General features: G+C 60.6%; 52 protein-coding genes. 18 read left to right on the plus strand and 34 right to left on the minus strand.

Annotated elements, in window-relative coordinates:
• Positions 1-605: 605 nt before the first annotated feature.
• The 5 genes from VWY75_RS13300 to VWY75_RS13320 form a co-directional block, all read right to left on the minus strand.
• Positions 606-1,631: a transporter substrate-binding domain-containing protein gene (locus tag VWY75_RS13300; protein WP_416538129.1), complete on the minus strand. Its 1,026-nt coding sequence runs from the start codon at positions 1,629-1,631 to the stop codon at positions 606-608.
• An 11-nt stretch (positions 1,632-1,642) separates the two neighbouring features.
• Positions 1,643-2,722 carry a transporter substrate-binding domain-containing protein gene (locus VWY75_RS13305; protein WP_340547241.1) on the minus strand — a complete coding sequence of 360 codons (1,080 nt, stop codon included), beginning with the start codon at positions 2,720-2,722 and terminating at the stop codon, positions 1,643-1,645.
• A gap of 148 nt (positions 2,723-2,870) precedes the next feature.
• Positions 2,871-3,599, minus strand: a complete 729-nt coding sequence (locus VWY75_RS13310; protein WP_416541643.1) for a hypothetical protein — start codon at positions 3,597-3,599, stop codon at positions 2,871-2,873.
• Between the two features lie 624 nt (positions 3,600-4,223).
• Complete coding sequence (gyrB, locus tag VWY75_RS13315) at positions 4,224-6,641, minus strand: DNA topoisomerase (ATP-hydrolyzing) subunit B (protein ID WP_340547239.1); 2,418 nt, start codon at positions 6,639-6,641, stop codon at positions 4,224-4,226.
• A gap of 85 nt (positions 6,642-6,726) precedes the next feature.
• Positions 6,727-7,320: an NAD(P)H-dependent oxidoreductase gene (locus VWY75_RS13320; RefSeq protein WP_416538127.1), complete on the minus strand. Its 594-nt coding sequence runs from the start codon at positions 7,318-7,320 to the stop codon at positions 6,727-6,729.
• A 101-nt stretch (positions 7,321-7,421) separates the two neighbouring features.
• Here VWY75_RS13320 and VWY75_RS13325 point away from each other — a divergent pair, with 101 nt between their 5' ends.
• Positions 7,422-8,015, plus strand: coding sequence for a TetR/AcrR family transcriptional regulator (locus tag VWY75_RS13325; RefSeq protein WP_340547237.1), 594 nt, complete (start codon positions 7,422-7,424; stop codon positions 8,013-8,015).
• A 20-nt stretch (positions 8,016-8,035) separates the two neighbouring features.
• On the opposite strand, the gene VWY75_RS13330 is transcribed toward VWY75_RS13325, so the two are convergent.
• From VWY75_RS13330 to mutM, 7 genes are all read right to left on the minus strand, one after another.
• Positions 8,036-8,656: a LysE family translocator gene (locus VWY75_RS13330; RefSeq protein WP_340547236.1), complete on the minus strand. Its 621-nt coding sequence runs from the start codon at positions 8,654-8,656 to the stop codon at positions 8,036-8,038.
• Positions 8,653-9,750 carry a DNA replication/repair protein RecF gene (gene recF / locus VWY75_RS13335; RefSeq protein WP_416538126.1) on the minus strand — a complete coding sequence of 366 codons (1,098 nt, stop codon included), beginning with the start codon at positions 9,748-9,750 and terminating at the stop codon, positions 8,653-8,655. The genes VWY75_RS13330 and recF overlap by 4 nt, the downstream gene beginning before the upstream one ends.
• A gap of 97 nt (positions 9,751-9,847) precedes the next feature.
• The gene (gene dnaN, locus VWY75_RS13340; protein WP_340547234.1) at positions 9,848-10,969 is read right to left on the minus strand and encodes a DNA polymerase III subunit beta; all 1,122 of its coding nucleotides are present in this window, start codon (positions 10,967-10,969) and stop codon (positions 9,848-9,850) included.
• Positions 10,970-11,278: 309 nt separating this feature from the next.
• On the minus strand, positions 11,279-12,700 hold the full coding sequence (gene dnaA, locus VWY75_RS13345) for a chromosomal replication initiator protein DnaA (RefSeq protein ID WP_340547233.1): 1,422 nt from the start codon (positions 12,698-12,700) through the stop codon (positions 11,279-11,281).
• A gap of 592 nt (positions 12,701-13,292) precedes the next feature.
• A complete protein-coding gene (rpsT, locus tag VWY75_RS13350; RefSeq protein WP_340547232.1) occupies positions 13,293-13,556 on the minus strand; it encodes a 30S ribosomal protein S20 in 264 nt (87 codons plus the stop codon).
• Between the two features lie 281 nt (positions 13,557-13,837).
• The gene (locus VWY75_RS13355; RefSeq protein ID WP_340547231.1) at positions 13,838-14,614 is read right to left on the minus strand and encodes an enoyl-CoA hydratase; all 777 of its coding nucleotides are present in this window, start codon (positions 14,612-14,614) and stop codon (positions 13,838-13,840) included.
• A gap of 64 nt (positions 14,615-14,678) precedes the next feature.
• Positions 14,679-15,530, minus strand: coding sequence for a bifunctional DNA-formamidopyrimidine glycosylase/DNA-(apurinic or apyrimidinic site) lyase (gene mutM / locus VWY75_RS13360; RefSeq protein ID WP_340547230.1), 852 nt, complete (start codon positions 15,528-15,530; stop codon positions 14,679-14,681).
• 105 nt (positions 15,531-15,635) lie between these two features.
• Here mutM and ubiE point away from each other — a divergent pair, with 105 nt between their 5' ends.
• Both ubiE and ubiB read left to right on the plus strand, forming a co-directional pair.
• Positions 15,636-16,388 (plus strand): bifunctional demethylmenaquinone methyltransferase/2-methoxy-6-polyprenyl-1,4-benzoquinol methylase UbiE, encoded by a 753-nt coding sequence (ubiE, locus tag VWY75_RS13365; RefSeq protein ID WP_340547229.1) that lies wholly within the window; start codon positions 15,636-15,638, stop codon positions 16,386-16,388.
• A 3-nt stretch (positions 16,389-16,391) separates the two neighbouring features.
• Complete coding sequence (ubiB, locus tag VWY75_RS13370; RefSeq protein WP_340547228.1) at positions 16,392-17,930, plus strand: 2-polyprenylphenol 6-hydroxylase; 1,539 nt, start codon at positions 16,392-16,394, stop codon at positions 17,928-17,930.
• Positions 17,931-17,935: 5 nt separating this feature from the next.
• Here ubiB and VWY75_RS13375 read toward each other — a convergent pair whose 3' ends face one another.
• Positions 17,936-19,330, minus strand: coding sequence for a lytic murein transglycosylase (locus VWY75_RS13375; RefSeq protein WP_416538125.1), 1,395 nt, complete (start codon positions 19,328-19,330; stop codon positions 17,936-17,938).
• Between the two features lie 102 nt (positions 19,331-19,432).
• On the minus strand, positions 19,433-20,167 hold the full coding sequence (locus VWY75_RS13380) for a helix-turn-helix transcriptional regulator (protein WP_416538124.1): 735 nt from the start codon (positions 20,165-20,167) through the stop codon (positions 19,433-19,435).
• A gap of 86 nt (positions 20,168-20,253) precedes the next feature.
• On the opposite strand from VWY75_RS13380, the gene VWY75_RS13385 reads away from it, so the two are divergent.
• Positions 20,254-20,700 (plus strand): DUF1801 domain-containing protein, encoded by a 447-nt coding sequence (locus VWY75_RS13385; protein WP_340547225.1) that lies wholly within the window; start codon positions 20,254-20,256, stop codon positions 20,698-20,700.
• 24 nt (positions 20,701-20,724) lie between these two features.
• Here VWY75_RS13385 and rnr read toward each other — a convergent pair whose 3' ends face one another.
• The gene (gene rnr, locus VWY75_RS13390) at positions 20,725-22,995 is read right to left on the minus strand and encodes a ribonuclease R (protein WP_416538123.1); all 2,271 of its coding nucleotides are present in this window, start codon (positions 22,993-22,995) and stop codon (positions 20,725-20,727) included.
• A 103-nt stretch (positions 22,996-23,098) separates the two neighbouring features.
• Complete coding sequence (dapE, locus tag VWY75_RS13395; RefSeq protein WP_416538122.1) at positions 23,099-24,268, minus strand: succinyl-diaminopimelate desuccinylase; 1,170 nt, start codon at positions 24,266-24,268, stop codon at positions 23,099-23,101.
• 417 nt (positions 24,269-24,685) lie between these two features.
• Between dapE and VWY75_RS13400 the strand changes: the two genes are divergently transcribed.
• From VWY75_RS13400 to VWY75_RS13410, 3 genes are all read left to right on the plus strand, one after another.
• A complete protein-coding gene (locus tag VWY75_RS13400) occupies positions 24,686-26,260 on the plus strand; it encodes a Hint domain-containing protein (protein ID WP_340547222.1) in 1,575 nt (524 codons plus the stop codon).
• Positions 26,261-26,264: 4 nt separating this feature from the next.
• Complete coding sequence (locus VWY75_RS13405; RefSeq protein ID WP_416538121.1) at positions 26,265-27,392, plus strand: Hint domain-containing protein; 1,128 nt, start codon at positions 26,265-26,267, stop codon at positions 27,390-27,392.
• A 75-nt stretch (positions 27,393-27,467) separates the two neighbouring features.
• Positions 27,468-28,523, plus strand: a complete 1,056-nt coding sequence (locus VWY75_RS13410; protein ID WP_340547220.1) for a transporter substrate-binding domain-containing protein — start codon at positions 27,468-27,470, stop codon at positions 28,521-28,523.
• A 66-nt stretch (positions 28,524-28,589) separates the two neighbouring features.
• Here VWY75_RS13410 and VWY75_RS13415 read toward each other — a convergent pair whose 3' ends face one another.
• The 3 genes from VWY75_RS13415 to VWY75_RS13425 all read right to left on the minus strand — a co-directional run bounded on the left by VWY75_RS13415 (position 28,590) and on the right by VWY75_RS13425 (position 31,129).
• Positions 28,590-28,937, minus strand: a complete 348-nt coding sequence (locus tag VWY75_RS13415) for a hypothetical protein (protein WP_416538120.1) — start codon at positions 28,935-28,937, stop codon at positions 28,590-28,592.
• A 62-nt stretch (positions 28,938-28,999) separates the two neighbouring features.
• Positions 29,000-29,701: a GntR family transcriptional regulator gene (locus VWY75_RS13420; protein ID WP_416541645.1), complete on the minus strand. Its 702-nt coding sequence runs from the start codon at positions 29,699-29,701 to the stop codon at positions 29,000-29,002.
• A 60-nt stretch (positions 29,702-29,761) separates the two neighbouring features.
• A complete protein-coding gene (locus tag VWY75_RS13425) occupies positions 29,762-31,129 on the minus strand; it encodes a formimidoylglutamate deiminase (RefSeq protein WP_416538118.1) in 1,368 nt (455 codons plus the stop codon).
• A gap of 74 nt (positions 31,130-31,203) precedes the next feature.
• Here VWY75_RS13425 and hutI point away from each other — a divergent pair, with 74 nt between their 5' ends.
• The 4 genes from hutI to hutU are packed head-to-tail and all read left to right on the plus strand — an operon-like array spanning position 31,204 to position 36,402.
• Positions 31,204-32,418, plus strand: coding sequence for an imidazolonepropionase (hutI, locus tag VWY75_RS13430; protein ID WP_416538117.1), 1,215 nt, complete (start codon positions 31,204-31,206; stop codon positions 32,416-32,418).
• Positions 32,419-32,423: 5 nt separating this feature from the next.
• Entirely contained in the window at positions 32,424-33,947 is a 1,524-nt protein-coding gene (hutH, locus tag VWY75_RS13435; protein ID WP_416538130.1) for a histidine ammonia-lyase, read from the plus strand.
• Positions 33,944-34,726 (plus strand): N-formylglutamate deformylase, encoded by a 783-nt coding sequence (gene hutG / locus VWY75_RS13440; RefSeq protein WP_416538116.1) that lies wholly within the window; start codon positions 33,944-33,946, stop codon positions 34,724-34,726. Before hutH ends, hutG begins: the two co-directional genes overlap by 4 nt.
• Positions 34,723-36,402: a urocanate hydratase gene (gene hutU, locus VWY75_RS13445; protein WP_416538115.1), complete on the plus strand. Its 1,680-nt coding sequence runs from the start codon at positions 34,723-34,725 to the stop codon at positions 36,400-36,402. The genes hutG and hutU overlap by 4 nt, the downstream gene beginning before the upstream one ends.
• 187 nt (positions 36,403-36,589) lie before the next feature.
• Here hutU and dapD read toward each other — a convergent pair whose 3' ends face one another.
• The 3 genes from dapD to VWY75_RS13460 all read right to left on the minus strand — a co-directional run bounded on the left by dapD (position 36,590) and on the right by VWY75_RS13460 (position 39,135).
• Positions 36,590-37,417, minus strand: a complete 828-nt coding sequence (gene dapD, locus VWY75_RS13450) for a 2,3,4,5-tetrahydropyridine-2,6-dicarboxylate N-succinyltransferase (protein ID WP_416538114.1) — start codon at positions 37,415-37,417, stop codon at positions 36,590-36,592.
• 124 nt (positions 37,418-37,541) lie between these two features.
• Entirely contained in the window at positions 37,542-38,141 is a 600-nt protein-coding gene (locus VWY75_RS13455; protein WP_416534297.1) for a GntR family transcriptional regulator, read from the minus strand.
• A 58-nt stretch (positions 38,142-38,199) separates the two neighbouring features.
• Positions 38,200-39,135: a threonine/serine dehydratase gene (locus tag VWY75_RS13460; RefSeq protein WP_416538113.1), complete on the minus strand. Its 936-nt coding sequence runs from the start codon at positions 39,133-39,135 to the stop codon at positions 38,200-38,202.
• A 193-nt stretch (positions 39,136-39,328) separates the two neighbouring features.
• Here VWY75_RS13460 and VWY75_RS13465 point away from each other — a divergent pair, with 193 nt between their 5' ends.
• Complete coding sequence (locus VWY75_RS13465) at positions 39,329-40,177, plus strand: LOG family protein (protein WP_340547209.1); 849 nt, start codon at positions 39,329-39,331, stop codon at positions 40,175-40,177.
• A gap of 79 nt (positions 40,178-40,256) precedes the next feature.
• On the opposite strand, the gene VWY75_RS13470 is transcribed toward VWY75_RS13465, so the two are convergent.
• On the minus strand, positions 40,257-40,466 hold the full coding sequence (locus VWY75_RS13470) for a hypothetical protein (RefSeq protein WP_340547208.1): 210 nt from the start codon (positions 40,464-40,466) through the stop codon (positions 40,257-40,259).
• A gap of 506 nt (positions 40,467-40,972) precedes the next feature.
• Here VWY75_RS13470 and VWY75_RS13475 point away from each other — a divergent pair.
• Positions 40,973-42,214 (plus strand): metallopeptidase, encoded by a 1,242-nt coding sequence (locus tag VWY75_RS13475; protein WP_416538112.1) that lies wholly within the window; start codon positions 40,973-40,975, stop codon positions 42,212-42,214.
• A gap of 30 nt (positions 42,215-42,244) precedes the next feature.
• Here the strand turns inward: VWY75_RS13475 and rlmN are convergent, their stop codons facing one another.
• The 3 genes from rlmN to VWY75_RS13490 all read right to left on the minus strand — a co-directional run bounded on the left by rlmN (position 42,245) and on the right by VWY75_RS13490 (position 44,581).
• Positions 42,245-43,429 carry a 23S rRNA (adenine(2503)-C(2))-methyltransferase RlmN gene (gene rlmN / locus VWY75_RS13480; RefSeq protein WP_416538111.1) on the minus strand — a complete coding sequence of 395 codons (1,185 nt, stop codon included), beginning with the start codon at positions 43,427-43,429 and terminating at the stop codon, positions 42,245-42,247.
• Between the two features lie 96 nt (positions 43,430-43,525).
• The gene (locus VWY75_RS13485; RefSeq protein WP_416538110.1) at positions 43,526-43,909 is read right to left on the minus strand and encodes a lysozyme inhibitor LprI family protein; all 384 of its coding nucleotides are present in this window, start codon (positions 43,907-43,909) and stop codon (positions 43,526-43,528) included.
• A 141-nt stretch (positions 43,910-44,050) separates the two neighbouring features.
• A complete protein-coding gene (locus VWY75_RS13490; protein WP_340547204.1) occupies positions 44,051-44,581 on the minus strand; it encodes an invasion associated locus B family protein in 531 nt (176 codons plus the stop codon).
• Between the two features lie 174 nt (positions 44,582-44,755).
• On the opposite strand from VWY75_RS13490, the gene VWY75_RS13495 reads away from it, so the two are divergent.
• Positions 44,756-45,754, plus strand: a complete 999-nt coding sequence (locus VWY75_RS13495) for an asparaginase (protein WP_416534301.1) — start codon at positions 44,756-44,758, stop codon at positions 45,752-45,754.
• A 72-nt stretch (positions 45,755-45,826) separates the two neighbouring features.
• On the opposite strand, the gene VWY75_RS13500 is transcribed toward VWY75_RS13495, so the two are convergent.
• The 5 genes from VWY75_RS13500 to serB all read right to left on the minus strand — a co-directional run bounded on the left by VWY75_RS13500 (position 45,827) and on the right by serB (position 48,687).
• On the minus strand, positions 45,827-46,141 hold the full coding sequence (locus VWY75_RS13500; protein ID WP_340547202.1) for a hypothetical protein: 315 nt from the start codon (positions 46,139-46,141) through the stop codon (positions 45,827-45,829).
• Positions 46,142-46,203: 62 nt separating this feature from the next.
• A complete protein-coding gene (locus VWY75_RS13505; protein ID WP_416538109.1) occupies positions 46,204-46,632 on the minus strand; it encodes an SRPBCC family protein in 429 nt (142 codons plus the stop codon).
• Positions 46,629-46,949, minus strand: coding sequence for an ArsR/SmtB family transcription factor (locus tag VWY75_RS13510; RefSeq protein WP_340547200.1), 321 nt, complete (start codon positions 46,947-46,949; stop codon positions 46,629-46,631). The genes VWY75_RS13505 and VWY75_RS13510 overlap by 4 nt, the downstream gene beginning before the upstream one ends.
• Positions 46,950-47,048: 99 nt before the next feature.
• Positions 47,049-47,807, minus strand: coding sequence for a TSUP family transporter (locus tag VWY75_RS13515; RefSeq protein WP_416538108.1), 759 nt, complete (start codon positions 47,805-47,807; stop codon positions 47,049-47,051).
• A gap of 4 nt (positions 47,808-47,811) precedes the next feature.
• Positions 47,812-48,687, minus strand: coding sequence for a phosphoserine phosphatase SerB (serB, locus tag VWY75_RS13520; RefSeq protein WP_416538107.1), 876 nt, complete (start codon positions 48,685-48,687; stop codon positions 47,812-47,814).
• Between the two features lie 288 nt (positions 48,688-48,975).
• Between serB and VWY75_RS13525 the strand changes: the two genes are divergently transcribed.
• The 3 genes from VWY75_RS13525 (at position 48,976) to VWY75_RS13535 (ending at position 52,691) form a co-directional block, all read left to right on the plus strand.
• Positions 48,976-50,157, plus strand: a complete 1,182-nt coding sequence (locus VWY75_RS13525) for a phosphoserine transaminase (RefSeq protein WP_416534304.1) — start codon at positions 48,976-48,978, stop codon at positions 50,155-50,157.
• Between the two features lie 113 nt (positions 50,158-50,270).
• Positions 50,271-51,866: a phosphoglycerate dehydrogenase gene (serA, locus tag VWY75_RS13530; RefSeq protein WP_416538106.1), complete on the plus strand. Its 1,596-nt coding sequence runs from the start codon at positions 50,271-50,273 to the stop codon at positions 51,864-51,866.
• A 96-nt stretch (positions 51,867-51,962) separates the two neighbouring features.
• Entirely contained in the window at positions 51,963-52,691 is a 729-nt protein-coding gene (locus tag VWY75_RS13535) for a metallophosphoesterase family protein (RefSeq protein ID WP_416534306.1), read from the plus strand.
• A 75-nt stretch (positions 52,692-52,766) separates the two neighbouring features.
• Here the strand turns inward: VWY75_RS13535 and tdh are convergent, their stop codons facing one another.
• From tdh to VWY75_RS13550, 3 genes are all read right to left on the minus strand, one after another.
• Positions 52,767-53,795 carry an L-threonine 3-dehydrogenase gene (tdh, locus tag VWY75_RS13540; RefSeq protein ID WP_416541646.1) on the minus strand — a complete coding sequence of 343 codons (1,029 nt, stop codon included), beginning with the start codon at positions 53,793-53,795 and terminating at the stop codon, positions 52,767-52,769.
• A gap of 14 nt (positions 53,796-53,809) precedes the next feature.
• Positions 53,810-54,997, minus strand: coding sequence for a glycine C-acetyltransferase (locus tag VWY75_RS13545; protein WP_416537713.1), 1,188 nt, complete (start codon positions 54,995-54,997; stop codon positions 53,810-53,812).
• A gap of 120 nt (positions 54,998-55,117) precedes the next feature.
• Entirely contained in the window at positions 55,118-55,684 is a 567-nt protein-coding gene (locus VWY75_RS13550; protein WP_416537714.1) for a helix-turn-helix domain-containing protein, read from the minus strand.
• A gap of 137 nt (positions 55,685-55,821) precedes the next feature.
• Here VWY75_RS13550 and VWY75_RS13555 point away from each other — a divergent pair, with 137 nt between their 5' ends.
• Positions 55,822-56,997 carry an acetyl-CoA C-acyltransferase family protein gene (locus tag VWY75_RS13555; protein ID WP_416537715.1) on the plus strand — a complete coding sequence of 392 codons (1,176 nt, stop codon included), beginning with the start codon at positions 55,822-55,824 and terminating at the stop codon, positions 56,995-56,997.
• Positions 56,998-57,041 lie beyond the last annotated feature (44 nt).

Below are 57,041 nucleotides of genomic sequence, written 5' to 3' on the forward strand. Positions count from 1 at the left end.
CGCTAAGAAAAACACGAAACTCAACATTTACAATGATTTACATGGAAACAAAGTCAGCAGACCTGACCCGAAATCCCGCAGAAAACCGCCAGACCACACCCACAGAAACCCCCATAAGCCACTTACCCACAGACTCACCAAACATATCCACACCCCAGAACACCCAAAACCCGTGAATCACACCTAACACCGTCAAACTCAGACGGTTTCAGGAGGACCCGAGGCAAAATCCAGAAGTAAGGGGTGATGCGCCGCTCGATGAGGGTACATGGCCGCGCGGGGTAAGTCCGCCGCGCAGATGAGGGTCGGACATATCGAGCCACCTGGATAGACATCCCCCTGCCTATCGGTGCCTGCCGCAGCCCGTTCGTCATATGTGTCTACTATATGTGTCAGATGTGTGAGCCACGCAGCCGGGTCGAAAGGCACAGTCCTTGCAGTCGAGCGGAACACGGACAGCGCAATATGCTGTCCCCTCAATATGCGCACGCCGCGCCCCCGGCAGGGGACGCGGCGCTTGGCCCAACGGAATTGGGAGCTCTTTCCAATTCGGGCGGGAGGCCTCTGCGAGGCGGCAGGCATAACCCGCCGACAGCATCCGCCGATTATTGCAGTTGAGCCCAGAACAGCTCGAGATGACGTGAAACGATTTCTTGGAAGCGGCCATCCGCCTTGAGCGCCTTCAGCCCCGCATTGATGCGGTACAGATGGGAGGTGCCACGCCAATGGCGTTTCGAGATCACCACATGCAGCCCTTCTTCTGACAGTGGACGCTCCAGCGGGATCACCTGATCGCGCAGCCCTTCGGCAATCAGCGTATTGGCCCCGAGGAACAGGTTCAGCGAGACGGCATCCACCTCGCGCGCCATCAGTTTGCGGAAACAGGCGCCAGGATCAGCCGCCTGCACAAGAGTGACCTGACCGCCGCTCAACCACTTGCGGTCGCTGCGTTCCAGATCATGAGTGTAGTAGCCCTCGGGGCGGCAGAGCCTCTTGCCAAGCATGTCGGCGTCGCTGTCGAAGGCAAAGGGTGCATCCGCCCGCACAAAGACCATGATCGGAATGGTCATCAGCGGTTCCGAAAAATGAAAGTTCACACACCGCTTGTCGTCAGGCGTCGCCGAACAATCCGGTTTCAGCCAGGGAAAACCCATGTCGAACTGCTTTTCATCCAGCATCGGGAACAGATGCTTTGACCAGTCCTGCTCCCAGGTGATGGAATAGGAGACCGGTGCCGGGGTCAGCTCCAGCGCCGCGTTCACCAGTTCGGTGACCATGCCCTGTCCGGGCAGCGCCTGATCGGTGAAAGGCGCAAAACCGCCACCGGTCAGAAGCTTCATTTCGGCATCATCCTTACGCAGAGGTGTGGCATCGGGTTCCGAGGCCTGCTGCGCGCAAGGGATATGCAGGGTCTTGCCCGGGATGACGCTGGGTCCTGCGAGCACATGCTGGTTGCTGTAATAAATCAGCGTCCAGCGGCTGCGGTCATTATAGTGGGTTTCGGCAATCGAGAAGAGCGTATCGCCGGGCTGAACCCGGTAATCGACGTTGCAGATGGCATGGGCCGCGCCGGGCGCAAGCCCTGTGGCCATCACCAATGCGACCGCCAGTGTTGAAAGATGTCTCAGCATGGCGCCCTCCCTCAGAAGCCGGCCCAGATCCTGGCCATGTGGTCTTCGATGATGGCCTGATACTGACCATTGCCGCGAATATTGCGCAGGCCTGTGTTGATCATCGACAGCATATCGTCAGCTTGCGGGTGGGTTTTGTGAACCACCACATGGATCCCCAGCACGGACAGGGGCAGCGGCAGCACATCGAACTGGTCCAGCAGGTCGTTTTCCTTCATCACGCTGCGCCCGGTGAATTCGTTGATCGCGACGGCGTCGGCCTCTCCCCGGGCGACCATCTCGAAGCAGTCGGCCACCTTATGCGGCTGCTTCAGAGTGATTTTCTTGTCTTCCATCCAGCGGCGACCATAGCCATCCAGATCGAAGGTCAGATAACCAGCCGGGCGGCACAGGGTCTTGCCCTCGATATCGGCGTCACTCTCAAAGGTGAAGGGGCGTGACTTATCCACGAACAGCAGCATCAGTGTTTCGAACATCGGGTCCGAGAACAGGAAGTTCACGCAGCGATAGCTCTCCGGCATGGTATCGCAATCCGGGCGGTACCAGGGAAAGCCGAGGTCCAGCAGCGCGTTCGACAGCAGTGGGTCGAAATGGGACGCCCAGTCATCCACCCAGTGGATCGCAAACCCCTGCGCAGGTGCCGCATCGGTCATCGCTGCATTCACCACCTCGGTGATCAACCCGCCGTTATGTGCCGTCTTGGAGGTAAAAGGCGCATAGTCGTCGCCGGTCAGCAGGTTGATCTTGCTGCGCACGGCGGCGGTACCGGGCTTCACCCTGACCGGCGCCGCGACGACGGGCTGTGCATCCGCCACCGCTTTGCCGCCGGGCAATCCGGTGGGCAGCCCGTTCAGGCAGGCCATGGTCAATTCCATCCCGACGCGGATCGCGTCTGGGCGCGGGCCGATGGCGTCGATATTGCGGCTATGGATTGCGCTCCACATGCCCACATCCTTGTAAAGCCGGTCGGCAATCAGCGACAGGCTATCGCCGGGGCGCACCTTATATGTGCCGCCGCAGGTTTCCGCCGCCACGGGTTTGGCCAGCAGGCCTGCGACGCAACACAGCGCCGCGATCAGGTGTTTTCTCATCTTGTCCCTCTTGGGTTTAACTGGGCGTCCCGCGCCACTGATGGGCGCCGCCTCTTTGTCTCGTGATTTGTGGAAAGCAGGCATCTCTGCAAAGCATCCGTTGCGGCCAATGCAGAAAACCGGGAATCGCGGGCGCCTTGCGCCGGTATTACTGGCCGACGAACAGCGCCAGGATGGTTGCCGTGTCAACGCGCCCATCGGCCCCTATCAAAGCTGCGGGGACCGTGATCGACTGGCTGCGATAGGCATCATTCACCATCTGGTCGATATAGGCGGGCGATTGGCCCTGCCCAACGGCACGCAGTACCATACTATAAAGGGCCGTGTGCGCCTGTGATGCGGCGGGAGCCGGGGCCGCCGGTTGTGCGGCAGCGGCGGTCTGGCTGCCACGGCGCAGCGCCGCCAATGTCCCGGCAGTCATCTGCGCAACCAACGCATCCTCGGCGCTGAGGGGGGCCGCCGTTTCAACAGCTGCTGTCAGCAGCTCTTCGGCGGCGGCACGTTCGGCAGATGTCGCGGTGGGATCAAGCCCGGCCAATGCCTGCGGTGTCAGCAGCTGGGCGACACGCGGCTTGGCAGCCGCAGGCTCTGCCACGTCATCAGATCCAAACTGCAACACGGCCAGGCCAACGGCAAAAAGCGCCAGAACAGCCGCAGCGGCGCCAAGTTTCGCAATCGGGGACATCCCGGTGCCAAGCCCTCTTACCTTTGGCTTTGCCGCATGGTTTCCGTGCGTGCCCGGTTTGGCGGTCGAGCTGGCAGCACCGCCTGATCGGGCCTGACCCGTGGCGACCGAAGACACTGCGGCAATATTTGCCGTGTTGCGGGTTTTTCCCGTCTGGGGCGAGCGAAGCGCACTGTTGCTAGAGGTAATCACACCATCAATCCTGACCGTGCGGGCAGACCGATCACCGGCCTCTGCGGCCTCGGAACTTGTTACACTGTCTTTCTTTAAGCTCAACATCGGCTCAAACTACCCCCGGCTGCTCCGAAAATCGCGGTCCAGCCGCGTTTTGTTAACCGATTCTTAACCTTCGAGCGATTCTGCGTCAACATTCTGCGGTAGAATGGTAAACTTCCACAGAACTTGCGATGAACCCGCCCATATAGAGAGTAAAGCGCATCGCTTCCGCTACATGCTGCCCCGAGCGATAGGCAGACCTCTGACCGCAGGAAAGGCGTCGGCGCGGAGGTGTTGCGATGATCGCAGCCTCTCAGATATGCAATCATAAGATGAACGTCCCTGCGGCTTGCGCCTGTCGAAAGCAAACCTGAATGGCTAGGTGCGAACTGCCTGCACTCAATATCCGCAACAATGACTCCTCGGTCAGGGTGGACCTGAGGGCGCAAAGGGCACTCCTGTCGGCGCTGAACCGCGCGGCCGGAGCATCCAGCCTGTCAACAGGAAGATGCCCCGCAGTGACCTGCGGGGCATCAAAGTCCGAAGAATGGAACGCGCGTCGAGGGTAAACCCGCCGCGCTATCGGATCTCTACATGCGATCAGAAATCCAGGTTTTCCACGCTGAGCGCGTTTTTCTGGATAAATTCGCGGCGAGGTTCCACGACGTCGCCCATCAGCTTGGTAAAGAGATCATCCGCTTCGACCATATCCTCAACCCGCACCTGCAACAGGGTGCGCGCGTCGGGGTCCAGCGTGGTTTCCCACAGCTGATCCGGGTTCATTTCTCCCAAGCCTTTGTAACGCTGTAGCGCCAGACCTTTTTCACCCTCATCGAGGATCGCCTTCAGCAGACCGAGCGGGCCGTGGATGGCCTGGCTGCGGTCACGCCGCACAAGCGTGGCAGTTGAGCCGTAGATCTCTTGCAGGCTGTTGGTAAAGCTCCCTGTTTTCCGTGCCTCACCAGAGCGCAGCATCGGACCGTCCAGTGTCCTGAGCTCTTCGACGCCGCGCAGGATACGCGACAGGCGAATACCGTTATCCTGAGTGATACGACCACGCCAGCCGCGTTCATATTCCAGCGCAATCAGGTCAAGACGCTGCGCAACCTTGTCGGCGACTCCCTGAAGATCGGCATCAACGGCGCCGGGTACAAAGGCACCGGCGACTGCCGCCTGCTCAAGGATATGGCGCGGATAATGCGTCGGGAAGGCATCCAGAACGCGCTTCAGCTGGCGCGCCTCATCAACCACACGGGCCAGATCCTGACCCACCAGCTCCTCGCCGCTGCCCAGTTTCAGAACCGCGCCGTCGACACCCTGATTGATCAGATATTCATCCAGCGCAGCCTGATCCTTGAGATAGACCTCGGATTTGCCGCGCGACACCTTATAGAGCGGCGGTTGGGCGATATAGAGATACCCGCCCTCGATCAGCTCGGGCATCTGACGATAGAAGAAGGTGAGCAGCAGCGTGCGAATGTGGGCGCCGTCAACGTCAGCATCCGTCATGATGACGATCTTGTGGTAACGCAGTTTCTCGATGTTGAATTCATCGCGCCCAATGCCGGTACCAAGCGCCATAACGAGGTTGCCGATTTCCTGACTGCCCAGCATCCGGTCAAACCGTGCGCGTTCGACGTTCAGAATCTTGCCGCGGAGGGGCAGAATTGCCTGTGTCATCCGGTCCCGGCCGGTCTGGGCGGAACCGCCGGCCGAGTCACCCTCGACCAGGAAGACTTCGCTTTTGGCGGGATCTTTCTCTGAGCAGTCCTTGAGCTTGCCTGCCAGATAATTGACATCCATCGCAGTCTTGCGGCGGGTCAGTTCACGGGCCTTTCGGGCAGCCTCCCGCGCGAGGGCGGCTTCGATGATCTTGCCGACGATCTGCTTGGCCTGATTTGGGTTTTCTTCGAACCATTCGGCAAGCTTCTCATTGACGAGGCTTTCAACCACGGGCCGCACTTCTGAGGAGACCAGCTTGTCCTTGGTCTGGCTGGAGAATTTCGGATCCGGCACCTTGACCGACAAGACGCAGGTCAGCCCTTCGCGGGCATCATCGCCGGTAAAGGAGACCTTTTCCTTCTTGGCGATGCCGGACGACTGCGCATAGTTGTTGATGGTCCGGGTCAAGGCGCCACGGAAACCCGCAACATGGGTTCCGCCATCGCGCTGTGGAATGTTGTTGGTAAACGGCAGCACGGTTTCGTGGTAGCTGTCGTTCCACCACATGGCGACCTCGACCCCGATATCATCCCGGTCACCGGTGATATAGATCGGCGCCTCCATAACAGGGGATTTTGACCGATCGAGATATTTGACGAATTCCTTGACGCCCCCCTCATAGAACAGCTCCACTTCCAGCCGTTCGGCCGGACGCTCGTCAATCAGGACGATCCGCACACCAGAGTTCAGGAAGGCCAGTTCGCGCAGGCGCTTTTCCAGCGTTTCAAAGGAGTATTCCAGGTTGGAGAAGGTATCTGTCGAGGCCAGAAAACGGACCTCGGTCCCGGTCTGATCCCCGCAGTCGCCGACCACCTTAAGATGTTCCGCGGTATCGCCCCGCTCAAACCGGGCGACATGTTCCTTGCCGTTACGCCAGATACGCAGTTCCAACCAATCGGAGAGCGCATTCACCACAGACACGCCCACACCGTGCAAGCCGCCAGACACCTTGTAGGAGTTGCTGTCAAACTTACCACCGGCATGTAGCTGCGTCATGATGACTTCAGCGGCTGAGACGCCTTCCTCGGCATGAATATCGACCGGGATACCGCGCCCGTTGTCGTGCACCGAAACACTGGAATCGGCGTGAATTTTCACAACCACCCGGTCCGCGTGACCGGCCAGGGCTTCATCGATGCCGTTGTCGACGACCTCATACACCATATGGTGCAACCCAGAGCCATCATCGGTGTCCCCGATATACATGCCGGGACGTTTGCGAACCGCCTCCAACCCTTTGAGAACCTTGATGGAATCCGCGCCATATTCTGCGGGGGCCTGCTCGTTTCCGGACATTCACATCTTCCTGTCTTTGCTTCAGGATTTTATACGAAGTCTGGCCGGGAATGTCACGCGCAAGCCCCTTTTTTTCTTGGTTGAATCAAGCCGCTCTGGCGCCCAGGGACGCAACCTTGCTCAGCCAGGAATTTACGGTCCCTTCAGAGGCGTCCGTGGCCGGGGCAAAGGAAGAGAACCGGGTCGGCTTGATGCCCACAAACCCAAGGATCTGACTGCTGATAATCCGCTTGATGGCATTGCCGTAGATCAGCCGCAGCCATAGAGCGGGCGTATCCGAAGTGAGCAGCACCCGCGCGGTTTTGCCGGTCAACATCGGTGCAGGTACGCCCATGAAGTTGACGTTTCGCGTGTCAAAGGCCCGCCCCGGCAATAGCGCCCGGTCAAAAACGCCCTTCAGCTTTGCCGGAACGGCCCCCCACCACATCGGGGTCGCCATCACAACGTGATCGGCCCATTCGAGATCGGTCAGAAATGCTGCCAGATCCGGCTCCAGAGGTTTCACATTCTGATACCCCGCCTGGCCATAGTCCATGTCGAAGCGCATCGCGGACACTTCGTGATACCGGACCGCGTGCCCCTCTCCCTCAGCTGCGGCCTGATAGGCTTGGCAGAGCGATTGCGACAGTGAGCTGGGCGCTGGGTGGCCATTGAGGATGATGATTTTTCGCGTGGACATGAGAACCTCTGAATCCTAAAACTGACTAAGGTCAATTTATTCAAAAACTGACCGTGGTCAATATATAAAATGACCACGGTCAAATTCTATGAAAGGTCGCCATGTCCCGCCCTCCGCAGCAACGTCGATTGGAAACCCGCGCCCGCCTGTTGGAGGTCGCCGACGCGCAGATCCTCACCGCTGGCTACAGCGGGCTGAGGGTCGAGGATGTCGTGGCTGAGGCCGGCGTTGCAAAGGGCACGCTGTTTTCGCATTTCGGCGACAAGAACGGTCTGCTCGCCGCATTGATCGGCCCGCGCATAATGGCCGTGCTCGACGAAACCGAAGCCCTCCCTACCCCCGACACTCTAGACGCGCTGATTGATCGTCTGTTGCCGGTGGTTCAGTTCGTGGCGCAGGATCGGGTGATTTTCGATCTGCTGCTGCGCTACTCAGGCACCACCGGCACCGAAACCGATGCGGTGATCACCCAGAGTTTCTTCCGCCAGATCTCTTTGTGGTCGGGATGGGTGGCAGAGCTGCAAGCCAGCGGCGCCCTGCGCCAGGATCAGCCCGCAAATGTCCTGGCCGAGGGGATGCAGGCGTTCCTCAACCATGTGCTCGCCCTGTCATTCTGTGCAGCGCATGATACGCCCAGCAGCTTCCGCGAGGATCTGCTGCTGTATCTCACACCCTGGCTGGCCCCACAGCAGTGAGCAACGCAGGGCGGAACTGATCAGACAAAGGGAATAAGACAGCCGACACCGATCAGCAGGCAGCCCGACACGATATTGATCCGGCGCAACGTCGGCGGGGATGTGATGTGCCAGCGCACCCGGTGCACCAGAGCGGCCACACATAGATTCCCCACCAATGGCACCAGGAACGACAGCACCACAATGGCAAGGATATCGAGCCATGTCACAGCGCGCAGGTCAAAGAACCCCGGCAGGACACCCATGTAGAACAGGATCGCCTTTGGGTTGCCCAGAATGACGGCGATGCCGGCGATAAATCCGGCCCAGAGCCCCGGACGGGTCAGGGCGCTGTCGCTTTCGATCCGGGCATCTGCATGTCGCAACAACATACCCCCCATAACCAGAAACATCGCGCTTGCGACCCAGCGCAGCAGCTCCATCAGCCCGGCAATCTCAGACACAATCCACGACACGCCCGCCACCGCAACCAGCGGCCACAGAATATCGCCGCAGGCCACGCCTAGGGCCAGCGGCCAGACCGCCTGGAACCCGCCCGACATGGCCCGTGCAATCACTGCCAGCCAAACCGGACCCGGCGTCAGGAACAGAACGAATAGCCCACCCGCATAAAGCATCAGATCCCAGACAGAGATGCTCATCCCGCCACCACCTCGGAGCCCATGGCGCCCTCCTCTACGGCAAGCATCTGCGCCTTCCCCTCAAATTCTTCAAACAATTCAGGGCCGGTGCCAGTCATCCAGGCCTGCGCCCCGAGCAGGACGATTTCCTGATAGAGCGCTGCGCGGCGTCCCACATCCAGATGCGCCGAAACCTCATCCAGCAGCAGAATAGGAGGCGCGCCGCCTTCCGCAATGAGCGCGCGTGCGTTGGCGAGGATCAGCGATACCAGCAACGCCTTCTGCTCGCCCGTCGAACATTCGCGCGCGGGCAGCGCCTTCGCCTCATAGGTGCCCAGCAGATCGGTGCGATGAGGTCCGAGCAAGGTCCGCCCCGCTGCCAGATCACGGAACCGCCCTTCCTCAAGCGCCTCGCGCAGATCCGACGCATTGTCCGGCAAACCGCCGTCGGACTGTATCAACTCCAGTTCCGCCGCAGGAAAAGCCGTCTCTGCAGCCTGTTGCGCCATACGTAGCCGATCGACCGCCGCGGTGCGCGCTGCATGTATGCGATGCCCGCTCTCAGCCATCTGTGTTTCCAGAACCCGGTACCAGGCGGGGTCGCGGATCTGTTCCTTCAGCAGGCGGTTGCGTTCACGCATCGCCTTTTCATAGAGCAGCGTCGCCTCGGCGTGGCCGGGATCAAAGCTGAGCACGATCCGGTCCAGAAACCGGCGGCGCCCTTCGGCGGCCTCGATCCACAACCGGTCCATCGCAGGAATCAGCCAGACCACCCGGCAGATCTGGCCGAGGTCAATCTGGCTGGCAGATTTGTTGTCGATCTTGACCTGTCGCGCCTTCCCGCCCTCGGACCAGGTCTCGACCTCATAGCTCCGGCGCGCAACGGTCAGCTGCCCTTTCAGCTTCCATCCCAGCTCCTCCGGCCGCCGCGCCATATCGGCGGCACTGGCCCGCCGCAGGCCCCGCCCCGGCGAAAACAGCGAGACAGCCTCAAGAATATTGGTCTTACCGGCACCATTGGCACCATGGATGGCAACCGGGCGCCCGTCCAAATGCAAATCCGCCCGCAGATGCGAGCGGAAGTGCGACAGTGTCAGCTCAGTCAGCGCCAGCATGGGGCGGGATCCGATGTCATCTTTCCAAAAATACTCAAATCGCCCGTTGCGGCGGGCGGCTCAGCCGCCAGGAGAGCAGGCCGTGCCATCGGCCACGTCAAACACGCATCGGCATCACGACATAAACGGCGCTTTCGTCGCTGCCTTCGCGCATCAGGGTCGGATCGCCGGAGGAGTTGAACATGAACACCGCATTTTCACGATCAACCTGATTGGCGATCTCCAGCAGGTATTTGGCGTTGAACCCGATTTCCAGCCGTTCATCGCGATAGGCCACGGCCAGTTCTTCCTCGGCAGCGCCGCTGTCCGGTGCATTGACGGACAGGATCAGCCGATCCTCATCCAGTTGCAGCTTCACCGCACGCGACCGCTCGGAGGAAACCGTGGCAACCCGGTCAACAGCGCGGGCAAATTCCGCCGCGTCCACTTCCAGACGGCGCGTATTGCCTGCCGGAATGACGCGTGTGTAATCGGGGAAAGTTCCGTCGATCACCTTTGATGTCAGGGTAATGCTGGGCGTGGCAAACCGGACCTTGGTCTCGGACACCGAAACCGCGATATCCATTTCGTCGTCATCCAGCAGCTTGCGCAGCTCGCCCACCGTCTTGCGCGGTACGATCACGCCGGGCATATCCTCTGCCCCCATCGGCAGATTGGCGTCGATACGCGCCAGGCGGTGGCCATCGGTAGCCACGCAGCGCAGCGCCTTGCCGCCTTCAACCCCATCCGCCACATGCATATAGACGCCGTTCAGATAATAGCGGGTTTCCTCGGTGGAGATGGCGAATTTCGACTTGTCGAACAGCCGACGCAACACTGCGGCGTTGGCCGTGAAATTGGAATGATATTCCGAAGAAGCCATGACCGGGAAATCTTCACGCGGCAGCGTCGCCAGCGAGAAATTTGATCGGCCTGCCTCAACCGTGAGACGGCCGCTTGCGGCATCGGCTGTGAGTGTGACCAGAGCGCCATCCGGTAGTTTGCGCACGATTTCATGCAGCGTGGTGGCGGCCACGGTGGTGGCGCCTGCCCGCTCGACCTGGGCCGGGGCCTTGTCGACCACCTCGATATCCAGATCGGTCGCACGGAACTGAACGATGTCCCCTTCCGCTTCAATCAGCACATTTGCCAGGATCGGAATGGTATTGCGACGCTCAACCACAGACTGGGCCTGAGCCACAGCTTTCAACAGGGTGCCGCGTTCGATGCTGATCTTCATGTCCCTAAGTCCTCTAACGTCTGGCCGGGAGAAGCAACGTAACGCTTTACCCCTTCGGCACAAGGCTTTTTATGGATTTGTCCAAGGGATTGCCCGCAGCGTCAAGGGCGGATGACCCCGGGCTCGATTTATCCCCGATAAACGTGGCGCTCTGGCATGGTTTGCCGGTTTCACCCGCCGCCGCGCGCGCCCAGCTGTCCTGACCCGGAGGGCAAAAGACCCCGGACGGGCCGGGGTCATTGTGGGACTATTGGGTTTACCGCCTGGGGCGATGATCAACGCGCGATCTGCCAGAACAACAGGAGTGCCTTACGCCTCCAGAGAGCGGCGCAGCATTTCGACATCTTCGGCGATCTGGCCGTCGATTGTCTTCAGCTCTTCGATGCGGCGCACACCGTGCATGACCGTGGTGTGATCGCGACCACCAAAGCGCCGACCGATTTCCGGCAGGCTGCGACTGGTCAGCTGCTTGCACAGATACATCGCCACCTGACGCGGGCGCGCATAGGAACGCAGACGCTTGGGGCCGATGATATCGGACATGCGGATGTTGTAATACTCGGAGACCTTGCGCTGGATCTCTTCGACCGTGATTTTGCGCTCGGAGGCGCGCAGAACATCGGCCAGACAATCCTGGGTGAGCTCCATGTCGATCTCGCGACCGACTAGGGAGGCAAAGGCGAAGAGACGTGTCAGCGCACCTTCGAGAACACGCACATTGGTCGAGATACGATGCGCCAGGAACTCCAGCACGCCGTCCGCGATGCGCAGATCCGGATAGGTCTGCATCTGCTGCGCCACTTTTGACTGCAGAATGCCCAGACGCAGCTCATAGTCGGTCGGATGCAGGTCAACGACCAGACCACATTGCAGACGCGACCGGACACGATCCTCAAGATCCTTGATCTCACCCGGGGCGCGGTCGGCGGAAATGATGATTTGCTTGTTCTGGTCAACCAGCGCGTTGAACGTGTGGAAGAATTCTTCCTGCGTGCTGTCCTTGCCGGCGATGAACTGGACGTCATCGACCATCAGCACGTCCACCGAGCGGAACAGATGTTTAAAGTCCATCATCTTGCGTTCGCGCAGGGCCTGCACGAAACGATACATGAACTGTTCTGCCGACAGATAGAGCACATTCAACTCTGGATTTCGCGCTGTCAGTTCCCATGCAATCGCGTGCATCAGGTGCGTTTTACCCAGACCAACACCACCATAAAGCACCAGCGGGTTGAACGTAACAGGACCGCCATCGGCGACGCGGCGAGCGGCGGCATGGGCCAGCTCGTTCGGCTTGCCGACGACAAAGCTGTCGAAGGTAAAGCGCGGATCCAAAGGCGCAGCCTGCAGCGTGTCGCCCTGATCCTTGGCAGCGTAACCTGTGGCAGCACGGGCGCGCGGCAGTTCGGTCAGCGCCTCGTCATCCAGGTCCAGCGGCAGATCATCGGCAGCGCCCTTGGTCGCAGTGGCAGCCGGTCGCGCCGTCGTATTGGCCGCAACCTTGAAAGCCAGGCGCTGGACCGGTTCACCCGACATATTCAGCTCATGCAGAATCAGGTCAGCAAAGTTCTGGCTGACGTAGTTGCCCATGAAGTTCGTCGGCACGTTGAAGATGGCAACGCCATTATCAACACGGGTAAACTCCAGAGGTTCGATCCAAGTTGTAAAGTTGTTTTGCCCCACGGTTTTCAACAAACGCTGTCTCAACCGTCCCCAGTTATCTTCCGTCATTCTGCGCCTCACGCGTCCCAATAGCATCGGCCCTTATTTGGCCTCTTGTTTCATCCCCAGTCTGGCCCAATCCCAGACGACGTTCACGCACAACGGATGTGTGTACTGACCCATAGTTTGGGCAGCACTGCCTTGCAGAAGGCAAAGTTCAGGATCGCGTCTAAATCAACCGGCAAGTCGCTTTGCAGCGGTCGAATGGTCGAACCAAATACATACACAATTGGAACAGGCCCGCCGTCTGGATAGATCCAGAAACACAGCAGGAGCGCGGTGCACGGTGTATCGAAATACCTGTGTACCAGCACAATCAGCCTCCTTGAGTCCCATCAAGGATACCGCGAGCAGCCTGTCCCCCCAGCGAGTGAATCGCTGTAACAGTGGTAGCAATTCGGGAGGGGTGGCAGCAACGAAACTATGATGTTGACTCAGGGATTGGGGACAAAGAATCCCCTGCGCCCGCAACCACCGCACCAGCTGTGACCAAAATGCAAAAGGCGCCGCTGAACGCGACGCCTTTGTGTTTTTTCCGGCTTGTCGAGGGGCAGCTGAACGCGGGTGCGATGGAATCAGCAGGCGCCTACGAAAGACCCGATTAGCCCAGCGCTTTGACGCGCGCTGTCAGGCGGGAGATTTTCCGCGCTGCTGTGTTCTTGTGGTAGACGCCTTTGGTCACGCCACGCATCAGCTCGGGCTGAGCTGCGCGCACGGCTGCGGCGGCTGCCTCTTTGTCGCCGGATGCGATAGCTTCTTCAGCTTTGCGAAGGAAGGTACGGATGCGCGAACGACGGGCTTTGTTGACAGCAAAGCGTTTCTCGTTCTGACGGGCGCGCTTTTTTGCCTGAGGCGAATTTGCCATGGTGTAGGACCTAACTTTGGTTTCGTGTTTTCAATAGGCGCAATGCCAGCCGAACCCGGTTCCGATCCACCGGTGTGATTCTAGCCAAGCGGGCTGCACGCGCATGTATGGCGGCGGGTAGTAGCGTCAAAACCGACGGAATGCAAGCCACCTCGTCCGCGCTGGTGAGTGGCTGTCGGAATATCCGCATCTGCACGGACACGCGCAGTCATTCTGCATAAGGTTAAGCAAGAAAAAGGCAGGCCCAGGGCCTGCCGTTTTCATTCATTCGATGCTGTCGGTCACTTGTCGCGGAACTGGGCTTCGCGTTTTTCAAGAAAGGCAGCCATGCCCTCTTTCTGATCTTCGGTGGCAAACATCGAGTGGAACACACGACGTTCGAACAGCAGGCCTTCGTTCAGCGGCAGCTCGTAGCTGCGGTTCACCGCTTCTTTCACGGCCATCGCCGTCAGCAGGGATTTCTCCGCAATCTTGTGGGCAGCGGCCGTCGCCTCATCCAGCAGTTTCTTGGCGGGCACCACGCGAGAGACAAGCCCGGCGCGCTCTGCCTCCTCGGCGGTCATGAAACGACCGGTCAGGTTCATATCCATGGATTTGGATTTGCCCACAAAACGAGTCAGGCGCTGGGTGCCACCAATGCCGGCGATCACGCCCAGATTGATCTCGGGCTGACCGAATTTGGCAGTATCTGCCGCAATGATGAAATCGCAGAGCATGGCCAGCTCACAGCCGCCGCCCAGTGCGTAGCCGGCCACAGCTGCGATGATCGGCTTGCGGATCGCGCTGATACGGTCGTTCACATCGGCAAACAGATTGTTCGAGAAAACCTCGGTAAAGCTCTGTTCCGACATCTCCTTGATATCGGCGCCCGCGGCAAAGGCCTTTTCCGACCCGGTCAGGATAATGCAGCGCACCTTGTCGCTGGCATCGGCCTCTTCCAGGGCGGTGCAAAGTTCACTCAAAAGCTCGGAGTTGAGCGCGTTCAACGCTTCGGGCCGGTTCAGTTTAATTTGGCAAACGTGGTCCTGCACTTCGACGTTGATCGTCTCATAGGCCATGGTATTCGCTTTCGATTGTTCCGTTCAGGGAAGAGTCATTATCACGCGACACCTCGCGATCAAGCTATCTTTGGCATTTGCCGCAGTAGAAGGATGATCGCCCGGACTGGACGAGCCGCGCAATGCTCCCGTCACATCCGGCGCGTCGGCAGGGCTCTCCCTCGCGGCCGTATACATCAAAGCTGTGCTGAAAATATCCAAGTTCTCCATCAGCTTGTCGGAAATCCTTGAGCGATGATCCGCCCGCTTTGATGGCGTCTGCCAGGACCTCCTTGATGATCGGGACCAGGGTGGCAACCCGCTGCGCGGCGATCTGCCCGGCCTTGCGCCGCGGCGATATTCCCGCGCGGAAAAGCGCCTCGCAGACATAGATATTGCCGAGACCCGCGATGATTCCCTGATCCAGCAGCGCCGATTTCACCGGCGTATTGCGCCCCCTGAAGGCAGAAATCAGATGATCCTCGTGAAAGGCATTGCCCAGCGGTTCCGGTCCCAGAACTGCCAGCAGCTTGTGCTCATCCGCCGTGGCCGTATCCAGCAGGTCCATGGCGCCAAACCGGCGCGGATCGTTAAAGGTGATGCGCGCCCCATTATCCATATCGAAAACCACATGATCATGTTTCTGCGCCTGCGGATGATCATGAACAAACTGTCCCAAGGGATCCCCAGATACCGTCATGCGGCCCGACATGCCCAGATGCACCAGCAATGTCTCGCCACTGTCGAGGTCGGCCAGGATGTATTTTGATCGCCGCCGAAGCGCATTGACGCGGCGGCCTGTCAGCCGTTCCGCCATACGCTCCGGGAAGGGCCAGCGCAGATCCGGACGATTTACAGTGGCCTTTTCGATCACCGCGCCCTCCATCGCGGGGGACAATCCGCGGCGCACCGTCTCGACCTCGGGCAATTCTGGCATTACATCCCTCCTGACACATTGCACCAACATGGGGCCGAAGGGCCACATTGTACCGCCCTTCCAGCGCCCTATAACTGGGGCGACACACAACAAACGGCAAGCCGCATGACCCAGAGATCTGAAGATACCACCCATTTCGGGTTCGAAACCGTGCCCGAGTCGGAGAAGGCAGGGCGCGTGCAGGGCGTGTTCAACTCGGTCGCCTCAAAATATGACGTTATGAACGATGTCATGAGCATGGGAATTCATCGTATCTGGAAAGATGCGATGATGGACTGGCTGTCGCCGCGCCCCGGCCAGCGACTGCTGGATGTTGCCGGCGGGACCGGTGACATTTCCTTCCGGTTTCTGAAGCGCGCAGGCTATGGCCACTCTACGGTGCTCGATCTGACAGCCCCGATGCTGGAAGAGGGACGCAAACGCGCTGAAGCCGCGCAGATGGCCGATAGCCTGGATTGGGTCACCGGCGATGCCATGGCGCTGCCGTTCAAGGACAATAGCTTTGATGTCTACACCATCTCCTTTGGCATTCGGAACGTCACCCGCCCTCAGGAAGCCCTGAATGAAGCCTACCGTGTCTTGAAGCCGGGAGGGCGCCTGATGGTGCTGGAGTTCAGCCAGCTGCCGAACCCGGCCATGCAAAAGGCCTATGACCTCTATTCCTTCAACGTGATTCCCCGCATGGGGCAGATGATCGCGAACGATTATGACAGCTACCAGTATCTGGTCGAATCGATCCGCAACTTCCCCGATCAGGAGACCTTTCTGTCGATGGTGCGCGCGGCTGGTTTTGCCAATGCCAAATACCGCAACCTGTCGTTGGGAATCGCTGCGCTGCACTCCGGCTGGAAGATCTGATCCATGCGTGGACCCCACAATATTATCCGCCTGATCCGCACAGGCGCCACTTTTGAGCGCACTGGCGCCATGAACGTGGTGCTTGATGCTTTCGAGGCGCCGAAACCGCTGCGTATTCTGGCCCGCACCCTTGGCTGGCCGTTCAAATGGCTCGGCTACAAGGGCGATCCCTCGATGCCGCCCGCCACCCGAGCGCTGACCGCGCTGGGGCCTGCCTACATTAAGTTCGGTCAGGTGCTATCGACCCGACCCGATGTGGTCGGTGACGATCTGGCGCTACAGCTGCGCGTTCTACAGGACAAGCTGCCGCCGTTTTCCCGAGCCGAAGCCATGGCACAGGTCGAACACGAGTTGGGCCAGCCGGTCGAGCATATCTATTCCGAATTCAGCGAACCGATTGCGGCTGCCTCCATCGCGCAGGTCCATCGCGCAAGGCTCGTCGAGAGCGGTCGCGAAGTGGCGGTGAAGGTTCTGCGCCCCGGCATCGAACGCGCCTTCCGCAAGGATGTGGACGCATTCTATTTTGCCGCACGGATCGCCGATTTGTTTGCGCCCGGCGCGCGGCGGCTCAAGCCGATGGATGTGATCAAGCATTTCGACGGCGTGGTGCAGGGTGAGCTGGACCTGCGACTGGAAAGCGCGGCAGCCTCGGAATTTGCCGCCAATACCAAGGATGACGACGGATTTCAGCTGCCGGAAATCCTGTGGAATCACTCGGCCCGCCGGGTCATGACACTGGGCTGGGCCGATGGGCTCCCACTTGGCGACAATGCCGCGCTGGATGCCGCTGGCCACGATCGCCGGGTGTTGGCGGAGCGCGTGCTTTCGCTGTTTCTACGCCATGCGTTGCGCGACGGCTATTTCCATGCCGACATGCACCAGGGCAACCTGAAGGTCGCCGCCAATGGCGATATCATCGCCTATGATTTTGGCATCATGGGGCACATCGACGAATACACCCGCCGCGTCTACGCCGAGATCCTCTTTGGCTTCATCAAGCGTGATTACAAGCGGGTGGCCGAGGTGCATTTCGAGGCCGGTTACGTACCGGCCGACCGCGATGTCGATGAATTTGCCCGTGCGTTGCGCGCCGTGGGCGAGCCGATTTTTGGCATGGATGCCACCCATATCTCAATGGGTCGCTTGCTCAACTACCTGTTTGAGGTGACCGAACGTTTTGGCATGGAGACCCGCACCGAGCTGATTCTGCTGCAACGCACCATGGTGGTGGTGGAAGGCGTGGCGCGGTCGCTGGATCCGCATATCAATATCTGGAATTCAGCGCGCCCCGTGGTTGAGGATTACATCAAAAAATCCATCGGCCCGCGCGCGGTGGTCGGCGATCTGATGAGCACCGCCAAGGTGATGGCGCGCTTCGGCCCCCGCCTGCCCGCACTGGTCGAACAGGCGCTGATCGCGCAGACCCATGAAAACGACGACCGAAGCCGACGCCGCCAAGGGGCGTCCGGCTGGGTTGTGCCCGGTCTTTGCGGATTGGGGCTGGGACTGGCCATTGCCTTTGCAACGGCTGCGCTCGGCTAGGGCCGTCAGCGCAGCCGATTCAATACCGTGAGCGAGGGGTGACCATCGGGTGTCAGACCCATCGCCAGTTGATAGGCGCGCAGGGCGGCGCGGGTTTTTGGCCCGATCCGCCCGTCCGCGCCGCCGGTGCCATATCCCGCCCCTGTCAGCCGCTGCTGGAGTTCGCGCCGCTCCTTGTAGGTCAGGGGGCGGCTGTCCTGCGGCCAGCTGGCCAGAATCGGACCACCGCCCCGCAGCCGGTCGCTCAGATGACCCACGCCGATAACATAGGCATCAGCTGCATTGTAACGTTCGATGGCCGCGAAATTTCGATAGACCATGAAGGCCGCGCCCTGCGCGCCTGCGGGCAGCAGTAGCGCTCCCTCGCCATGGTCGGGCAAGGGGCTGCCATCTGCACGGGTAACGCCGAGCCTGCGCCAGCTCTCTGCGGATTTGGTGATCTTGCGATCCGCCTGCGCATAGTCGAAACCGGCTGGCAGCCGGACCTCCAGCCCCCATGGCTGACCTTTTACCCAGCCAAACCGCTTGAGATAGGCAGCGGTTGAGGCCAGCGCGTCTGTGGGATCATCCGACCAGATATCGCGTTTGCCATCCCCGGTGAAATCCACCGCATAGGCCAGATAAGATGTCGGCATGAACTGCGTATGCCCCATGGCCCCTGCCCAGCTGCCCGTCATTGCACGCGGGGAGACATCGCCAGCCTGAAGAATCTTCAAGGCGGCGATCAGCTGGCTCTCAAAGAAGGCCCCGCGCCGCCCGTCAAAAGCCAATGTGGCGAGCGAACGGATGATTTCACGCTCCCCACGAAACCGGCCATAGTTGCTTTCCATGCCCCAAACAGCCGCAACGACTTCCTTGTCGACGCCATAGCGGGCCTCGATTCGTGCCAGCGTCTGCGCATGGTCGAGCAGCGCCGCCTTGCCGTTGTCGATCCGCGCCTCGGAAACCGCGCGCTCAAGGTAGGTCCAGATAGGAGTGACAAACTCTGACTGATTGCCATCCCGCTGCACAATATCCGGGTCAAAACTCACATCGGCAAACGCACGGTCCAAAGTGGCCTGCGACAGCCCCTCGGCCCGTGCCCGGGGATGAAAGGCCGTTATCCAGCCCTGAAAGGCGCGCTGCTTGGCGGCCGAAACGCTGGGCTGTTCCGCTGCCGTTGTCTGCTGTAGCGGGCGCGTCCGAGGCCGCAATCGCGGCTCCGTCATAGCCGAAACAGCCACCGGGCGGGCAATCGGTCGTAGGGAAACCTGCGGCGGCTGCGACGTCGCCCCCTCTACCACCTGTCGTCCGGTTGCAGCCGGCGGGCTGGATTGCGCGCCAACAGCGGTCATCATCAATGCCGCAACCATCGCCGTTTTCAGGAGTATCTGCCTTCGGGCGCCAAGATCGTATCGCATCTTACACCTCATTTTTTTCTGCTCGCTGCCAGTCTACCCGCATCGCAGGTTCCCACAAAGCGCCGCTGAAGGGATGTGCGGAGGTTTGCCGATCTGCCGGGATCAAGCCTCGGGCGGATCCGGGGCTGCGGTTTGGACTGGCCCGCAGGCGACACGGTCGGCCCGCATCTGGGCCAGCGCATCCCGCAGCATCGGGACGCGTTGCGGGCGAAAACTGATGTTTGTCGCCTCGAACCCGGCAATCCGATCCACCCGAAACACCCGCACATCATCGCGCAGCCCGCACCAGGCGATCAGCACCGTGGAGCGATCGAAATAGACCAGACCGAGCGGTTTCACCTGCCGCTTGGTGACGGCGCCTTTGGCATCGCAGTAGTCCAGCAGTACCTCGACCTCGTCCCATGTGGCACGGCGCAGATCCGCCAGCGCAATACCCGGCGGCTCCGGTCTCTGAAAGCGATAGGCTGACAGGACAGCATGGCGCAGCCTGTGGGCCTGCCGGTCCGGCAATCTGGCCTGCAACTTTCGCAAGGCCTCGGCGGCGGCATCCGCCAGTTCCGGATCGCCGATCTGCTGAACTTCGCGCAGTCCCAGAACCAGCGCTTCCAATTCAGTGTCGCGAAACCCCATGGGCGGCAATGCGTTGTCTTCGATCAGGGTGAAGCCATAGCCTGCCTCTCCGTCGATAATCGCCCCCATCTCGCGCAGGGTTGCGATGTCCCGGTGCACGCTGCGGGCCGAAATTCCCAGATCCTGCGCCAGTCCGGCGGCGGTATGAGGACCGGCACCCTGGCGCAGCAACTGCATAAGCTGAAAGAGACGATGAGATCGAGACATGTCTCATACTCTCTAACCCTAATGACAGTTTCTGTCATCACGCGCCGCTAAAACAGAGAGACCATTCATCAAGGAGCCAAACGGATATGATACGCCCCTTTGCCAGCGCCGAAGTCGCTGCCGTCTTTGATCAAGCCCCCCCGGACGCGCGCGAAGGCCTGTTGCGTCTGCGGGAGCTGATCTTTGAGGTTGCAGAGAATGCCCCGGAGGTCGGGGCGGTGGCCGAGACATTGAAATGGGGTCAGCCGTCATATGCGGCGGCGCGCTCCGGGCTTGGAACACCGCTGCGGCTGGGACCATCGAAGCACGCGCGATTCGCCCTGCTGGTTCACTGCCAGAGCAGAGTGATCGACAATTTTGCCAGTCGCTATCCAGCCTGGGACAAATTCGACGGGACCCGCGGCGTATTGTTCGACCGGGTCGAAGATGTGGAGCCATTGCGCCACGGCTGGTTGATCCGTCACGCGCTGACCTATCATGCCTCCACGACCGTAGCCGGTGAGACCCGGGTTGACCCGGACCGTTTCAACTAGAGCCTAACAAGGGGCGCGCCGCTGTCAGCTGCGGCGCTTTCTCTCCACCTTGCGCTTGATCTTGCTGCGCTTGGCCTTTGCTTTGGCGGATTTGCGTTTCACCGAGCGCCCGGCCGGGCTGCGGCGTCCGCTGCCGCCCCCCGCAGGCATCGGCTTGTCGTCGATAGACAGAAGTTCAAGCTCCAACCCACCGGTCACCGGGGTCGCCTGTGCCAATCGCACCTTCACCCGCTGGCCGATGGCGATGATCAACCCGGTATCGGAGCCCATCAAGGTTCCCGCCTCGGCATCAAAGTGAAAGAACTCCCGGCCGATGGACCGGACGGGCACCAGGCCATCAGCCCCGGTTTCGTCCAGTTTCACAAAAGCGCCAAAGCGCGCGATGCCGCTGATCCGGCCTTCGAATTCATTGCCGACCCGTTCGGCCAGATAGGCCGCCAGATAACGATCGGTGGTGTCCCGTTCCGCCATCATCGACCGCCGCTCAGTCTCGGAGATATGGGTGGCGATCTGCTCCAGCCGCTCAATTTCGGAGGTCGCCAAACCGTCGTCGCCCCAGCCATGGGCTGAAATCAGCGCCCGGTGCACGATAAGGTCGGCGTAGCGGCGGATCGGTGAGGTAAAATGCGCATAGTTGCGCAGGGCGAGACCGAAATGCCCAAAGTTCTCAGGCGCATAATAGGCCTGCTGCATGGAGCGCAGAGTCGAGATGTTGATCAACTCAGCGTCATCGGTGCCCGCAGCCCCATGCAGCAGTGCATTCAGATGACGGGTCTGCAACACCTGCCCTTTGGCCAGCGAAAGCCCGGCCGCGCGGGCGGTTTCGCGGAGCGCTTCCAGCTTCTCTGGTGCCGGCTCCTCATGCACGCGGAACAACAGCGGGGTGCGCTTCTTGATCAGGGTCTCGGCGGCCGCCACATTGGCAAGCACCATGAACTCCTCAATCAGCTTGTGCGCATCCAGCCGGTCGCGGAAATTAACCGAGACGACCGTGCCCTTCTCGTCCAGAACAATCTTGCGTTCGGGTAGGTCGAGATCAAGCGGCTGACGGTCTGCGCGCGCTTTGACCAAGGCTGCGTAGGCAGCATAAAGCGGCTTGATAACAGGCTCTAAGAAGGGGCCCGTGCGATCATTCGGCGTCCCATCCATGGCCTCCTGCACTTCCCCGTAGTGCAGCGATGCCGCAGACCGCATCAACCCGCGCACAAAGCGATGGCCGATCTTGTTTCCATGCGCATCAATCTGCATCCGAACGGCGATACAGGCGCGCGGCACCCCTTCGTGGAGGCTGCAGAGATCGCCGGACAGACGGTCAGGCAACATCGGCACGACACGATCCGGGAAATAGCTGGAATTGCCGCGTTTACGGGCCTCGCGATCCAGCATCGACTCGGGGCGCACATAGGCCGCGACATCGGCAATCGCGACCCAGATGACATGGCCACCGGGATTCTTCGGGTCGTCATCCGCATGGGCATAGCAGGCGTCGTCATGGTCCCGTGCATCCGCCGGGTCGATGGTGATCAACGGCAGATCGCGCAGATCCTCGCGCCCCTTCAGCCCCATGGGTTTGGCCGCATCGGCCTCCGCAATTACCTCATCGGGGAAATGGTCGGGGATGCCGTGCTGATGGATGGCGATCAACGAGACCGCCTTGGGCGCTGACGGATCACCAAGACGGTCGACAACGCGGGCCCGCGGCAGGCCAAGACGCGATTTCGGTCCGGCCTGCTCGGCTTCAACCAGTTCACCGTCGCGCGCACCATGGGTGGCGTTTTCCGCGACCGCCCATTCCGTCGATGCCGATTTGTCGATAGGCACGATACGACCGCCTTCATCACCCTTGCGGAAGATCCCGATGACCCGGCGCGGGTTCGTGCCAATACGGCGGATCAGCCGTGCCTCATAGTGATATTCGGCGTCCTGAACCAGGGTTAGACGTGCCAGGATCCGATCCCCCTCGCCCAGCGCAGGGTCGGACGCACGCGGCATCACCAGCACGATGGGTTCTACGCCTTCGCCGTGCCATTCCAGCGGACGCGCAAAAAGATCGCCATCGCTGTCCGGTGCCTTAACCTGAAGGACACTGACCGGCGGCAGGCGCTCCGGGTCGCGGTAGGTTTTCTTGCGCTTCTCCAGATGGCCTTCTGCCTCGAGCTCCTTGAGGATCCTTTTCAGGTCGATCCTGTCGGAGCCTTTGATGCCGAAAGCCTTGGCGATGTCGCGTTTAGAGTTATGGGTCGGATGGGCTGAGATCCACTCGAGGATTTCTGCCTTGGAAGGAATACGGGTCATAGGTCTGAGCTACCACGCCCGCTCTCCAAGGTCATCGTGAAAAGCGCGCGCCGGATGTCATTGTCCGACGCGCGCGCTCTTCATGTGCCAGATCACCTGCCGGTCACTTCCCGGCGAAGTAATCCCGCAGGATACGGCCATAAATCGATTTCAACTGATGGATCTGGGCGATCTCCACACGTTCATCAACCTGGTGCATCGTCTTGCCAACCAGCCCGATCTCGACAACCGGGCAATGGTGTTTCACAAAACGTGCATCAGAGGTGCCGCCCGTCGTGGACAGCTCTGGTCTGCGCCCGGTCTCGGCCTCAACCGCTGTGCTCACCAGATCCGACAGCGGGCCGGGCGGAGTGATGAAGCTCTCGCCCGAAATCTTGATCTCCAAACCGATCTCAACACCGAACTCCTCCGCGATGCGATCCGCTTCTGCCCGCAGCCAGTCGCTGAGACCGGCACCGGAATGGGCGTCGTTGAACCGGATGTTCACCGTCGAACGGGCCGTTGCCGGAATCACATTGGTCGCAGGATTACCGGTATCGATCGTGACCACGGCGAGGGTGGAGGCGTCGAAATGTTCGGTTCCCTGATCCAGCTCATGACTGGCGAGACGATCCATAAGGCGCGCCATTGCACTCAACGGGTTTTTGGCACGATGCGGATAGGCCGAATGCCCCTGCACACCGGTCACCGTGAACCAAGCTGACAGCGAGCCGCGACGACCGATCTTGATCATTTCGCCCATTTCATTAGGGCAGGTCGGCTCCCCCACGAGGCAAACCGACATCTGCTCACCCGCCCGGTCCATGTAATCCAGCAACGCGGTGGTGCCATCGACTGCGTCACCCTCTTCATCGCCGGTGATGGTCAGGACAATGGCACCCTCGGGTGGCGCGGTCTGAACCAGATCGACGGCAGCCGCTACAAATGCCGCCACACCAGACTTCATGTCGGTCGCCCCCCGCCCGTACATGAAACCATCTTTCTCCTCTGCGCCAAAGGGATCGACGGTCCAAGCGGCGGTATCGCCAACCGGCACCACATCGGTATGGCCGTTGAAGCCAATGGTGCGCGGGTGCCCCTTTTGCCCCCAGCGGGCAAACAGATTGCTGACCTCGCCGCGATCAACCCGGCTGCAGGAAAACCCCGCTGCAGTCAGGATTTTCTCGAGAAGGACAAGCGCGCCGCCCTCCTCCGGTGTCACCGAGGCACAGCGGATCAGGTCAGCGGTGAGCTGTTGCGGGTCAAGCGGCGAATGCGCGGGCGGCTGCATCATTTGGGTCCTCCGGTTCTCGGGCCGGACATGGCTGGCCCCCTTCCATGACCTCTGGCTACCTCGGTTCTGTCGGCGGTGCAAATCTCCTGCTGCCGGAGAGGGAGAAGACTGCGGATCCACGTCCCCTGCCACACAGCGGCTAAATCCAAACGCCGGTTTGTGGCGCAAATGCCGCGCAGATCAGCATTATTTCCAACGCCCGTCTGCGCCAACCGGACAAGCGGGAGGTGAGAGTGTTAATAAATCCTTAAAATACGACTCGAGGCAGAGCATCAATCGCCGTGGATCCACCGTAACAGCGGGGCCACAGAGCAGATCGGACATCGCGTCGCCCTAAGGCGGCGCAGGGGCACCCCTTTCAAAGGTGTCATGTTCCAGACCATGCGCTGCCTCATCGTGAAGAGGTGGGACAAGACAATGGTTGCAGCATCCGAGCTGACATATGACATAAACGCCACTGCGGTGCAGATGGCCGAGACCATCTTTGGCGATGGCGTGCAGGTGATCAGCGCAAGCTACACCGGTGACACCCGCGCGTCGGCTATTTATTCCAACGGTGACTCTATTGCGCCCGGTGCGACGCCGTCGGACACCGGAATCATCCTCTCCACCGGGCAGGCCAGCGCCTATACCAACTCAACCGGAGAGGCCAACCAGTCCACCAATCAGACCACCGCAAGCGACGGCCCCAACGGAGATCCCACGTTCAATGCCGCCGCTGGCACGCAGACCTTCGACGCCTCCTATCTGGATGTGACATTTGTGCCCGATGGCTCGGTGATGACGATTCAATTTGTCTTCGCCTCAGAGGAATACCCGGAATACCAGGATTCTGTCTTTCAGGATTTTGTGGGCGTCTGGGTCAACGGCGAGATGGTCAACCTGGAGTTTGGTAACGGCGATACCGATCCCGGCAACGTGAACTCCAATACGAACTCCAATATCTATCTCGACAACGCCAACGACGACTACAACACCGAAATGGATGGTCTGACCGTCACGATGACGCTGACCATGCAGGTTGATCCGGGCGTGGAAAACACCATCCGGATCGGCATCGCCGATGTGTCGGATGGCAGCTACGATAGCAATCTTCTGATCGCTGCCGATTCGGCACAAACCGATGTGATCGCGCAGACCGATTTCGCCCGTGTTGATGCCAATGGATCCCGGGTGGTCAATGTGCTGGCCAATGACACCAACACCTCCACAAGCACGCTGACGATCACTCATATCAATGGGGTCGCGGTTGTCGCCGGGGACGTTGTTACCCTTGGCACCGGCCAGCAGGTTCAGCTGAATGCAAACGGCACGCTGACCCTGATCGGCGATGGCGACGTCGAGGACTTCGCCTTTACCTATACAGCCAGCAACGGCACCAACAGTGACGTTGGCTATGTCGAGGCCACCAGCATCCCCTGCTTCGTGACCGGCAGTCGCCTGCTGACCGACAAAGGGCTGCAACCTGTCGAGACCCTGCGGCCCGGCGATCTGGTCATGACGCGGGACAACGGCTTGCAGCCGCTACGTTGGATAGGCTCAAGGCAGGTTCAGGCCGAGGGGCGGTTTGCTCCGATCTGTATCAAGGCGGGTGCGCTTGGAGATCATGAAGAACTCTGGGTTTCGCCACAGCACCGCATCTTGCTCAGCGACGGGATGGCAGAGATGCTCTTTGGCGCCCATGAGGTACTGATCGCAGCAAAAGATCTGATCAACGATCAGTCGATTACCCGCCGCCCGGGAGGTCGGGTGACCTATGTGCATGTGATGTTCGATGAGCATCAGCTGGTCATCAGTGAAGGCCTGTTGACCGAGAGTTTCCTGCCGGGACCACAGACCAGCCGACATTTCGACGCTGACGTTCTGGCCGAGTTGCAAGCGCTGTTCCCGGAGCTGGATCCGCTCACCGGAAAAGGGTACGGCCCCGCGGCGCGTCCCAGCCTGCGCAGCTATGAAGCGCGGCTTCTGCGTGCCACGCTTGCAGCGCGCTGATCGGATGAGCTGGCTGGCAACACGCAGCATCGAACGGGCGTCCATCGCGGTTGCGGTGACTGAACGCGAGACCTGCCTCAACGCTCCCGACGACGTTTTGATGACACGGGGCAGCCTGTGTCTGGATCTGTCGCTGGACGAGGCCAGGCCAAGCGGCGACCTGCTGCTGCTGGACCGTTCGGTGGATGATTGCCAAGGTTGGCCGCTGCTGTTGCGGCTCAGACGCAACCTGGGCCGCGGCGTCACCCTGACGCTCAGCCAGCCCGGCTGCCATCTGGACCAACGCATCCTCGCCCCGAACCCTTCGGGCAGCGAAAGCAACGCGGCACGTCTGATCTATTCCTGGGATAGTCTGGCACGCTGGGGGCGACTTGCGCTGATGACCGCCTCGGGGAGCACTATCGCAACGGCCGACCTGCAGGCGCCGCCACCGCTGCGCATCGGCGATGCAAGAACGCTTCTCGCAGCGCTGCCCGCCTCAGCCGAGGCCTGCGGCCTGCTTTCCGCCTCTCTCAGCAGCGAAATCGTACAGATGGCACCACTGGGCGGGCTGGAGCCACACACCAAGGTTGCCACGCCGGACGGCAATATACCCTTGGGGCAGCTGCAACGCGGAGATCTGGTTCTGACACCCGAAGGAGAAGCTGTTCCGGTCCTGCATCGGCTAGATCGCCGCGTCCCCGCGATTGGCCATGATACGCCCCTGCGACTGCGCGCACCGTTCTTCGGGCTGACAGATGATCTGCTGCTGGCGCCGCAGCAGCCACTGGTGGTCTCGGGAACCGATGTCGACTACCTTTTTGGTCGTCCAGACGTCCGTCTGACTGCGGCGATGATGCTGGGGACTGCGCTGGTAACGCAAGCTGATACCGATCCTACCGATGACCCTCAGGCTCCCTTCCCGCTGGTCGATCTGGCGCAGCTCATCCTGCCACGCCATGAGCGTTTCATAGCGGCAGGCACCGCGGTCGAGAGCCTTTATCTGGGGCGTTTGCGCCGCAACCGCGCCGCCTATGACGCCAGCGCACTGGCGCATCTGGATCGCAATACGATTCCCGAACATGCAGTGGACCCGGCCCCGTTGCTGCGCAGCTTTGATGCCGCAGTTCTGGCAGAACGACGCATCGCCTGACCACGACGCTTGCCTGAGCCTGTGGGACATTCTAAGGACAAAACGAATGATGTCTCATGGGGTTCTATCGTTCCGTTGCGCCGTTTTCTTGCTCCATTTGTCCTGATCTATCTGCTGTGGGGGCTGGCAGCGGCCGCCGAGACTCTGACTGTCAGCACGGTCACGCGCCCTCCGTTTTCGATGACAGAGGGTGATCGCGACACCGGGTTTTCCATTGATCTGGTGCGCAGCCTGAGCGACCGGCTGGGCTGGGATTATCAGCTGGTGCGGACAGATACATTCGGCGAAATGCTGGATCTGGTGCGCAGCGGCCAGGTGGATATGGCAGCGGCCAATATTTCGATCACCTCGGCACGCGAAACCGAAATGGACTTCAGCCACCCGATCTTCGAAAGCGGTCTGCGGATCATGGTAGCGGCCGCCGATGTCCGTGCGCCCTCATTGATCCGCGTGCTGTTTTCCGCCGACCTGATGCTTGCAATTGCAGTCGCTGTGGTCCTGCTGATGGGGGGCGGGATGCTGATGTGGGGCCTGGAGCGACGTGCCCAGCCCTATTTCGACCGCCCACTGAAAGAGGCCTGGTTCCCCTCCTTCTGGTGGGCGCTGAACCTCGTGGTCAACGGCGGCTTTGAGGAACGCGTCCCACGCACCCCGATTGGGCGCATATTTGGCGTTATCCTCGTCGTCTCATCCCTGTTCGTAGTGTCGCTTTTCGTGGCCAAGATCACAGCCGTCATGACGGTCGAGGCGATCAGCGGGTCGATCAACTCAGTGAATGACCTCTATGACAAGGACGTCGGCACACTCGACGGCTCTACGGCGGCGCGGTTTCTCGAACGCCGTGACATCAGCTATCGCGGATATTCGGATCTGGCGTCCTTGCTGAAGGATTTCGAAAGCGGTGAGACCAGGGTTGTCGTCTTCGACGCCCCGGTTCTGGACCACTACATGGAAGGCGAAGGTCGTCTGCATGGCCGCGCCGTCGGACAGGTATTCCTGCGCGAGGACTACGGCTTGCTGCTCCCCGATAGCTCCGAGCATCTGGAAGATATCAACCGCGCGCTGCTGGCCCTACGCGAAAACGGCGAATACGACGATATCTATCGAAAGTGGTTCGGCAAGGCGCCCTGACCTGACAGCCCGGCACCCCGTCGCCGTTTAGGCGGCAGTCTGGTCGGCAGACGCGAGGCCTGCGTGCTAGTGCAGGGTTGCAGGCCCGTCGTCAAAAAAGGGCGTCATCTGCGCAACGATCACCGAATTCTCATCCAGTGCACGCTGCATCAGCTCACGTTCCTCATCCGAGATGTCGTGATCCTCGGCCTCGCGATCGGCCAATGTGCCATAGCCGGTGACATCCAGCGGCGCGGTATCGGCCTGCTTCAGAATTGCAACGGTTTCACGCACGGCTTCAGCCTCATCCACGCCAGAGGCATAGATCATCAGGGCGGCACCAGTGGCCCCTACGGGCAGACCATCACCTTCCTTGCGACCGATCTGAACCACAAGCGTGTAGACCTGCTGACGGGAGATTTTCTTTTTTTCCATGCGCTCGCCATATCCCTGCGGCATGGGTTTGGTCAATACGGATCGCCGCTTGGTCGGGCGATCTAATAGCAGCTGCGCATCTGGTAGCCGGGATGGAAACTCATCCGAACAAAGGTGACCGGCTGGGCCTGAAACCAGGTCGACCGCTCCATCTGGAACAGTGGCGCGCCAACCGGACAGGCAAGATACTCGGCCAATTCAGCATCCGCAGCAATGGCACCAAAGCTCAGCTCGGCGGTGGAAAACGGCACCTCGGCGAGCAGCCATTCATTTGGTCCGACCGCACTAAAATCGGCCTCTGTCACCTTTGGCACCGCGGCGATATTGATCCAGCGATCTTCATATTGGAACGGCTGGTTGTCGCCATAGTGCATGGCGCGCACGTGCAAAACGGGCGACGCTGGTGCCAGTTGCAATTGCGATGCCAGCCAGCCCGGCGCCGGACCCTCTCTCCGGTGGACCAATGCGTAACGGTAGGTGGCATTTCGGTCCTCGACCAGCTGCCGCGTCAGCGTGATCTCCAGCTTGGCTTGTTTCACGGGTAACATTGCCACCCGCGTTCCGCTTTTACGCTTGCGGTCGATGATACCTCGCTCCGCCAGCTCACGCAGCGCACGGTTCACAGTGGCGCGGGCACATCCGAACTCCTCAGCCAGTTCCTGCTCTGTCGGCAACAGGTCGCCCTGCGCCCAGACCCGGTCCTGAATGCGTTTCAGCACGTTGTCACGGACATCCTGAAAACCCATTTTTGTCCGTTCTACCATACCTGTCCCCCAGTCTGCTCGACCACTGCTCCAGCAGCCAGCGCGCAGCAGTGTCTTCTGTTAAAGCGCGTCAAGGAGCGCAGCAACCGCTGAGGCATAAGCCGCGATGATCTGATCCCGCTTTGCATGGCGCCCGCCGCTGACGACATGACGCCCTGCAGACCAGACATCGCTGACCACGGAATCATCGGAAGCGAAGCAAAGACCATCAAGGAGCTGGTCCGGGCGCAGCGCACATAGTGAGACATGCGTCGTATCAAAAGCCATCAGATCCGCCAGAGCACCGACTTCCAGACGACCGGCCTCGCGGCCAAGCGCCTGCGCACCACCCTCGGCCGCACCCAGATATAGGGTCGTTCCGACGGACCCCTCTTGCGGTACCATCACATTACGCGCCAGATCCCGCAGCCGCTGCGAATATTCAAGCATGCGCAGCTCTTCCGACAGGGAAATCCGCACGTTGGAATCTGATCCGACACCGAAGTTCCCTCCGTGGCTCAGAAACGCCGCACCGTTGAAGGGACCGTCGCCCAGGTTGGCTTCGGTAATCGGGCAGAGGCCGGCCACGGCACCGCTCTGCGCCAGATCGCGGGTTTCCTGCGCTGTCATATGGGTCGCATGGATAAGGCACCAATCTGCGCCGACACCGCAATTCTCCAGCAACCACTCTACCGGTCTCGCTCCCAGCCAAGTGCTGATATCGGTCACTTCCTGCGGTTGCTCTGCAATATGTATATGCACCGGCGCGCCCGACCGCAGCGACAGGACCTCTTTCAGATCCTTTGGTGCGGTTGCCCGCAGCGAATGCGGCGCAATGCCGACACGCGCATCTGACGGCAGGCTCTTCGTCACCATCGAACGACAATCGGACAGAAGGTCCGCATAGCGCGCCACATCATTGCCAAACCGCTGCTGACCCCCGGAAAGAGGCACCTGGCCTGCCCCGCCATAGCTGTATAAAACCGGCAGATGGGTCAGTCCGATCCCGGTCAGGTCCGCCGCCGCAAAGACGCGATTGCTCAACTCGCCCAGCGCGGCATAGGGCCGTCCCCCGGGTTGGTGGTGCACATAGTGGAACTCCCCAACCGAGGCATAACCCGCCTCCAGCATTTCCATGAAGACCAGTCCAGCAATCGCCTCATAGTGTTCGGGTGTCAGGTGATCGACAAATTGATACATCAGCTTGCGCCATGACCAGAAACTCTCTTTCCCCGAGACGCGCGTTTCGGTCATGCCCGCCATGGCCCGCTGGAAACTGTGAGAATGCAGATTGGCGAGGGCCGGGACCAGCGCCATGACACAATGATCTTGAGGCTGTGCAAACGCGCCGGGTTCAAGCGTGACGATCCGACCATCCGCAACCGTCAATCGCAGATCAGTGACCCACCCCTGAGGCAGGCGCGCGTGGTGTGCAAATATTGACTGCATTTGCCCCTCTTATGTATAGACATAATAATGTTATATACATACATTCATATCATCAAGCTTTTTGCGAGGATGCCATGAACAGCCCCCGTTCCTATCTGATCCGCGACGCTACGCTAGCCACGATGGCCGATAGGGACGCCCCCTACGGTCTGATCAGAGACGGTATCGTCGCAGTGAAAGACGGCAGCATCCAGTGGGTCGGCCCAGAGGATCAGCTGCCAGAAGACTATGAAAACTGGGACCGTGTCTCGATGGGCGGGCGCCTGATCACACCGGGCCTGATCGACTGCCACACGCATATCGTCTTTGGCGGCAACCGGGCGCTGGAGTTCGAAATGCGCCTGAATGGGGCCTCTTATGAAGAGGTCGCACGCGCTGGGGGTGGCATCGTTTCGACCGTTTCAGCCACCCGCGAGGCGTCGCTGGAGCAGCTGGTACAGGGCGCGCTTCCGCGTCTGAATACGCTGATTGCTGAGGGTGTCACGGTGGTGGAGGTGAAATCCGGCTACGGGCTGGATCTGGACACCGAACTGAATATGCTGCGCGCCGCCCGCCGTCTGGGCGAACTGCGGGATGTGACGGTGAAAACCACCTTCCTCGGTGCCCATGCCACCCCGGCGGAGTACAAGGGCCGGGACGATGATTATATTGATCAGGTCTGCATCCCCGCCCTGCGCGCCGCCCATGCGGAGGGGCTGGTGGATGCGGTCGACGGCTTCTGCGAAAACATCGCTTTTGCGCCTGCGCAGATCGAACGGGTGTTCAAGGTTGCCAAGGAACTTAGCCTGCCGGTGAAACTGCACGCTGAGCAGCTGAGCCATCAGGGCGGCACCAAGCTGGCCGCGGACTACGGCGCGTTGTCAGTCGATCACGTGGAATACGCCACCGAGGATGATGCCAGGGCGATGGCGGCCTCCGGTTCTGTCGCGGTGATCCTGCCGGGTGCGTTCTATACCATCCGCGAAACCCAGATGCCGCCGGTTGAGCACTTCCGGACCCACGGCGTGCCGATGGCGCTGGCGACCGACTGCAACCCCGGCTCCTCGCCGCTGACCTCGCTTCTGCTGACGATGAACATGGGCTGCACCCTGTTCCGGATGACCCCGGAGGAGGCGCTAGCAGGCGTCACACGCAACGCAGCCCGGGCGCTGGGGCTGACGGACCGCGGAGAGATTTCCGCCGGTATGCGCGCCGATCTGGCGGTCTGGGACGTGGAAACGCCCGGCGAGCTCGCCTACCGCATCGGCTTCAACCCGCTTTACACCCGTATCTATGAGGGCACCCTATGATCGAGATGATTCAGATGGTTCCGGGCACAGTGACCCTAGCCACGCTGGAAGATATCTACCGCAACCTGACCCCGGCCAAGCTGGATGCCTCCGCCCGCGAACCGGTGGAGGCTGCCGCGAAAATGGTGGCAGACGCCGCAGCGGGGGAGGAGGCCGTCTATGGCATCAACACCGGTTTCGGCAAGCTCGCCTCGACCAAGATCGCACCGGCCGATACCGCCACCCTGCAGCGCAACCTGATCCTCAGCCATTGCTGCGGGGTAGGGGAGGCGCTGCCGGAGGACAAGACCCGGCTGATGATGACGCTGAAACTGCTGTCCATGGGCCGCGGTGCTTCCGGCGTGCGCTGGCTGGTGATCGAGCAGATCGAGCAGATGCTGGAACGCGGCGTGATCCCGGTAATCCCGTCGCAGGGCTCCGTCGGCGCCTCCGGCGACCTGGCGCCGCTGGCGCATATGGCGGCAGCGATGATCGGGGCAGGGGAGGCCACGTTCGAAGGCACCCGCATGTCCAGCCTTGATGCCCTGAAAAAGGCCGGGTTAGAGCCTATTGTGCTGGGTCCCAAGGAAGGCCTGGGCCTAATCAACGGCACCCAGTTCTCGACCGCCTGCGCGCTGGCCGGGCTGTTTGACGCCTGGCGCATGGCAGAGGCCTCGATGGCGATTGCGGCGCTCTCGACCGATGCCATCATGGGCTCCACCGCGCCGCTGGTCGCCGACATCCATTCCTTGCGCGGCCATGCCGGGCAGATCGACGTGGCCCGCGAAATGCGCGCGATCATGGATGGGTCCGAAATCCGCGAAAGCCACCGCGAGGATGACACCCGGGTGCAGGATCCCTATTGCATCCGCTGCCAGCCGCAGGTGGTGGGCGCGGCGCTGGACGTGCTGCGGATGGCTGCCAAGACGCTGGAGATCGAGGCCAACGCCGTCACCGACAACCCGCTGGTGCTGGTGAAAGAAGGCCGCATTGTTTCGGGCGGCAACTTCCACGCCGAATACGTGGGCTTTGCGGCTGACCAGATCGCGCTGGCGGTGGCCGAAATCGGCGCCATCGCGCAGCGCCGGGTGGCGCTGATGGTCGATCCGACGCTGAGCCACGACCTGCCGCCGTTCCTGACGCCTGACCCGGGCCTGAACTCCGGCTTCATGATCGCCGAGGTGACCACCGCCGCGCTGATGAGCGAGAACAAGCATCTGGCCAACCCCTGCGTGACCGACTCAACCCCGACGTCAGCGAACCAGGAGGACCACGTGTCGATGGCGGCCCATGGCGCGCTGCGTCTGGGACGGATGAACGCCAATCTGTCGGTGATCCTGGGCGTCGAAATGCTCTGTGCTGCGCAAGGGGTGGAGGCGCGTGCGCCGCTGCAGACCTCCGCGCGGCTGCAGGACGTGCTGGCAATGCTGCGGGCCGATATCCCCGCGCTGGCAGAGGACCGCTATCTGGCGCCGGAAATTGAATCCGCCAGCGCCATGGTCCGCGCAGGCCGGGTTGCTGAGGCCGCTGGCGTGAAGGTGGCGGCATGATCGAAGTGACCCAAGGCAGCTCGCCGCTGGTACTAGGCTTGCCCCACACCGGCACCGATGTGCCAGCGGAAATCTGGGAGTGTCTGAACGAGACGGGCAAGGCGCTAGCGGACACAGACTGGCATATCCATGACCTCTATTCCGGGCTAGCAGAGGACATCACAACCGTCCGTACGCCAAGCCACCGCTATGTGATCGACGTGAACCGCGATCCGGGTGGTATCAGTCTCTATCCAGGGCAAAACACCACCACTCTGGTGCCCATGACCGATTTCGACGGGCTGCCGATCTGGCAGGAGGGCAAGCAACCCGATGAGGCGGAAATCACCCGCCGCCGCGATGCCTACCACGCCCCCTATCACGCGGCGCTGATGGCGGAGCTGGAGCGGGTGAAGGCGAGCCACGGTTTTGCGATCCTTTATGACTGCCACTCGATCCGCGGCGACATCCCGTTCCTGTTCGAGGGCCGCCTGCCGGATTTCAACGTGGGCACCAACATGGGACAGACCTGCGACCCTGAAATCGAGGCGCTGACCGTGGCCCATTGCGTGGCGGCGGAGGGCTATACCTCCACCCTCAACGGGCGCTTCAAAGGCGGCTGGACCACCCGCCATTACGGGCGGCCCGCGGACGGGCTGCACGCGATCCAGATGGAACTGGCGCAGGCCACCTACTGCCAGGAAAGCCCGCCCTGGACCTACCTGCCGGAGCGCGCGGAAGACCTGCGCGCCCATCTCACCAAAATTCTCACCGATCTTCAGACCTGGAGGCCCGCATGAGCGATCCCCGCAAGAACACCCGCGACATCTTCCCGCCCACCGGCCCGGAAATCACCGCCAAGTCCTGGATGACCGAGGCGCCGATGCGGATGATGATGAACAACCTGCACCCCGACGTCGCCGAAAACCCGCATGAGCTGGTGGTTTACGGCGGCATCGGCCGCGCCGCGCGCACCTGGAAGGATTTCGACCTGATCGTCGAGACCCTGAAGAACCTGGAGGAAGACCAGACCCTGATGGTGCAGTCCGGCAAGCCGGTGGGCGTGTTCCAGACCCACAAGGATGCGCCGCGGGTGCTGATCGCCAACTCCAACCTGGTGCCGCATTGGGCCAACTGGGACCACTTCAACGAGCTCGATAAGAAGGGCCTGATGATGTACGGCCAGATGACCGCTGGTTCGTGGATCTACATCGGCACGCAAGGGATCGTGCAGGGCACCTATGAAACCTTTGCCGAGGCCGGCCGCCAGCATTATGGCGGCGACCTCAAGGGCAAGTGGATCCTGACCGGCGGCCTCGGCGGCATGGGCGGCGCGCAGCCGCTGGCAGCCGTGTTTGCCGGTGCCTGCTGCCTGGCGGTGGAGTGCAACCCCGACAGCATCGACTTCCGCCTGCGCACCAAATACCTGGACGAGAAGGCTGAAACCCTGGACGAAGCGCTGGAGATGATCGAGCGCTGGACCGCTGCGGGCGAGGCGAAATCCGTGGGCCTTCTGGGCAACGCGGCTGAGATCTTCCCGGAGCTGGTGAAGCGCGCCGAAGCAGGCGGCATCCGTCCCGATATCGTGACCGACCAGACCTCTGCCCACGACCCGGTCAACGGCTACCTGCCGCTGGGCTGGACCATGGGTGAGTGGAAAGAGCGCCGCGAAACGGACAAGAAAGCGGTTGAAAAGGCCGCCCGCGCCAGTATGCGCGTGCAGGTCAAGGCGATGTGCGATTTCCACGCGATGGGCGTTCCCACCGTCGACTACGGCAACAACATCCGCCAGATGGCGCTGGAGGAGGGGCTGGAGAACGCCTTTGACTTCCCCGGCTTTGTGCCCGCCTATATCCGCCCGCTGTTCTGCAAGGGCATCGGCCCGTTCCGCTGGTGCGCGCTGTCGGGCGATCCGGAGGACATCCGCAAGACAGACGCCAAGATGAAGGAGCTGTTCCCCGAGAACGAGGGCCTGCACCGCTGGCTGGACATGGCGCAGGAACGCATCGCCTTTCAGGGGCTGCCGGCGCGGATCTGCTGGATCGGCCTCGGCGACCGCCACAAGGCGGGCCTCGCCTTCAACGAGATGGTCCGCAATGGCGAGCTGTCAGCGCCGGTCGTCATTGGCCGGGACCATCTGGACTCGGGTTCCGTGGCGTCCCCGAACCGCGAGACCGAGGCGATGATGGACGGCTCCGACGCGGTGTCCGACTGGCCGCTCTTGAACGCGCTGCTGAACACGGCCTCCGGCGCGACCTGGGTGTCGCTACACCACGGCGGCGGCGTTGGCATGGGCTTCTCGCAGCATTCCGGCGTGGTGATCTGCTGCGACGGCACCGAGGACGCCGACCGCCGCATCGGCCGCGTGCTGTGGAACGACCCGGCCACCGGCGTCATGCGCCATGCGGATGCAGGCTATGACATTGCCAAGGACTGCGCGCGCGAACACGGGCTGAACCTGCCCGGTATCCTCTAACGCCAAAGGGGCTCTGCCCCTCGGCCTAACGGCCTCACCCCGGAGTATTTGGAGAAAAGTGACAGCTCGGCCTGCCTGTCATCTTTCCAAGAATACTCTGGGGACCGGGGCAAGGCCCCGGCGATTAGCACAAATAAAAACGCGCCCTGTGGGGCGCGTTCCATGAGCTCGAACTGAAGGGATGGGATCAGTCGCGCAGCAGCTCGTTGATCCCGGTCTTGGATCGGGTTCTTTCGTCTACCCGTTTCACGATCACCGCACAGTAGAGGTTGACGCCATTTTTTGAGGGCATGGAGCCGGCGACCACCACCGAATAAGGCGGCACTTCGCCATACATGACTTCACCGGTCTCGCGGTCCACGATCTTGGTAGATTGGCCGATGAACACACCCATTCCAAGGACAGATCCTTCACGCACGATGCAGCCTTCAACCACTTCGGAGCGCGCGCCAATAAAGCAATTGTCTTCAATGATGGTCGGGCCTGCCTGCATCGGCTCCAAGACACCGCCAATACCGACACCACCGGAAAGATGAACATTCTTGCCGATCTGAGCGCAGGAGCCAACGGTTGCCCAGGTGTCGACCATCGTGCCTTCGTCGACATAGGCACCAAGGTTCACGAAGGATGGCATCAGGACCACGCCGGGGGCGATATAGGCCGATTTGCGAACAACGCAGTTGGGAACGGCCCGGAATCCAGCGTCTTTCCATTCGGATGCGCGCCACCCTTTGAACTTGCTATCGACCTTGTCCCACCACCCAGAACCCTGGGGGCCGCCGGATTGCTCTTCCATATCCTTGATGCGGAAGCCCAGAAGAACGGCTTTCTTGGCCCATTGATTGACATGCCAATCCCCGTTGTCCTGGCGCTCGGCCACGCGCAGTTTACCCGAATCCAGGGCGTTCAACGTGTCTTCGATAGCCTCGCGCTGCTCACCTGTGGTGGCGGATGTGATGGTGTCACGGGCCTCCCAAGCGGCCTCGATTGCGGTTTCCAGCTGGGCGTTGGACATCTGGGGTTTCTCCGGCGTGTGGTTGGTTTCGCCGCTACATAACCTCATTTTACTCCGGGGTCATGTGCGGATTGCGTCAATATCCCCACCCGCAGCGGCCAATCGTGGCGGCAGCGGCGTGGTTCTAGCGGACCCGCCGCAGATGGCGGCGTAGAATATCGCAGGCGGTGGTTACATCCCGACGTCGCATGGCCTGCACGATCAGCGCATGATCGGTGTCGACACGTTGGCTCCAGCGGTGTTTCCAATTGGCAAAAAGATGACGAGCCGAGGCAATATGCAGGTCGTCAATTGTCGCCAACAAACGCGGCATTGCACAGGGCGACAAGATGACCCGGTGAAAGGCGCGGTTCTTTTGCTCCCAATCGGCCATGTCTGTTGCGGCATCGCAGGCGAGTCTTGCGGCGTCTGCCGCTTCCAGCTCCGAGGGTCCCAGATGGGCAAAGGCGTTTTGCAAGGCCAGCAGCTCGAGCGAGACGCGCATTTCGATGACTTCGCGTATTTCCGAAGGGTCCAATGCTGTCACCCGCATGCCACGCCGTGGAATCGACTGGGCAAGTCCGTGCGCCTCCAGTCGCAACAGGGCCTCGCGCACCGGAACGTGGCTGGCGTTGAACTCGCGTGCAATATGGTCCTGACGCAGCTTTTCGCCGGCAGGCAGAGCGCCGGTCACGATCCGTTCGCTCAGCGCGTGGTAAATTCGGTCGGAGATCGTAGCGCTCATGCAGCGTCGCTCCGACGTCGGGGCTCGATCACAGATCCCGGCCCAGCGCTATGCAGGATCATGAGGTGCCTCCAACTGGATCATTGGCGATATTGCCACCGCAGAGCAGCACCGCAACCCGCTCACCTGCTGCCGGCTGGTAGATGCCGCTGGTCAGAGCAGCCAATGCGGTTGCCCCTGCCGGCTCCACCAGCAGGCGGCGTTCCTGCCACAGCGCCGTCTGGGCCGCGGTGATTGCATCGTCGGGCACCGTCACCGAGGTCACCGCATGTGATTGAGTCTCAGCCAGCTCGTAGCAGATATTACCGATCCGCCGCGCGCCGAGAGCGTTTGCAGCCACGCCTGAAACCTCAACATCGACGGGCTTGCCTGCGGCAAGCGCGCTAGTTAAGGCCGAACTGGTTTCCGGCTCAACCGCCACGATCTTCTTCGATCCGCCGTACCAGGCCATGGCGCCCGCTATAAGCCCGCCTCCGCCCACCGCAATCAATAGCGTGTCAGCCACGAGCCCCTGTGCGTCCCATTCCGCAAAGCAGGTGCCCTGCCCGATAACCGTTGCCGGTGCGTCATAGGCATGGACCTGCATTGCACCAGTCCGCTGCTCGTAGGCCTGCGCTTTCTCAAGGGCATTGGCATAGGCGCCCGGAACAACCTCGAGATCCGCGCCGCAGGCTCTGATCAATGCGATCTTTGCCGGGCCAGCCATTTCCGGAACATATACACGCGCGCGAAAGCCGAGCCTCTTGGCAGCGTAGGCGACCGCCGCGCCATGATTGCCGCCGGATGCAGCCACCAGCCCGGCCTCCGGCACCGATCCGCCCAAAAGCGTGTTGAAGGCACCACGCGCCTTGAAGCTGCCGGTGTGCTGCATATGCTCCAGCTTCATCATGATCGGATGGTCGAAGCCGAAGCCGACGGTTTCCAATATCGGTGTGCGCTGAATATACGGGCGGATCCGCGTTTCAGCGGCGCCAATATCTTGTGTCCAATGCATGAGCAGTCCTCTTTTCCCGTCGGCGCGCTGACCGTAAGCCCTGTGCCAGCTTGTGCAAGCCCTCCTTGCATCTTCGATGGGCTTCACCCCGGATCACCTTCATATCAAGGCGATGGATCCGGGCTAGCGTCATGCCCGCCAAAGCGGTAGAAATAGAACTCCGTATTTTTTGAAATAACATAGCAGGTTTGCAATGAATGACGATCGCCATAGCCGATTCCGGGATGCACATTCTGACAGGGATCGCGCCGAGCATATGCCATCGACACCGCAGACCGAATCTCCGGCATACCGGCTGGCCTTTGCAGACGAAGATTTTCTCTGTCGCGAGGAGCTGCGCCCGGTTCGGTTGCAGCTTGAGCTGCTGAAACCGCAGTTGATGCTGGATGAGCATGGTATCGAAAGCACCATCGTCATGTTCGGTGGTGCACGTATCCCGGCGCCAAAAGACAAGGCGCAAGCGCGCACGCAGACGCTTCGGGACCTGTCCCATTTCTATGATGAAGCTCGCAAGTTCGCCAAGCTCATGACCGAGAAATCAATGACCACAGGTGGCAGGAAAGATGTCATCGTGACCGGCGGCGGACCTGGGGTGATGGAAGCAGGCAATCGCGGCGCAGTTGACGCCGGCGGCGCCTCTGTCGGGCTGAATATCGTGCTGCCCCATGAGCAGGCGCCAAATGAATTTGTCACGCCGGAACTCTGCTTTAACTTCCACTATTTTGCGATCCGGAAGATGCATTTCCTGATGCGCGCCCGGGCCATTACCGTGTTTCCCGGCGGCTTTGGCACGCTGGACGAGATGTTCGAAAGCCTGACGCTGATCCAGACCGGCCGCATGGAACGCGTACCGTTCCTGCTGTTTGGCCGTGAGTTCTGGGAAAAAATCATCAACTGGGACGCTCTGGCGGATGCCGGAACCATCTCGGAGGAAGATCTTGACCTGTTCCGGTTCGTGGAAACCGCCGAGGAGGCGATTCACATCATCGACAATTGGGAGCCGGCACCGCCCCGTGACAGCTTGCCCGGTCGTAACGGCTGATTACCCAGGAATCCCCGTCGCGCGGCCAAGCGCGCGTGGCGGGGCCTGCCGAAAGGAACCGACTCTAGAAAGGGATGACTCAGGCGAATTCAGGCGGCAGAACACCCAGTGGCTTGCCGTGGGGCAGACGTGTCAGAACTTGCGCGCCTTCGATATCCTTGATCGCATAACCATAGCCACGCAGGCGAAACTTCCATTCACGCGGACTCAACGCCTTGCCACGTTCCTCGCGAACCAGATCCAATACGGTGGGCTCAATCGGCGCAGCGGCCGCTGTATGACTTGCCATGATCTCTTTCCCTTCCATCGACTGTCTACAATTTGGAAACTGTTCCGTCGGAATGGCGGAAATGTACCCGGATTGTGGAAATTTCTGGGCAGCACCGCGATTCTTGGTATGCGCAGCAGTAAATACGCGCCGACAACGCAAGATCAGACCAACTGGTGACGATTCAATCGGTGACCGCTCCTGTTCCCCGGTCGCGACAGTTCTCAATCATCAGAATCGGTCAAATTTAATGCTATTGTTCACAATGTGAGGCTTTGGCGCCGAAACGCCATTTTTCGCAGCCCCTAGGAGCGACATCCGAGAGGGAGCCAGGGCGATCAGGTTAAGCCTCTGAATAAACAGAAATATCAAGCGCATCACAGAACTGAAACTTGGGGTACCGACCGGCCCAGTTCGTTCCCATTCTATCTGTAGCGGCGTCGAGCGCCCCAAAAATTCCCCAAGAATCGGCCCATCAGCGCCACATTCATTGACCAGATTGACGACAACCCAAGTGGAGTTGTCGCATGCCCCGAGTTTCGGATTATTCAGCCCTTCTATACTACCTCGACGGCGACCACTTCCGTTGGAATGCCCCGGCAGATCTGGGAACGCAGGCCATCATCACCTACAGCTTTACCGAAACAGGTAGCCTCGCGGATCCGGCTGAGAGCGACCCCTATGGCGCGACCGAATATTGGGCCTTTGATGACGATCAACGCGATCTGTTTCGCGAAAGCCTGTCTCAATACGAAGATATTTCGGGGGTGCGTTTCATCGAAGTCGAAGGCCGAGGCATGATCAATGCCTTTGGCTCGACCGGTAGCACGGCGGGCGGCTGGGCCAATATTGCGATGTCCGGGGATGGCTTCACCGGTCGCGGTGACCTGACGATCGACACAGCCATCATGACCAAGGGTACCTATGGTTATGTTACGCTTTTGCATGAGGTTGGCCATGCCCTTGGCTTGCAGCATTCGCATGATGGCGGGCTGACGCTGGACCACCACGCCGACACGCCTGAAAACACGGTAATGACATACAATCACAGCCCTACATATGTAACGGAGCTGGGTACGTTCGACATTCAGGCGATGCAGCACGTTTATGGAAGCAGCGACAGCTTCGCAGGTTGGCAGATCCTCGGCGGTGGCAGTGATCCCATTATCATCCGAAGCACAAACGCGGCGGAAACGGTGATCGGCACCGACCAGAACACCACGATCAACGCCAGAGGTGGTAATGACCATGTTCAGGGGCGCGAGGCAGATGATACCCTGCGCGGTGCCGGTGGTAGCGATACTATAATCGGGGGCTTGGGCGAAGACCGGCTGTTCGGCGGCAGTGGTGCAGATCTCTTGATAGGCGGCACCACTGATGATGCCTATTCCGGCGGTAGCGATAGCGACATCCTCCACGGCAAGCGTGGGCACGACCTGCTCCATGGCGGATCCGGCGACGATCAACTGCTGGGCGGGGTCGGCCGTGACACGCTGGTCGGCGGCGATGGCAGCGATACGCTGACCGGCGGCTCCGGTGCGGATACTTTTGTCTTTGATCAGGCAGATGCCTATGACGTCAACCGGATCACCGACTTTGGCCGTGGCGCAGATGTGATTGACGTGTCTGGCCTCTGGATCGGCAGTCTCGACCAGCTCGACATCGTCGAAGATAACGGCAGCACCACCATCTCCTATTCCAATTGGTTCGAAGTGGAATTGACCAACTACACCGACACCCTCACGGGAGCGGATTTCATATTCAGTTGAGGCAGCCGGGGACCTGCCTGGAGGTCGAGGTCAGGGGTTTAGCCCCGCCTCGGCCTCAATCTGTTTACGGCTCTTGCGCGCACGCTCGGTAGCCGATTTCAACTGACCACAGGCCGCCAGAATGTCCTCGCCCCGTGGTGTACGGATCGGAGAGGCATAGCCAGCCTGATAAATAATGTTGGCAAAGGCGTGAATCCGGTTGTTTGACGAACGCGTATAGGGCGAACCTGGCCATTCATTGAATGGGATCAGATTGACCTTCGCCGGGATCCCATCAATCAGCTCAACCAGACGATGGGCGTCTTCGTCGCTGTCATTCACGCCGTTCAACATCACATATTCAAAAGTGATCCGCTCCGAATTGGTCAGGCGCGGATAGGCGCGGAGCGCGTCCAGAAGTGCTTCGATATTCCAGCGTTTGTTGATCGGTACCAGTTTGTCGCGCACCTCATCGGTGGTCGCATGAAAGGACACAGCCAGCAGGCAGCCGATTTCCTCGGCCGTGCGCGCGATTTCTGGCACCACACCGGAAGTTGACAGGGTAATGCGACGCCGCGACAGGCTGATCCCCTCGGGGTCCATCGCGATCTTCATCGCGTCGCGCACGTTGTCAAAGTTGTAGAGCGGCTCTCCCATCCCCATCAGCACGATATTCGACAGCAAGCGTGTCTCATCCTTGGGCGCACCGGGAACTGGCCATTCGTCCAGATCGTCACGCGCCATCATGATTTGGCCAACGATCTCGGCCGCCGTCAGGTTACGGACCAGTTTCTGCGTGCCGGTATGGCAGAACGAACAGGTCAGGGTGCAGCCCACCTGCGAGGAAATACACAGTGTACCGCGCCCTTCCTCAGGGATGTAGACCACCTCGACCTCATGGCCGCCAGCGATACGCACCAGATACTTGCGCGTGCCATCGGTAGAGACCTGTTTGCTCACCACCTCAGGAATCGCGATTTCAAAATGCTCGTCCAGCTGCGCGCGATAAGCCTTTGCGAGATTCGTCATCTCCGCAAAGTCGCGCTTGCCCCATTGATAGATCCACTGCCAGATCTGCCCGACCCGCATTTTGGCCTGCTTTTCCGGCGTACCATGTGCGATCAGTGTTTCCCGCAACTGGTCGCGGGTCAGACCTACTAGATTGATCTTGCCGCCCTCAGGCATCTTGCGAGGCAGGGTCAGGACGTCCTGGGTGATCGGCGCATTGGCGGTCATGGCAAAAAGACTCGGTCTGTTTGGGTGGATGCGGCTCTATATAGGATTCTTGCCAAAGATCAAAAGGAATCCTCCCGATTTTGCTTCGGCACTCTCTTACCGGGCGTAATCCATCAGCGCGTCGACCCGATCCCGTGTCAGGCCAATACGACAGGATAGAACCGCGATACCGGTTCCCGAACCGCCGGCAAAGGTCTCCCCGACAAACGTGCAATGATCGTCACGGAACGTCTCCCAGGATGCCTGCCCCGCCTCCAGTGCAGGGATTGCGGCAGGTCGTCCGGTGGTATCATCAAGTTCGGCCATCGTATTGCGGGCATAATCAAACGCCTGTGAAAGAGCCATATTGGCGCGGGTTTCATCCGCCTCAAGGCAGCTGCGCAGGTCAACCTGAGAAACAGCACCGCTGCATTCCATTGCAGGATCCGCCAGAACCGGCAACGGCAATGCCAGGGCGAGTGTGACGATGTGGCGCCGCATGATGTGGAACTCCTAGGGTGTCATGACAGATGTTATCGGGCCGGGCAAAACACCTCCGACCCGTTCGACAGCTCAAAACCCGGATGCAGGCCGGGTCTCCTCGCACGTGCGCGACGCTCTGGGAGCGACCGCCGAGCGCAATCAGTTACAGCGTTTTTCGGCGTCCTCGACCGCGGCGGTAAAGCCCAGGAGCGAGAACGTGTCCTTGGTCTGTGTCCCACGTGCGGACCGGGCTGTCAGAACAGCCTGCGCGCCACGTTTCATCGCGGTGATGATCTTGGCGTCATCCGCAGCCGTTGCAGGCCAGGCCCACTCACCCTCTGTGAACAGCTCAAATTCGGTATCGCCCACTGCGAGATTCACGGTTGAGCCCGGCGCAAAGGGATAGCCGCCGGTGAAAGTCACTTGCCCCTTGTCGCCGGTTTCTGGCCGATAGAAAACGAACAGTTGGATCTTGCCACGACGCACGGCTTTCACGCGGCCGTCACGGGTGTTTACGGTCTCTTTCGGAGCGGAGACACCCCAGCATTCCTTGGGACTTTCGCCTTGAAACACGCTCCAGTCGACATTGCTCGCGACGCGATTGTCAGATTCTGCCTGCTGTGCGGATGCGCTGGTGGCCATTGCGGCCAGACACAGGCCCGCGACGCAGCGGACGAGTTTTGATGCCATTTGTCCCAACTCCAAAGACTGTCGTTACCTCAAATAAGCCAGGGTACATGCGGCGTTACCTTCGCCGTCTGGTCCCGATCCCCTCGCTTGTGTACTCATACACACTATCGTAACTATCGCCACGTGTGAAAGCCCGTTTTGGCGGGAAATTGCCAACAGGAAAGGCGTTTTGTGATGACCAAACCCGTACCGATGACTGAAGTGTGGCGCGGTCCGCTCTTGGAAAGCCTGCATCTGGGCCATGCCGTTGTCTGTAACGCCAAGGGAGAGATCGTGCGCAGCTGGGGCGATCCCGACGCGATTATTTACCCGCGCAGTTCCGCCAAGATGATCCAGGCGCTGCCTCTGATCACATCGGGCGCAGCGGCAAAATACGGGCTGACCTCTGAGCAGCTCGCCCTCGCCTGTGCTTCGCACAATGGTGCCGAGATTCACACCAGCCGCGTCAACGCCTGGCTGGATCAGCTGTCCATGACCGATCATGATTTCCGCTGCGGCCCGCAGCTGCCAGACGATATTCCGGCGCGAAACGCGCTAATCAAAACCGATACAAGCCCGTGTCAGGTTCACAATAACTGCTCCGGCAAGCATGCAGGCTTTCTGACGCTGTCCCAGCACCTGGGGGCCGGACCCGAATATGTAGAGATCGACCATCCGGTACAACAGGCCTGCCGCAGCGCCTTTGAGCAGGTGACCGACGAATCCAGCCCTGGCTATGGCATTGACGGGTGTTCAGCGCCGAATTTCGCAACCTCCGTGAAGGGTCTGGCACGGGCGATGGCCTGGTTTGCCTCCGCCTCTGACCGTTCGGACCGCGATGCCGATGCCGCGCAGCAGCTGGTGGCCGCGATGACAGCGCATCCCGAACTGGTCGCTGGCGAAACCCGCGCCTGCACCAACCTTATGCGTGCGATGGGTGGCAAGGTCGCGATCAAAACCGGCGCTGAAGCCGTCTTCATCGCCATCCTGCCCGAACAGAAACTGGGTGTGGCGCTGAAGATCACCGACGGTGCCACCCGCGCCAGCGAATGCGCAATTGCAAGTATTCTGGTGGGGCTGGGCGTTCTGGATGCCGACCATCCGGCAACACTGAAATATCGCAACGCCCCCCTGATCAATCGCCGAGGCATCGACTGTGGTTCGATCCGGCCCTCAGCTGAAATGCAGTTCTGACCAAAGATTGCCCCGGCACGCAGAACGCGGACCGGGGCAATCAAAGGCGTGTTCCAAGACAGCTATATGTGGTCACATTTCGATGATTTCGGCGACCTCAACAGAACCATCACCGCTGGTCACCATCGGGCAGCCATTGGCCATTTTACAGGCGGCATCTATGTCGACCGCTTCGACCACGGAATAGCCGGAGAGCGGATTGGCACCACCGTTGTCCGCGACGCCAGACTTCTGAACCGTCTTTGACATGCCGACAGGATTCCCCGGCACGACAAGCGCGTCTCCCATCCCGCCCATCCAGGTTTTCCAGGCATCCATGACCTTGGCGCCCTCTTCCGGTGTCTCCGGTGTCTTGCCGCCGTGATATGCAAAAATGAACTGTGGCATTGGGTACTCCTCCCCTGTTTAGGTCTTCGTTAAAACAGCTTCTCATTGTCGCAAGCCCGCAATCACGGGAGCTTGGACACCAGTTTTCGCAGAGACGATTCCCATCCGACCCGGTGGTTTTCGGCCATCTCCGAGTTGTCCAGATCCCGATGATCAACAATCAGCCGAGCACCCGTCTCAATAGCTTCAACGGTGAGGGTGACATGGCTTTCGTGCCCGCGCGCGCCTGCTTCGTCGTGCCACGCCCAGGTAAATCCGATCGACTGCGGCGGACGCACATGGGTGACCACACCTGAGACATGATAACGGTCTCCATCGGCATTCATCATGACCGTGGACCACGGCCCCTCCTGATGGAAATTCAGCGTATGCTCAGGCACGGTCAGCCCCTCTGGTCCCCACCATTGCAGGAGCTTCTCGGTATCGCTGATCCAGGCAAACAGCCGGTCCGGCGACACCTGGAATTCGCGTTCCAAGCGCAAATCCGTCATTCCATTTCCTCCCTTAGTGCTGCTTCCAGCCGATCGAGGCTGCTTTGCCAGAACGATTGCCGCGACAGGGTCCAGTCTGCGATCAGCTTCAGTCCCTCAGGCCGCGCTGAATACAATCGGCGTGTCCCATCGGCGCGTTGCGCCACCAATCCAGCCTCACGCAATACCTTGAGATGGCGCGAGATCGCCGGCGCAGTGATGCCCGATCCCCGCACCAGATCGCCGGCTGGCAGTTCTCCGTGTTCCATCAGCTGTTCGATGATGGCCATACGCGTGCCGTCAGAGAGGGCGGAGAATGATTTGAGTAATGGAGTCATACTCAATATTAACACATGAGTTAATTAATGGATAGGTTAAATTTTATCTCAGCAGTGTCGTGGTCCCGTCTTACCTCGTTGACGCCGACGTTCAGAAGATCACAGCATGTCCCACAGCAGCCGCAGCGCCAGAACAACTGAGGTCAGAACCAGCAATGGCTTGATCATGCGAGCGCCCTGCTTCTGCGCCAACCCGGCACCGACCCGGGCACCGGCGATCTGCGCGATACCCATCGCCAATCCAACGCCCCACCATGGCGTCGCAACAAAAGCAAAGGCCAGCAGTGCTCCGGCATTGGACGCGAAATTCAGTAGTTTCGTATGTGCCGTCGCACGCAGGATGCCAAGCCCGGCCAGAGACACAAAACCAAGCATGTAGAAGCTGCCAGCACCCGGCCCCAGCAACCCGTCGTAGAAACCGCAGAGCGGCACGATGGTGGCAGCAAATATCGCTGGCGACAGGCGCCGCGCCCGATCGCTGTCATCAAGCCCCTTCTTGGTGGCAAAGAACACGGCAATTCCGATCAGCAACAGCGGTAGGATCCACCGGATCCACGTCGTCGGCAGCACCGAAATCAACAGCGCGCCGCAGATTGACGCAATACCTGCAATCAGCGCAGATCCAGCCTGCCCGCGCAAATCGACGTGACCGCCGCGCGCATAGCTGAGGGCAGCGGTGGCCGCCCCGAACAATCCCTGAATCTTGTTGGTGGCAAGGGCGGTGATTGGGTTGGCCCCAGCCAAGAGCAGAACTGGCACCGTGATCAACCCGCCGCCACCGGCTATGGCATCAATGAACCCAGCCGCAAACCCTGCTGCCAGCAACAGCAGCAGGACTTCAAACCCAACCTCGAACATAATATCAGCCTTTGAAATCGCTCAGGGCATAGCCCTGAATATAAAGAAGCGCCGTCAGGTCACCGTGGTTGATACGAATGTCGCATTCTGCGGCAACCGATGGTTTGGCATGGAGTGCTACACCTGCACCGGCACGCCCCAACATGCCAAGATCATTCGCACCATCGCCAACCGCCATGACATCCGCCTCGGTCAATCCCAGACGCGCAATGATCTGCTCTAGCGCGTCGACCTTGGCGGCCCGCCCCAGGATCGGCAGACCGACCTCACCGCTGAGGACGCCATCCGCCACAAGCAGCGTGTTTGCCCGGTTCTCATCAAAACCCAACCGATCCGAAACGCATTCGGTAAAGGCGGTAAAACCACCAGACACCAGGGCGGCATAGGCTCCATCGGCCTTCATCGTTGCCAGCAGCGTGGGGCCGCCCGGCATCAGCGTGATACGGTGATCCAGAACCTGATCAATCACCGCGACGGGCAAACCTTTCAGCAGCGCGACACGCTCCCGCAGGGCACCGTCGAAATCCAGCTCACCGTTCATGGCCCGCGCCGTGATCTCCTTCACCTGCGCACCCACACCGGCCTCTTCGGCCAGTTCGTCAATGCACTCCTGCCGGATCATGGTGGAGTCCATATCCGCCAGCAGCATCTTCTTCCGGCGCCCCGCTGTCGGCTGGATCACCAGATCCACGCCGAGATCCTGCAGATCCGCCCAAACGTCCCAGTGATTATCCGGCCGCACCTGCAGAGAGAATTCAGCCGCAATATCCGGTGCCAGCCACTGCACATCACCTCCCCCCCAGGCATTGCGCAGCGATTCGGTTAGCGCGGGTGCAAGGCAGGGGGTTTGCGGATTGCAAAGCAGGGTGGCGACAAACATGGCAAGCTCCATCGGGCAAGGATGCGCCCGTCATACGCCCGCAAGCCATCCATCGCCAAGCCCCCGATTCCACCCTGCCCTCACAACTGTGCTGCGGGTGTCTCACATTGCCATCGCCCGCCGCCCAGCGTGCCATCTGTTTCCGAAAGGCGTCAGAATGCGTCGCTATTGATTCCGATATAGCCGCTATTTGTCATTTTCCCTGTTGCCCAGCCGGATTTCAGCCAGTAGCCCTATCAGCGGGACACCTCTCCCCAACGAGAGGCGCTTATCTGGAAGGATAGCATTATGGCTATTGAAGAACCGGCGTTGCACGCAACCGTGCACGAACCTACCGCGCGACCTGCCAATCCGCGTTTCTCCTCCGGCCCCTGTGCCAAACCCCCCGCATTTGATCTGACCAAGCTTGCTGGCGCTCCTCTGGGACGCAGCCACCGTGCCGCTGTCGGCAAGGACAAGCTGCTGGCCGCGATCGAAGGCACGCGCGAAATTCTCGGCGTACCGGCGGACTATAAGATCGGGATCGTTCCTGCTTCTGACACCGGTGCGGTCGAGATGGCAATGTGGAACCTGCTGGGCGCCCGCGGAACCGAAATGCTGGCCTGGGAGAGCTTTGGCGCAGGATGGGTGACCGATGTGGTGAAACAGCTGAAGCTGGACGCTACCGTCAAGACCGCTGACTATGGTGAGCTGGTTGATCTGGCCACAGTCGATTTCACCAAGGACGTCGTTTTCACCTGGAATGGCACCACCTCCGGTGTGCGCGTCCCAAACGGCGACTGGATCCCCGCTGATCGCGAGGGCCTCACAATCTGTGACGCCACCTCCGCCGCCTTCGCGCAGGATCTGCCTTGGGACAAACTGGATGTGACAACCTTCTCCTGGCAGAAGGTGCTGGGCGGCGAAGCGGCGCACGGCATGATCATCCTCAGCCCCCGCGCGGTTGAACGACTGGAAAGCTACACTCCCGCCTGGCCTCTGCCGAAGATTTTCCGCCTGACCAAGGGCGGCAAGCTGATAGACGGTATTTTCAAAGGCGCGACCATCAACACTCCCTCGATGCTCGCCGTTGAGGATTATCTTCTCGCGCTGGACTGGGCGCGGTCCGTCGGCGGCCTTGACGGGCTAAAGGCCCGCGCCAACGCCAATGCACAGGCAATCTTCAATTTCTGCGCCGCCAAGCCATGGCTTGCGAATCTGGCAGCCGACCCTGCCACCCGCTCCAATACATCGGTTTGCCTGAAGTTCACCGATGCGCGCATTGCAGATGGTGCTGCCTTCGCCAAGGCTGTTGCCAAACGTCTCGAAGCCGAAGATGTCGCCTTGGACATAGGCGCCTATCGGGATGCCCCTGCCGGTCTGCGCATCTGGTGCGGCGGCACCGTCGAAACCTCTGATATCGAGGCCATGCTGCCCTGGCTTGAATGGGCGTTTGAGGCTGAAATCGCGGCTCAATCCGCCGCAGCCTGACCCCCAAGCGCCTGCCCCGCACCAACTGGGCAGGCATCAGACGACTTGCCGCCGACACAGGCGTTTCACCCAGACATTCGGCCCGACCGGCCCCCGCATGAAGGACCCCACTCATGGCTCCCAAAGTTCTCATCTCCGACAAACTCTCTGAAGCTGCTGTTCAGATCTTTCGTGATCGCGGCATCGATGTTGATTTTCAGCCGGACCTTGGCAAAGACAAGGACAAGCTGGCCGCGATCATCGGCGATTACGACGGTCTCGCGATCCGCTCCGCGACGAAAGTCACCCAGAAAATCCTCGACAATGCCACCAATCTCAAGGTGATCGCACGCGCTGGCATCGGGACGGACAATATTGACAAGGATGCCGCCTCTCAGAAGGGCGTGATCGTGATGAACACGCCCTTTGGCAACATGATCACCACCGCGGAGCACGCCATCGCCATGATGTTCGCCGTCGCCCGACAGATCCCCGAGGCCTCGGCCTCCACCCATGCCGGCAAATGGGAAAAATCCAAATTCATGGGCGTTGAGCTGACCAACAAGACCCTCGGAGTGATCGGGGCCGGCAACATTGGCGGTATCGTCTGCGACCGCGCCCGCGGCCTGAAGATGAAAGTGGTCGCCTATGATCCGTTTCTCAGCCAGGAGAAAGCTGACAAGATGGGTGTTGAGAAGGTTGACCTGGACGAGCTGCTCGCCCGCACCGATTTCATCACCCTGCACGTGCCGCTGACCGACCAGACCCGGAATATCCTGTCCAAGGAGAACCTGGCCAAAACCAAGAAAGGCGTGCGTATCATCAACTGCGCCCGTGGCGGTTTGGTGGATGAAGCGGCGCTGGCGGAGCTGCTGACCTCAGGCCATGTCGCCGGTGCTGCTTTTGATGTCTTCTCCGAAGAACCGGCCATGACCAACCCGTTGTTTGGCCTTCCAAATGTAGTCTGCACCCCCCATCTCGGTGCAGCCACCAGCGAAGCCCAGGAAAACGTTGCCCTTCAGGTTGCCGAGCAGATGTCGAATTACCTGCTTGACGGCGCGGTTGAGAACGCATTGAACATGCCTTCGATGACCGCCAAGGAGGCGCGCGTGATGGGCCCATGGGTGGCGCTTTCCGGGCATCTCGGTGGCTTCATCGGTCAGATGACGGATGAACCCATTCAGGCCATCAACATCCTCTATGATGGCGTGGCCGCCGAGATGAACCTTGCGGCACTGAACTGCTCGGTGGTCGCGGGCATCATGAAGAAGCTCAATCCCGATGTGAACATGGTCTCCGCGCCCGTGGTGGCCCGCGAACGTGGCATTCAGATTTCCACCACCAATCAGGACAAATCCGGCGCCTTCGACGGCTATATCAAGGTCACGGTTGTGACCAGCAAGCGTGAGCGTTCAGTGGCCGGGACGGTGTTCTCGGATGGCAAACCTCGTTTCATCCAGATCAAGGGCATCAATATCGACGCAGAGGTGGGCGCACACATGCTCTATACCACCAACGAGGATGTGCCCGGGATCATCGGTACCCTCGGTCGCATTCTGGGCGATATGGGAGTGAATATCGCCAACTTCACGCTTGGCCGTTCGCAGGCCGGCGGTGAGGCGATCGCACTGCTCTACGTTGATGAACCGGTACCGGCTGCGGCTCGCGCGGCCTTGGCGGAAACCGAGTTTTTCAACCAGATCAAGCCGCTGCAGTTTGATGTCAGCTGATCCCTAGCCTATCAGAGATTTCAATGAATGCGCCGCCGAGCTATGAAGGCGGCGCATTTCTCGTTTGGCACCATGAATATCCCGCAGGAGAGTCCCATGACCGCCCCAATATATGCAATCGGCGATATCCACGGCCAGCTTGGGATGCTGGAAGAGGCTCTGGACCTGATCGAGGCAGATGGCGGGCGCGATGCGTCGGTGGTCTTCCTGGGCGACTTCATTGATCGCGGCCCCGACAGCCGGGGGGTGATCGATCACCTGATCACCGGGCAAAAGGACGGTCGCAACTGGATAACCCTATTGGGCAATCACGACCGCATGTTCGCCTGGTTCATGGAGGATACGCCGCGCCACGACCCGCATATGCTGGTGGGCTATCACTGGTTGCACGACCGTATCGGTGGTCTCGAAACGCTCGAAAGCTACGGAGTGACCTTCCCAGAGCGAACCCGTCTTGCCGACGTCCATGCCGAGGCGAGAGCCGCGGTCCCCGACAGCCATGTCGCCTTTCTGAAACGTTTGACAACCATGCATCAAACCAGCGATCTCGCTTTCGTCCACGCAGGAATCCGGCCTGGCGTTGCGCTGGAAAACCAGATCGAAAATGATCTGGTCTGGATACGCCAGTCCTTTCATCAGGAACGCGCCCCCCACCCCAAGCTTATCGTTCACGGTCACACTCCGGTGGAGCGCGCTACACATTATGGCAATCGCGTGAACCTCGACAGCGGCGCCGGTTTCGGCAAACCGCTCAGCACAGCCGTTTTCGAATCCGGCCTGGTCTGGTTGCTCACCAGCAAAGGCCGACAGGCCCTCACCCCATAAGCCCATCTTCTGGCTTCAAATATCCTGGGGGTGAGCGCCAGGGGCGCGAGGGGGCAAAGCCCCCTCTTCCCGACATCACGTCCAGTCCAGCACCACCTTGCCGCTGGAGCCGGATTTCATCGCCGCAAAGCCTTCGGCGAAATCATTGACGCTGAACCGGTGGGTGATGACCCGGCTCACATCCAGCCCGTTCTGTAGCATTGCGATCATCTTGTACCAGGTCTCGAACATCTCGCGCCCGTAGACGCCTTTGATGGTGATCGCCTTGAACACGATCCGTGACCAGTCGACCGGCGATTTGCCCGGCGGAATGCCCAGGAGTGCAATCTTGCCGCCCATTACCAGCGCCTCCACCATTTGGTCGAGTGCCGCCTGGCTGCCGGACATCTCCAGCCCAACGTCGAACCCCTGTTTCAGCCCCAGCTCCCGCACCACGTCCTGCAGGTCTTCCTGTGCCACGTTCACCGCACGCACCGTCGGCACCACATGTTCAGCCAGCGCAAGCCGGTCCGGGTTGATATCGGTGATCACCACATGCCGCGCGCCGGCATGTTTCGCCACCGCCGCCGCCATGATGCCGATGGGGCCCGCGCCGGTGATCAGCACATCCTCCCCCAAGAGGTCAAAGCTCAGCGCGGTATGCACCGCATTCCCAAGCGGGTCGAGGATGGCGCCGATCTCATCCGGGATATCCTCCGGCAGCGGCACCACGTTGAAGGCCGGCAGTTTCAGATACTGCGCAAAGGCCCCCTGCTCGTTCACCCCGATGCCGCGGGTGCCCGGGTCCAGGTGGAACTTGCCGGCCCGGCTCTGGCGCGAGTCGGTCTTGATCAGATGCCCCTCGCCGGAGCAGCGCTGCCCCACCGTCAGATCGGTGACATTGCGGCCGATCTCGACAATCTCGCCCGCGAACTCATGGCCGGTGATCATTGGCACCGGCACGGTGTGCGCGGCCCATTCATCCCAGTTCCAGATGTGGATGTCGGTGCCGCAGATGCCGGTCTTCTTCACCTTGATCAGCACCTCGTCCGGGCCGATCTCGGGCACCGGCGCCTGCACCATCCACAGACCCTCCTGCGGATGGCTCTTTTCCAGCGCCTTCATCGTGTTCGGACGGCTCATGACAGGATCCCCAATTCCTTGCCCACCTTGCCAAAGGCGGCCAATGCACGGTCCAGCTCATCCCGTGTCAGCGCCGCATTCATCTGAGTGCGGATCCGCGCCTGGCCGCGCGGCACCACAGGGAAGAAGAAGCCGGAGACATAGACGCCCTCGTCAAACAGCCTTGCCGCCATGTCCTGCGCCAGCTGCGCCTCGCCCAGCATCACCGGGATGATCGGATGCTCACCCGGCAGCAGGTCAAAGCCCAGTTTCTCCAGCCCCGCGCGCCAGTATTTCGCATTCTCGAACAGCTGCGCCCGCAGCCCGTCACCTTCCTCCACCAGCCGGATCGCTTCCAGCCCGGCAGCAACAATTGATGGCGGCAGCGAATTGGAGAACAGATAGGGCCGCGCCCGCTGCCGCAGCAGGTCGATCACTGGCTGCGGCCCGGCGATGTAACCGCCGATGGCCCCCCCAAGTGCTTTGCCCAATGTCCCGGTGACGATATCCACGTCCACTCCGAAATGCTCCGGCGTGCCGGCGCCTGTTGCGCCCATGAAGCCGGTCGCATGGCAGTCATCGACCATCACGATGGCATCGTATTTGTCCGCCAGCGCCCGGATCTCCGGCAGCTTCGCCAGATAACCGTCCATTGAGAACACGCCGTCGGTGGCGATCATGATATGCCGCGCGCCGTCCTCGCGAGCCTGTTTCAGCCAGGCCTCCAGATCGTTCATATCGCTGTTCAGGTAGCGGTAGCGCTTCGCCTTGCACAGCCGGATACCGTCGATGATCGAGGCATGGTTCAGGCTGTCGGAAATGATCGCATCCTCCGGCCCCAAGAGCGGCTCGAACAGCCCGCCATTGGCGTCGAAACAGGCAGCAAACAGGATTGCATCATCTTTCCCGAGGAACTTCGCCAGCCGCTGCTCCAGCTCCCGGTGAATGTCCTGGGTGCCGCAGATGAAGCGAACGGAAGCCATCCCGAACCCTTTGTCATCCATTACGCCGCGCGCAGCAGCGATGAGGTCGGGGTGATCTGCAAGGCCAAGGTAATTGTTGGCACACAGGTTGATGACCGCCGCATCCCCAACCCTGATCTCGCCCCCCTGAGGGGAGGTGATCATTCGTTCCCGCTTGTAAAGACCATCAGCTTTGATCTCTTCCAGGGTCTTGGAGATGTCGGTCAGAAAATCAGTAGACATGCGGAAACTCCTTCTCGTTCGAGTCGGAGTTCTAGCATAGCGGAAAAATTTCCGGAATAGGGGATTTCAAGATAGTGGACAAAAATCCGTCAAAATGGAAGGCGCGCCTATTCTTGCCAATCACGCATTCTTCACGATCAGAAACAGACGTGCCGGACCGTCCTGTGCAGCGATGGAATGCGTCACATCTGCAGCATAGCGGGCGGTATCCCCTGCGTGCAGCCGTTCGGTCGCACTGCCCGAACAGAGCGCAACAGTCCCGGCGAGAACCGTCAGGTGTTCGACCGTTCCGCGCCCATGAGGCTGGCTGTTCAATGCGCCCCCTTCTTTGAGCCGGATATCGTAGACCTCGTGGCCGCCGGCGTCTTCAGGTGGAGAAAGAATGCGGATCAGACAGCCCTCCCCCATGTTTTCAATGGAGGGGACATCGCCATCGCGCAGGACTTCGATCCGGTCCTGTGCCTCTTGACTGTCCAGCAGCCCCGCAAAATCCACCTGTAACGCACGCGTCAGGTTCCACAGGGTCGCAATCGTTGGTGAGCTCTCGCCGCGTTCAATCTGGCTCACCATGGAGCGGCTGACACCGGAGAGATTGGCCACAGCCTCCAGGCTGAGGCCCTGGGCACGACGCGCCTCTTTCAGGCGGGCGGGCAGAAGCGTCAGGATATCGTCTACATTTTCCGTCATGGCGGAATCTCTGCGCCTTTGAAATCCATTTGTCAAACAGGAGCGGCATCAGGGCTAAACTATTATGACGGCACGTTTCGCAGGACAGGCCATGCTGCATCTGCATAATCAGCGCGAAACTCATGAGGAGAGAGACCATGACCGATATCGTGATCCTGGATGGCGCCCGTACAGCCATCGGCACCTTTGGTGGATCGCTGGCGGGCACCACCCCAATTGATCTGGCAACCGTGGCATCCAAAGCCGCTATGGAACGTTCCGGCGTTGAGCCGGGGCAGATCGGAAATGTGGTCTTTGGCCATGTGATCAATACCGAACCGCGCGACATGTACCTGAGCCGTGTCGCTGCGATGCAGGCCGGCATTCCGAACGGTACGCCTGCGATGAACGTGAACCGCCTCTGCGGCTCAGGTGCACAGGCGATTGTCTCCGGCATCCAGTCGCTGATGCTGGGCGACGCGGAATTTGCCCTCACCGGTGGCGCCGAAAACATGTCACGCAGCCCCTTCATCGTACCTAGCGCCCGCTGGGGGCAGAAAATGGGCGATGCCCGCGCGCTCGACATGATGCTGGGCGCCTTGAACTGCCCCTTTGGGACCGGTCACATGGGGGTGACCGCAGAAAACGTCGCGGATGAGCATGACATCACGCGCGCCCAGATGGATGAATTTGCGCTGACCAGCCAGACCCGCGCCGCTGCGGCAATCGAGGCCGGGCATTTTGCCAGCCAGATCACGCCGGTCGAGGTCAAGGTGAAGCGTGACATGGTGGCCTTTGAGGTAGATGAACACCCCAAGGCCAGCACAATGGAAACACTTGGCGGCCTGAAACCGGTGTTCAAGAAGGACGGCCGTGTCACTGCTGGCAACGCAAGCGGCATCAACGATGGTGCCGCCGCAATCGTCATGGCCACAGCTGAGGCTGCCCAGAAAGCTGGCCTGAAGCCCAAGGCCCGTATTCTGGGCTACGCCCATGCGGGTATCCGCCCTGAAGTGATGGGAATCGGTCCGGTGCCTGCTGTGCAGAACCTGCTGAAGAAAACCGGGCTCTCCGCCAGCGACTTTGACGTGATCGAATCGAACGAAGCCTTTGCCGCGCAGGCGCTGGCCGTGAACAAGGAATTGGGACTGGATCCGGCCAAGGTAAACCCGAATGGCGGCGCGATTGCGCTTGGCCATCCGGTGGGCGCAACTGGCGCGATCATCACGCTGAAGACACTTTACGAGCTGGAGCGGATCGGCGGCTCCAAGGGGCTCATCACCATGTGCATTGGTGGCGGCCAGGGTATCGCCCTCGCAATCGAACGCCTCTGATCCCCGCATCCGCTGAAACGCAAAAAGGCCCCGTTTCTCACCGG

The organism is Phaeobacter sp. JH20_08, assembly GCF_048056635.1.
Lineage (GTDB): Bacteria > Pseudomonadota > Alphaproteobacteria > Rhodobacterales > Rhodobacteraceae > Phaeobacter > Phaeobacter bryozoorum.

What these genes read in the sequence shown, in the direction of transcription:
- hutG (WP_416538116.1), top strand. Translation starts at nt 33,944, where the DNA reads ATGATCGAAGTGACCCAAGGCAGCTCGCCGCTGGTACTAGGCTTGCCC.
- VWY75_RS13505 (WP_416538109.1), bottom strand. Translation starts at nt 46,632, where the DNA reads ATGACGGATTTGCGCTTGGAACGCGAATTCCAGGTGTCGCCGGACCGG.
- ubiE (WP_340547229.1), top strand. Translation starts at nt 15,636, where the DNA reads ATGACCCAGAGATCTGAAGATACCACCCATTTCGGGTTCGAAACCGTG.
- VWY75_RS13320 (WP_416538127.1), bottom strand. Translation starts at nt 7,320, where the DNA reads ATGTCCACGCGAAAAATCATCATCCTCAATGGCCACCCAGCGCCCAGC.
- rnr (WP_416538123.1), bottom strand. Translation starts at nt 22,995, where the DNA reads ATGACCCGTATTCCTTCCAAGGCAGAAATCCTCGAGTGGATCTCAGCC.
- VWY75_RS13385 (WP_340547225.1), top strand. Translation starts at nt 20,254, where the DNA reads ATGATACGCCCCTTTGCCAGCGCCGAAGTCGCTGCCGTCTTTGATCAA.
- recF (WP_416538126.1), bottom strand. Translation starts at nt 9,750, where the DNA reads ATGCTGGCGCTGACTGAGCTGACACTGTCGCACTTCCGCTCGCATCTG.
- VWY75_RS13545 (WP_416537713.1), bottom strand. Translation starts at nt 54,997, where the DNA reads ATGTCTACTGATTTTCTGACCGACATCTCCAAGACCCTGGAAGAGATC.
- gyrB (WP_340547239.1), bottom strand. Translation starts at nt 6,641, where the DNA reads ATGTCCGGAAACGAGCAGGCCCCCGCAGAATATGGCGCGGATTCCATC.
- hutU (WP_416538115.1), top strand. Translation starts at nt 34,723, where the DNA reads ATGAGCGATCCCCGCAAGAACACCCGCGACATCTTCCCGCCCACCGGC.
- hutH (WP_416538130.1), top strand. Translation starts at nt 32,424, where the DNA reads ATGATTCAGATGGTTCCGGGCACAGTGACCCTAGCCACGCTGGAAGAT.
- ubiB (WP_340547228.1), top strand. Translation starts at nt 16,392, where the DNA reads ATGCGTGGACCCCACAATATTATCCGCCTGATCCGCACAGGCGCCACT.
- VWY75_RS13380 (WP_416538124.1), bottom strand. Translation starts at nt 20,167, where the DNA reads ATGTCTCGATCTCATCGTCTCTTTCAGCTTATGCAGTTGCTGCGCCAG.
- VWY75_RS13525 (WP_416534304.1), top strand. Translation starts at nt 48,976, where the DNA reads ATGGCTATTGAAGAACCGGCGTTGCACGCAACCGTGCACGAACCTACC.
- VWY75_RS13425 (WP_416538118.1), bottom strand. Translation starts at nt 31,129, where the DNA reads ATGCAGTCAATATTTGCACACCACGCGCGCCTGCCTCAGGGGTGGGTC.
- VWY75_RS13555 (WP_416537715.1), top strand. Translation starts at nt 55,822, where the DNA reads ATGACCGATATCGTGATCCTGGATGGCGCCCGTACAGCCATCGGCACC.
- VWY75_RS13470 (WP_340547208.1), bottom strand. Translation starts at nt 40,466, where the DNA reads ATGGCAAGTCATACAGCGGCCGCTGCGCCGATTGAGCCCACCGTATTG.
- serB (WP_416538107.1), bottom strand. Translation starts at nt 48,687, where the DNA reads ATGTTTGTCGCCACCCTGCTTTGCAATCCGCAAACCCCCTGCCTTGCA.
- VWY75_RS13455 (WP_416534297.1), bottom strand. Translation starts at nt 38,141, where the DNA reads ATGAGCGCTACGATCTCCGACCGAATTTACCACGCGCTGAGCGAACGG.
- VWY75_RS13405 (WP_416538121.1), top strand. Translation starts at nt 26,265, where the DNA reads ATGAGCTGGCTGGCAACACGCAGCATCGAACGGGCGTCCATCGCGGTT.
- VWY75_RS13550 (WP_416537714.1), bottom strand. Translation starts at nt 55,684, where the DNA reads ATGACGGAAAATGTAGACGATATCCTGACGCTTCTGCCCGCCCGCCTG.
- rlmN (WP_416538111.1), bottom strand. Translation starts at nt 43,429, where the DNA reads ATGACCGCCAATGCGCCGATCACCCAGGACGTCCTGACCCTGCCTCGC.
- dnaA (WP_340547233.1), bottom strand. Translation starts at nt 12,700, where the DNA reads ATGACGGAAGATAACTGGGGACGGTTGAGACAGCGTTTGTTGAAAACC.
- serA (WP_416538106.1), top strand. Translation starts at nt 50,271, where the DNA reads ATGGCTCCCAAAGTTCTCATCTCCGACAAACTCTCTGAAGCTGCTGTT.
- VWY75_RS13500 (WP_340547202.1), bottom strand. Translation starts at nt 46,141, where the DNA reads ATGCCACAGTTCATTTTTGCATATCACGGCGGCAAGACACCGGAGACA.
- dnaN (WP_340547234.1), bottom strand. Translation starts at nt 10,969, where the DNA reads ATGAAGATCAGCATCGAACGCGGCACCCTGTTGAAAGCTGTGGCTCAG.
- VWY75_RS13305 (WP_340547241.1), bottom strand. Translation starts at nt 2,722, where the DNA reads ATGAGAAAACACCTGATCGCGGCGCTGTGTTGCGTCGCAGGCCTGCTG.
- VWY75_RS13515 (WP_416538108.1), bottom strand. Translation starts at nt 47,807, where the DNA reads ATGTTCGAGGTTGGGTTTGAAGTCCTGCTGCTGTTGCTGGCAGCAGGG.
- VWY75_RS13475 (WP_416538112.1), top strand. Translation starts at nt 40,973, where the DNA reads ATGCCCCGAGTTTCGGATTATTCAGCCCTTCTATACTACCTCGACGGC.
- VWY75_RS13485 (WP_416538110.1), bottom strand. Translation starts at nt 43,909, where the DNA reads ATGCGGCGCCACATCGTCACACTCGCCCTGGCATTGCCGTTGCCGGTT.
- VWY75_RS13375 (WP_416538125.1), bottom strand. Translation starts at nt 19,330, where the DNA reads ATGCGATACGATCTTGGCGCCCGAAGGCAGATACTCCTGAAAACGGCG.
- mutM (WP_340547230.1), bottom strand. Translation starts at nt 15,530, where the DNA reads ATGCCAGAATTGCCCGAGGTCGAGACGGTGCGCCGCGGATTGTCCCCC.
- VWY75_RS13330 (WP_340547236.1), bottom strand. Translation starts at nt 8,656, where the DNA reads ATGAGCATCTCTGTCTGGGATCTGATGCTTTATGCGGGTGGGCTATTC.
- VWY75_RS13460 (WP_416538113.1), bottom strand. Translation starts at nt 39,135, where the DNA reads ATGCATTGGACACAAGATATTGGCGCCGCTGAAACGCGGATCCGCCCG.
- dapE (WP_416538122.1), bottom strand. Translation starts at nt 24,268, where the DNA reads ATGATGCAGCCGCCCGCGCATTCGCCGCTTGACCCGCAACAGCTCACC.
- VWY75_RS13535 (WP_416534306.1), top strand. Translation starts at nt 51,963, where the DNA reads ATGACCGCCCCAATATATGCAATCGGCGATATCCACGGCCAGCTTGGG.
- VWY75_RS13300 (WP_416538129.1), bottom strand. Translation starts at nt 1,631, where the DNA reads ATGCTGAGACATCTTTCAACACTGGCGGTCGCATTGGTGATGGCCACA.
- VWY75_RS13355 (WP_340547231.1), bottom strand. Translation starts at nt 14,614, where the DNA reads ATGGCCTATGAGACGATCAACGTCGAAGTGCAGGACCACGTTTGCCAA.
- tdh (WP_416541646.1), bottom strand. Translation starts at nt 53,795, where the DNA reads ATGAAGGCGCTGGAAAAGAGCCATCCGCAGGAGGGTCTGTGGATGGTG.
- rpsT (WP_340547232.1), bottom strand. Translation starts at nt 13,556, where the DNA reads ATGGCAAATTCGCCTCAGGCAAAAAAGCGCGCCCGTCAGAACGAGAAA.
- dapD (WP_416538114.1), bottom strand. Translation starts at nt 37,417, where the DNA reads ATGTCCAACGCCCAGCTGGAAACCGCAATCGAGGCCGCTTGGGAGGCC.
- hutI (WP_416538117.1), top strand. Translation starts at nt 31,204, where the DNA reads ATGAACAGCCCCCGTTCCTATCTGATCCGCGACGCTACGCTAGCCACG.
- VWY75_RS13325 (WP_340547237.1), top strand. Translation starts at nt 7,422, where the DNA reads ATGTCCCGCCCTCCGCAGCAACGTCGATTGGAAACCCGCGCCCGCCTG.
- VWY75_RS13510 (WP_340547200.1), bottom strand. Translation starts at nt 46,949, where the DNA reads ATGACTCCATTACTCAAATCATTCTCCGCCCTCTCTGACGGCACGCGT.
- VWY75_RS13490 (WP_340547204.1), bottom strand. Translation starts at nt 44,581, where the DNA reads ATGGCATCAAAACTCGTCCGCTGCGTCGCGGGCCTGTGTCTGGCCGCA.
- VWY75_RS13400 (WP_340547222.1), top strand. Translation starts at nt 24,686, where the DNA reads ATGGTTGCAGCATCCGAGCTGACATATGACATAAACGCCACTGCGGTG.
- VWY75_RS13415 (WP_416538120.1), bottom strand. Translation starts at nt 28,937, where the DNA reads ATGGAAAAAAAGAAAATCTCCCGTCAGCAGGTCTACACGCTTGTGGTT.
- VWY75_RS13495 (WP_416534301.1), top strand. Translation starts at nt 44,756, where the DNA reads ATGACCAAACCCGTACCGATGACTGAAGTGTGGCGCGGTCCGCTCTTG.
- VWY75_RS13420 (WP_416541645.1), bottom strand. Translation starts at nt 29,701, where the DNA reads ATGGTAGAACGGACAAAAATGGGTTTTCAGGATGTCCGTGACAACGTG.
- VWY75_RS13465 (WP_340547209.1), top strand. Translation starts at nt 39,329, where the DNA reads ATGAATGACGATCGCCATAGCCGATTCCGGGATGCACATTCTGACAGG.